The following is a 57,671-nucleotide window of genomic DNA, read 5'->3' as shown; positions in this document are numbered from 1 at the left end:
GCTCAGGAAGGCATCACTCTGCCTAGGATTTTGAAGTAATTTGCAGAATTTAGTTAAATTTTTCTTATAAGACATAAAATTTGGTATACAATTTGCTTTTTTAAAAAATTATGAACAAAGAAGATATTTTTTTTAAAGCCACCGGACTAAAAGTAAAAAATATTAGCTTACTTGGAGGAATGACTAATATCAATTTTCTTGTTACGTCGACCGATGATGAGAAATTTGTATTAAGAATTTCAGGAATTAACTCCAATGAGCTTATTAGTCGTGAGAAAGAATTTTATATACAAAATAAAATGCACGAATTTGGTTTTGGTGTAGAAACTATATATTTTGATAGCATTTCTGGGACAAAAATAACTAAATTTTTATCAAACGCTATAAATTTAACTCCAAAAAATATATCAAATTTTTTACCTCAAATTGCACTACATTTAAAATCTTTACATAATTTAAAAATTAAATTAAAATATGAATTTAACCCTTTTATAGAAATGCAAAAATATATACAAATATCCAAAACATCTATTAATTTAATACCTAATTTTCAAGACGGATTAAAACTTTTCTGGTTTTTAAGAGACGAAATTTACAATATAAACCGAAAATATCACGATAAAGATATGATATTGGTACCCACACACGGAGACTTAGTGCCTGAAAATATATTGATAACAGATAATAATGAAGTTGTTTTTATAGATTGGGAATACGCGGGAGCAAACGATCCGTGTTGGGATTTGGCATCTGTTTTTGTTGAAGGAAATTTATCAAAAAAAGAAGAAGATAAATTTTTAAAATATTACGATCCAACTCAAGACGAACTAGAAAAAATAGAAATTTATAAAGGATTAATGGATCTTTTATGGAGTGCTTGGTCTATAGCAAAAACAAGTAACGAGCAAAACTATTTAGAATACGGACAAAAGCGTTTAAATGATGCTTTAAGAAGGAAATATTTTTGATATTTGGAATACTAAGCGGTATCTTTTGGGCAATAGATACTTTGTTGCTATCAAAAGTGCAAATTTTTGCTCTACTTCTAGTCGCCATACATGACTTTACAAGTTTTTTATTTATAGGCATTTTTTTAAAAATTTCAAAAATAAATCTTTTACTAAACAAAAAACAACTCCTGGTTATAGCAATAGCTTCAATGGCAGGCGGTTTAGGCATGATATCTTTTTTGCTAAGTATCCATTACGCTAAAGCCCCTCTTGCAAGTATTTTAAGCAGTCTTTATCCGGCTTTTAGCGTCATAATAGCTGGAATTTTGCTTGGGCAAAGGCTTAGTAAAGTAGGATTTTTAGGGTTATTTATAGCTGTTAGTTTTACTATATCACTCTTTATATTTGATATAGAATTTAGAGATGTTAATCTGCTGGGAGTTATTTTCGGACTTCTTTGTGCCATGTGCTGGGGAAGTGAGTGCGTCATCATCAATTTGGCACTAAAAGATAACGTAAACGAAAAAGTAGCTTTATTTATCAGGCAAGGCGTTAGTTCATCTATTGCTCTTGGATCTTTTTTAATCTTTTCTATAGTACAAAATACGCAAAATACTTATATAATAAACTACGAATTAATTGTTATTGCGGCCTTTTTTGCAACCGTTTCATACACATTTTATTATAAAGCAATAGCAAAAATAGGTGCTTTGAGGGCAATGGGGCTCAATATATCATATTCGGCTTGGATTATAATATTTGGCTTTATTGTCGGTGAAACATTTTCCATTTTTTTGCTAATATGTGCTATTTTAATAATGCTAGGTTCTGTAACGAGTAATGTAAAATGACAAAGATGAATGCTATAATTTTGGCAGCAGGCCTAGGATCTAGACTAAAAGAAATAACCGTAAATAAACATAAATCACTTTTAAAAATAGCAGACAGAGTCAATCTGGAAAGAACTATAGAATTTTTAAATGATATTGGCGTAAACGATATAAACATAATAACCGGATACAAAGCTAGTGATTTTGAATATTTAAAAGAAAAATTTAATGTAAATTTGATACATAACGACAAATTTGATACTTTAAACAATCTTTATTCCTTCTGCCTTGCTTTGGATTTTTTCGGCAATAGTTTCGTTATAGATGCGGATGTTGTGATGTTAAAAAACATATTGCAAATTACAGATACATCGGTATACTATACTACACTAAGAAAGATAAATAATAAAAATGATTGGATAGTGACTTGTGATGATAATAATCGTATAACAAAAATAGAGCCATCAAATAAAAATTTACCTACCCTTTTTGGAATAAGCTATTTTACAAAAAATGATGCCATTTTAATAAAAGAACGCATTAAATCACTCCCCAAAGAAGCTTTTAGCGATAAAAAACTTTATTATGATAATGTTTTTGTAAGTATGCTAAGTGAAATAATTATAAAAGAAGTTAGAGTAGACAATAGATTTGTTTGCGAAATAGACGATAAAGAGGATTTAAAAGAGATAAACGAAAAGGCACGTGCGATATGAGAGAAATTTGCTTTTGCGACTACATAAATTTAGACTACGATACAAGTAAGCAAATTTTAGCTATAAGAAATTTAAAGCATGTAAGAGAAGCTAGTAAAAATACGGATAAAATCAGTTTAAACTCGCATATAAACTGGATTAAAAACTTAAAAAATAATCAATATTTTGCGATTACGATCGGTAACTCGGTAGTGGGCGGCGTCAGTCTAATCAACGGATTATGGGGGATATTTTATAAAAATGATATAGATGCTATATTGAAATTACTTTGTGCGTTTATATTTTTTGAAAATGCTTTTAAAAAAATAGACACAATAGAATCAAATGTGAAAATAAATAATCAAAATGCTTTAAATTTTAACTTATTTTTTGGATTTAGGCAAATAAAAAAAGACAGTGAATTTTATTATCTAGCACTAAAAAAAGAAGATTTTTTAAATTTAGAAAATTCAACCATAGATCTGCTAAAAAAAATTAAAAAGACATATAGTATAAAATGGGCTTAGCGATTAAGTCGCCTATCTTTCTTAAATCTGGCTGTCATATCGATTTTATTAACAACGTTTATTCTAGCAGGAATTTTATAACTAGGAATTTTATCTCTTAAAAAAGATCTGATTAAATTTTTTACTTCGTCTTTTTGCAAATTACAAACTACATCGCAAGCCACGTTTTGACCCAATATAGCATTATTTTCAGCATAAACCAATACATCTTTTATATCTGGAATTTGTAAAATAAGACTTTCAACCTCACCAGCTAAAAGTTTGTTGCCTCCAACATTGATCATCTCCTTGCTACGTCCTATTATTTTTAAAAAACCATTTTCTCCGACTTCTACCAAATCACCGGTTTTAAACCATCCATTATCATCATGATTATCTGCATTTAAATATCCTAAAAATGCGGTTTTACTTTTTATATAAAGCTCACCGTCTACAATCTTATACTCGTCTGGGTTTAAATTAAAAAAAGTAGACGTTGATGATTTGGAGTTGGTATTCATAATTCCAGTTTCACTTGTTCCAAAAGTCTGAATAAATTTAACTTTACTAAATACTTCTTTTAATCGCTTAAGTATGTTATCATCCATTCTTTCAGTGCCGTATGTAATCAATTTTAGTGAATTTAAATCAAATTTTTCATAATCTTTATTGATTAAAAGCAAATTTAAAAAACTAGGCGTAGTAGGCAATACATTTATATCAAATTTCTCTATCAATTCACAAATTTTAGCAGTACTAAAATCATTTGCTATAATAAGCGTAGCGCCCATGGCAAGACCATTTAAAAGAGTATTTAAGCCTCCTATATGATCAAACAGCAAAAATAACAACATTTTTAAATTTTTTGGCTTTTTATCCTTAAAATTTAAAACTAAGTTATCAAGATTATGTACTATAGCTTTTGGCTTTGCTAAACTGCCACTAGAAAATAATATAAGTCCGCTATTATCGTTATCTTGTAGCTTTTTGATTAAGATATTAGATTCTTTTTCACATAAATCTTTTATAAATATCAAGCCGTTTTTATAAGTTATCGTTTTGTTTGCAAATGCTTCTTTTAGCCGCTGCTCTACTTCCGAATCGATATTTGAGTTTATGGGAACTATAATATTTTTATTTAAAAAAAGCGCTAAAAACAAAGCTATATTTTCAAAACTGTATCCGCCTATAAGACCTACAACTTCTCCGCTTTTTATATCACTAAGTTTGCTTTTAAATTCATTTATTTTAGCTAAAAGATCTTCATAAGTATAAATTTTATTATTGTGAATAACAGCATTTTTTTTTGAAAAATCGCTAAAGTTTTTTAATAAAAAGCTCACCATACACCGCCTAAATATATAATTTGTCCTGTTACCATTTTACTTTTATCGTCTATCAAAAAGTCAATCGTATTTTTTATATCGTCAAATTCACAAAAATTTTTTATAGTTTGTTTTTCCAGCAACTCATCTATTTTATTTTTTGGTACAGCCTTAATAAGATTTGTCATAGTAGGAGATATACCAATAGCATTAACATTGATATTAAATTTCCCCAGCTCTTTAGCGCTAGTTCTGGTAAAATTTTCTATAGCTGCTTTTGCAGCTGCATAAATAGCTTCTCCTTCTAAATTTAAAGCTGCTGCTACACTTGAAAAGTTAACTATTTTGCCATATTTTTGGCGACTCATTATTTTGCCTACTTCTCTTGTAAATAAAAATGCCGACATAAAATTTACGTTAAACAGTTCATTCACACTATTTAAATTTGTAGTCAGTAAATGATTCATAGACGCAGCTCCTGCATTATTTATAAGCACATCAATCTTTCCTGACTCACGTTTTATTCCCCTTACCATATCTATAACTTTATTTTCATCACAAACATCAATGCAAAAATGTTTATAGTTTTTATGTTCTATGTCGCTATCACTTCTACTGCAACCAAACACTTTATTAGTTTCTAAAAAGCCGATACTTAGAGCCTTTCCTATTCCTCTACTTGTGCCGGTTATTAAGATATTTTTATTCATTTAAACACTTTTGTATGTACTTAGTTAATGTTTTTATATTAATAAACGGCGATGTTTTTTGACTCATTGCCTTTTCATCAGCCAAAGTAATATTCTTACCAAATTCATCATAAATCTTCTCTTCCAATTCTATCAAAAAACCTACTAATCCTACACTATCAAATAATGCATCGTTTCTACCGAAAAGAAAAATTTGATCATTCAAATCTACAGCTTCGTCTTTTAAACTAATTATAGTCTTTTTAATCGTTTGCTCTATTTTCTCTTGCATATTTATCTCCTTTTATAAAATTTTCTTGTAAAATTATATTAAAAAATTAATTAAAATTACAAAAAAATTAAAGGCATAAAAATGATGGAAACTTTAATATTTAGCATAGGTGCAGCAGGTAGAGCTATATATAGAACTTTAAGCAAAGATCCAAACTATAAAATTACAGGTTTTATAGAAAACAATTTAAAAATTGTTGGAAATAAATTTGAAGATATTGAAATTTTTGCAGCAAATAATATTTGTAATTTAAAATTCGACAAAGTATTTTTAGGTGGTGTATGGGCAAAGGATATGCAAGAACAACTCTTAAGCCTAGGTGTAAATCGAGAAAAAATAGAAATTTTATCGGAAAAAGACATCTCTTTTTCTACACCAACTAGAGATATAGTTACTGATAATGCAGTAAAAAAACTTGATGAATTTTTTATTAAAAACAATATTGATTATTTTATAGACGGATCATCTTTGCTTTGCATGCTAAGAAAAAGAAGTTTGAGCGTAGTATCTGATGTTGATATTATGGTTTTAAAATATGAAAATTTAGAGTTTTTGGCAGAAGAATTACCTAAATTTTTTAAAGAATTTAAAGTTGAAGTAGTGAAATTTGAAAAAGAAGATATAGTAAGAAAGGTTGGGGAAATTTTTAAGATAGTAGTTAGCGACAATGAAATTGAAAAAATGGTTTTAGATATAAATGTTTATAATGATTATGGAAAATGTGGTGTTTTAGGATATAATGGAAAGTACTTCTATATACCAAAAGAAATGATTTCAGAGTTTATTAGATATCCTTATAAAAATTTTGAACTTTCGATACCAAAAGAATTTGATAAGTATTTAAAAATGGTTTATGGAGATAACTACATCAAAATCCCTAAGCATTTTTCAACTAAAGATTATGGTAATTTAGTTGACAAAAAAACTCTAGACAAAATTTGCAAAGTTTAAATTGGTATCGTTCTTGCTTGTGGTGTTTAAACTTAAGGATGCTGTATGTTTGATGAAAAATCTATTCTTATAACCGGCGGAACGGGAAGCTTCGGCAAGAAATACACCGAAATTTTGCTTAAAAATTTTAAGCCAAAAAGGCTAATTATATACTCAAGAGACGAGCTTAAGCAATACGAAATGGCTCAAGTTTTTAAAAATCCCGCGATGAGATATTTTATCGGCGACGTGCGAGACGAAAAGAGGCTTAAAACCGCGATGGATGGAGTTGATTTTGTCATTCACGCAGCCGCGATGAAACACGTTCCCATAGCCGAATATAACCCGATGGAGTGCATAAAAACAAACATCAACGGCGCTCAAAACGTCATTGACGCAGCCTTTGCTTGCGGAGTAAATAAAGTGATCGCACTATCAACGGATAAGGCTTGTAACCCGGTAAATTTATACGGCGCTACAAAGCTTGCAAGCGATAAGCTGTTTGTCGCAGCAAACAACATCGCAGGCAGCAAAAAAACTCGCTTTAGTGTCGTAAGATACGGCAACGTCGTAGGCTCACGCGGTTCGGTTGTGCCACTGTTTAAAAAGCTCATAGAAGAAGGCGCGACAGAGCTTCCAGTGACGCATGAGCAGATGACAAGATTTTGGATAACCCTTGAACAAGGAGTGAATTTCGTCCTTAAAAATTTTGAACGCATGAAAGGTGGAGAAATTTTTATCCCTAAAATTCCTTCCATGACTATGCTTGATCTTGCCAAAGCTCTTGCACCGGAGCTTAAAGTCAAAATCATCGGCATAAGACCTGGCGAAAAGATGCACGAAGTGATGGTCGGCAAGGATGATGCGCATCTAACTTATGAATTCAACGACCACTACATGATAAGCCCATCCATTCAGTTTGCAACTATACAAGATTTTTCGACAAATGCGCTTGGCGAAAGAGGTAAGCTTGTCGAAGACGGGTTTGAATACAGCTCAAATACAAATAAAATTTGGCTTGACAAAAAGGGTCTTTTGGAGATGATAGGATGATACCTTACAGCAAGCACCAGATCAAAGACGGCGATATAGCAGCAGTTTGCGAGGCTATGAGGGGCGAGTTTTTAACAGGCGGAGATAAGGTGGCTCAATTTGAAGCGGCCATTTGCGAATATGTCGGAGTAAAACACGCGGTAGTAATGAATTCGGCAACTTCTGCGCTTCACGTCGGATATCTTTCTCTTGGCGTAAAAGAAAACGACGAGGTTATAACTACGCCTTTAACCTTTGCGGCAACGGCAAATGCGGCTCTTATGGTCGGCGCAAAAGTGAAATTTTGCGATATAAAATTTGACGGAAATATAAACGAAAACAAGCTTTCTGAGCTCATCACCTCAAAAACAAAGGTCATAACTCCTGTTGATTTTGGCGGAAACGGCGTAAATATCATAGAAATTATGAAAATAGCGCGCGCAAAAGGTATAAAAGTGCTTGATGATGCCTCGCACGCCTTTGGAAGCGAGATAGACGGCGCAAAAGTAGGCATTCACGCCGATGCTAGCGTATTTAGCTTCCATGCGATTAAACCGATCACCACTTTTGAAGGTGGCGCAATTGTTACAAATGACGATGAGATAGCGCGTCTTGCGAGGCTTTACCGCTCACACGGCATAAATAAAACTCACCTTTGGAACAGCGATATGAGCGTGCTTGGATACAACTATCGCTTAAGCGACGTAGCTTGCGCGCTTGGGCTAAATCAGCTTAAAAGGCTTGATGAGATGATAGCTGTGCGAGAGAGTATAGCGCAGTTTTACGACGAAAGATTTGAGAAAAATCCATACTTTAGCACTATAAAAATTCCTCAAAACAAAAAAAGCTCGCGCCATCTTTATCCGATCTTGCTTTTTAGCACTCTTTGGTGCGCTAAAGAAGATATTTTTGCGGAGCTTCACGATCGTGGAGTGGGGGTTCAGGTACATTATAAGCCTACCTATCAATTTAGCTTTTACAAGCAACTTTATGGCGAAACTGAGCTAAAGGTTACAGAGGATTTTTACAAATCAGAGCTTAGCCTGCCGTGTCATCAAGGCATGAGTATGGATGATGCGAAATTTGTAGCAGACACTCTGCTTGACGTGCTTGCTAAATTTGCAAATCCAAAGTGCAGCATATGAACCTATGCGTCATACCAGCAAGAGGCGGAAGCAAGCGAATCCCGCATAAAAATATCAAAGATTTTTTAGGTAACCCTATAATATCTTACAGTATCAAAGCGGCTCTAAGTTCAAAAGTGTTTGATGAAGTAATAGTAAGCACTGACAGTGAGGAGATAGCTGAAGTTGCGCGAAAATTTGGTGCCAAAACACCATTTTTAAGAGATGCCAACCTTAGCGACGACTTTACTTCAACAGGCGATGTTATAAAAGATGCCTGCATCAAAATGGGAGATAAATTTAAAACGGTATGTTGCTTATATCCTACCGCTCCACTTTTAAAAGGAGAGGTATTAAATGAAGCGTATAATAAATTTAAAGCAAGTGAATGCGAATATCTATTTTCTGTTTGCGAATTTTCTTTTCCGATTCAACGCGCTATAAAAATAGATTTAAATGGAAAAGCAAGTATGTTTTATCCTGAATATAACAGCACTCGCTCGCAAGATCTAGAACCCGCATATCATGATGCAGGACAATTTTACTTTGGCAAACGTGATGCATGGTTACAAGGCAAATGGGTGTTTAAACCGCATTCAAAAGTCTTTATTTTAAAGCGAAATTTAGTATGTGATATCGATACTATTGAAGATTTCGAATTTGCTAAAAAACTTTATAAAATCAATCATGGGCTTTGAGAAGCTTGCAAATTTAAAAACCTTAATTAGAGCCGATAGCTCCGTAACTATCGGACACGGACACATCAGGCGAGATCTTGTTCTTGCAAAGAAATTCAAAGACATCAGCTTTGCTTGCATAAATTTTGAAGGCTCGCTCATAAACGAGATAAAATTTCGCGTTTTTACTCTTAAAACAAATGATTTAGATGAGCTAATAAGTCTTATAAACACTAATAAATTTGAACTTCTTATCATCGATCACTACGGCATTAATTACGAAGATGAAAAGACGATAAAGAAGGCTACAGGAGTTAAAATTTTAAGCTTTGACGATGAGTATAAGAGCCATTTTTGCGATATTTTATTAAACGTCAATATATTTGCCAATGCTAAAAAATATGAAAATTTACTGCCTCCCGCTTGTGAAATTTGGTGCGGGCAAGAATTTATGCTGGTAAGAGATGAATTTTATCAAGAAAAAAAGATAAAAAGAGAGAAAATTTATGACGTTTTTATCGCACTTGGCGGAACAGATATACAAAATTTGAGTGCAAATTTAGCGCTTAAACTACTTGAAAAAAATTTAAAAATCATCCTTGTTACAACAAGTGCAAATGCAAATTTAAACGCGCTTAAAAAGCTTGAGAAAAGCTATAAAAACCTAACTCTTTTTACCGACTCGAATCAAATCGCAAGGCTAATGAACGAGAGTAAAGAGCTTATCATCTCGGCAAGCTCTCTTGTAAACGAAGCGCTTGTTTTAGGCGCAAATTTCAGCGCAGTTATGGTTGCAAATAATCAAAAACAGATGTATAAATGGCTTATTGAAAACGGATATAAAGCCTATACAAGCGAGGAGATATGATCCGTCTTATAAATTTTACCGAGCTTACAAAAGAGCAAAAAATGATGGTTTTTGATTGGCGAAACGATGAGCGAGTAGCGAAATTTATGCGCTCAAAAAATATAACCTTAAAAGAGCATCTTAAATTTATCGACAGCTTAAAAAGCGCTTCTGATAGACTTTACTTTTTGGTCGAAGAAAATGGCGAGTTTATCGGTGTGATCGACTTTATAAACATAAGCGATGAGGAGTGCGAATTCGGACTTTATGCAAATCCGAATTTAAAAAATCAAGGCGCAAAATTAATGCAAATTATAATTAACTATGCGTTTAGCGAGCTAAAGGTTTTTAGGCTCAATTCATGCGCTTATAATTTCAACGAAAAAGCCATTGCGCTTTATGAAAAATTGACTTTAAAATTTATGACAAAGATGAGCTATTTAAGGCTTTAAAGAGCAAATTTAGAGGTAAAAAGAGTATGAAAATAGAAAATTTTGATACAAATAAAAACGTATTTATCATCGCCGAACTCTCAGCCAACCACTCAGGAAGCTTAGAGACAGCGATTCAAACCATAAAAGCAGCCAAGCGCGCCGGAGCCGACGCGATAAAATTACAAACATATACTGCCGATAGCCTTACGCTAAATTCTCAGAAAGAGGATTTTATGATACGCGGCGGGCTTTGGGACGGGCGAAATTTATACGAGCTTTACGAGCAGGCAATGACTCCTAGAGAGTGGCATAAGGAGCTTTTTGATGTGGCTAGCAACGAGGGATTAATCTGCTTTTCAAGCCCATTTTGTAAAGATGACGTGGAGTTTTTAGAGCAGTTTAATCCGCCAGCTTACAAGATCGCAAGTTTTGAAGCGATTGATTATGATTTTGTAGAGTATGTCGCGAAGAAAAATAGACCGATCATCATATCAACAGGCATCGTAACTCACGAAGAGATTTCGGATATCGTTAAAATTTGCAAAAATGCAGGCAATAACGAAATCGCTCTTTTAAAATGCACTTCAAGCTATCCCGCGCCATTAAATGAGATGAATTTACTAAATATACCTACCATAAAAGATGAATTTAGCGTGGAAATCGGCTTTAGCGATCATACTTTAGGCATCGTTGCTCCTATCGTCGCAGTGAGTTTAGGTGCACGCATAATCGAAAAGCATTTCATACTAAATAAAGATATAAAAAGCGTAGATGATGCTTTTTCGCTTGATGAGACCGAATTTGCGCAGATGGTAAAAGCAGTGCGAGATGCTGAAGCCTTGCTTGGCAAAAAGCAGTTTATCTCAGGTGGTGAAAGCCGTAATTTTGCTCGCTCGCTTTATGCAAGCAAAGATATAAAAGTTGGAGAAAAATTTACTGAAGAAAATATAAGAAGCGTTCGTCCAGGATACGGGCTTCATCCCAAATTTAAAAAAGAAATTTTAGGCAAAATAGCTAAAAGAGGTATAGAATTTGCTAACAAGATTACTAAAGACGACTATTAAAAGGAGACAAAAATGGCTAAAAAATTAGAGCAAGAACTAAATCTAAAAGACTTAAACGTAAAAAACAAATCCAAAAAAACAGACAAACAGAATATCTATCAAGAAAGTAGTAAAAATATACAAAATATTATATTTAAGAAAAACCTTCAAGCCTTATTTCAGCAAGATGAAATTTTAGCCGCTAAGCTTTTTGGAATGGACGACCAGGGAGATTATGAGGTATTTATAGGCAAAGACCCGATAGATATAAATATCATAAATAATAAAACTTTACGATATGTATACGAAAATCCAGTAAAAGACATAGAAAAAACATTAGATGAGATAGAAGATAAATACAAAAGATACCCAATTATGTATTTTTATGGACTCGGCAACAGCATATTATATAAAGCCCTTTTAACAAACGAAACTCATCAAAAAATAATAGTGGTAGAGCCAAGCATAGAAATAATATATATAGTTTTAAACTTAGTTGATCTGTCGAAAGAACTTGCTAGTGAAAGACTGGTTTTATTTTACTCAGAATTTACAACATACGCACAATTTTATTTCTTAGTATCAAAAAATGAATTTAAATCTTATGCCAAGATTTATAACTTACATATTCACACACCTTTTTACGATCAGTTTAGTGAAGATTATCAAAAGATAAACCAAGATTTTACTAGAGCTATATCTCAAATGGTAGTATCACACGGCAATAGTATTGATGATATGCTTCAAGGAATAGATCAGCATATAAAAAATTTACCGGCCATGATAACCAACTACGCTTATGCGGATTTAGTTAGAAAAAGACATAAGATTATGGACACTGCAATAATTGTAGCTACCGGCCCAAGTCTAGACAAGCAACTTTCTACACTGAAAAAATTTGCTCCTTACGTTAGTGTAATCAGCGTTGACGCTTCTTATCCTATACTTGCCAAGCATGGTATAAAACCAGATTATGTAACATCTATTGAAAGAGTTAAGGCCACATCAAGTTTCTTTAAAAAAAGATATGGTAAGTTTGATGAAAATATTCACTTTATCGTGGCATCACTTACACACGAACAAACAATTAAAAACATCTTGCCTTCTAGGAAACTAGTCCTTACTATGCGTCCACAGCAAAGCGAGCTAGTATTTGATATGAAAGATTATGGATATTTAGGTATCGGGCACAGTACGGCAAACCAAGCATATCAACTAGCTTATGCTTTGGGACATAAAAATATAGTATTAATAGGGCAAGATTTGGCGTTTTCTCCTGACGGTAAATCTCACGCTACAGGTCATGCTTTCACTCAACAAGACGAATCCTTATACACTACAGCTTACGGTGGAGAAGGCGAGGTAAAAACAACTTATGTATGGAAACTCTTTAAAAATCAATACGAAAAAGATATAGAGGATGCAGGCAAAGAAGAAATCACTACATATAACTGCACTGAAGGTGGAGCTAGAATAAACGGAAGTATAGAAAAGCCATTTTTAGAGACTATGCAAGAGCTTTGCAAAGATAAAAACCTCAAGAATTTACCAAATATAAATAAAGTAAGCCAAAAAAGAGCTGACAAAGATCTGCTAAAAGCTTATAAATTTATACAAAAAAAGATAGAAATACAGCAACTAGTCAAAGAAAAAGTTGAAAAAGTATTTTTAGAAGTAGTTCCAAAAATAGATGAGATAATAAACCTCAAGAATGAGAATAAAATCACAGAAAAACTCTTCACAAAAATTCTGAAAATTTCAAATAAAATAGATAAGGTTAAAGACTTTATGTCGTCGGCTAAATATAAAAAATATATAGAGACAATCGTCCAAATTTCCATCTACTATCAAGAGCTTGAATTTGCAAAGATTTCAGTTGCTAAAAGTGATACCGCATTAGAGAAGACAAAAAAACTGGCAAACTGGGTAGAGCATCATAAGTATTGGTTATTTTCAGTTGCAGGTGGACTAAATGCCGAAATTGAAACAACAAAAAATGCTTCAAAAAATCTAATAAAAGAATTAAAAGAACGTGGTCTTATAGATAAATCGGATTTAGGTCATAGTAAAGAAAAATTTAAATTTAGAAGATAATATAAATTTTAAGCCTAATTAATTAGGCTTAAAATTTTGAGTTTTAACAACTAAGCAACTTAACACATTTTGAGGAAGCCTTAAGCCTAAAAGCTTAAGGATGGATATTTTAGATTACTGAATAAATCCAGAACATTTTTCCAGCTTCGCAGGATTTTAATAAAATCCTGCTTCGCGTAGAAATTTTTTAATACTACTGAAGTAGTCTTAAAACATTTTCAAGGAAACTTATCTTAGATTACTGAAGCAATCTAAGAACGTTTTGTTGAACAGCGTTAGCTTGACTCATTGCATAACTTCCTGATTGGGCTAAAATGTTAAATTTAGAGAAGTTAGCTGATTCAGCTGCAAAATCAACATCTCTTATTTGAGACTCTGCTGATTTTACGTTTACCTGAGTAACTGTTATGTTATTTACTGTTGCTATTAGCTGATTTTGAACAGAACCAAGGTCACTTCTAATAAAGTCAAGTGTGCGCTGAGCCGACTCCGCTATATCCATTACAGCCATAGCTCCTCTTAGCGTCATAACACCTGCTGCTTGATTAGATGTCATAACTCCGTTACTCATTCTTTGGAATCCCATAGCGGCAGCTATATTTTTATCTAGTTGCCCTCTTATATCTCTTAAAGATACTGATTGCTGATTTCCACCATGGCTAGCGCCTGTTTTACTAAATGCTGCAGATAGCGCAAGACCTGCTTTACCAGCACTTACTTTAATGTCGCGTCCGTCAAGGCGAACTAAATTTAAACGCCCTACAAACAAGCCGCTTGTTAAACCTCTCTTTCCTCCCAATCCTGCACTTATATTGCTACCAGAAATACGTATAGCACGTCCATCACGGCTAGTTAATACCATTCTTCCTTGAGTATCCACTGACGCTTCTACTCCTGTTTGATCTTTTAGGGCATTTATTGCATTTACAAGAGCTCCATTACTATCGCCTGCTTTAACTTCAAGATCGCCTATCTTTACACCGTTAATTGCAAAACTTTTAATTAGACCACCGCTTATAGCACCACTTGCTATCCAAGTAGTATCAAATGTAGCCCTAATACCTGTTTTATCTGAAACTTTATTGATATTTTCAGCCAGTGCACCTACTCCTGTTCCCATACTTGTAGATATTTTAGTGGTAGCTATCTTTACGTTATTGACACCATCCACATTAAGGAATGTAAGACTTACGATAGCACCCGCAAAAGCAGCGGTTAAAAGTTTAGAACTCTCAAATCTTGTTAGTCCTATCTTGTCTGATGTTGTAGCACCAATACTAGCCTTAACAACTTGGTTTGAGTAAGCACCGATTTGAAACTCTTTATTAGAGAATGTTCCGTTAAGTAGTTGCTGACCGTTAAATGAAGTCGTATTACCGATATTATCAAGTTCCTCCATAAGACGAACAATATCGGCTTGCAAAGCTTGGCGAGACTGGCGTGTTTGACCATCTTGAGCAGCTTGAGTAGCTTTAACCTTAATAGTTTCAAGAATTTTTAGCTGCTCATCCATAGCCTTATCTGCAACTTGGATAATACCGATAGCATCATTTCCGTTTGCTATAGCTTGACCTAGAGAACTTGCTTGCGCTCTAAGGCTATCTGCGATAGCAAGACCCGAAGCATCGTCTGCTGCTGTTTGGATTCTTAAGCCTGAGCTTAATCTACCAAGAGAGTTAGATAACATTCTATTGTTACCGACTGCGTTTGCATGTGTGTTAAGAGCGTTTACGTTAGTGTTAATACGAAAACTCATTTTAAATCCTTTTAATTTTTAGTTACGACATCTTGTCGCACAAAAACTATATCGTGCGTTTTTAAAAAAAGTTTATAGTGTTTGAGAGAAAAATTTAAATTTTATTTTTGTATATTTTTTTTGATACAATTACTTCAAAATTTTCAAAAGGTATATATTGATGAAAAACTTAATCATCGTAGAGTCGCCCGCCAAGGCAAAGACGATAAAAAATTTTTTAGGCAAAGACTACGATGTCATCGCTAGCAAAGGGCATATTAGAGATCTGCCAAAGACTACTTTTGGCATAAAAATAGATGATGAAAAATTTACACCAGAATATAAGGTAAGCGCAGATCATTCAAAAATAGTAAAAGAGATAAAAGAGCTTGCCAAGAGCGCCGATCAGGTCTATCTGGCTACCGATGAGGACAGAGAGGGAGAGGCGATAGCATATCATATCGCAATGGCAATAGGCAAAAAGCCAGAAAGCTTGCCTAGAATAGTCTTTCACGAGATAACAAAGAGCGCTATCGATGCTGCGCTTAAAAATCCTCGCACAATAAATATGGATAGCGTAAATGCCCAGCAAGCTCGTCGTCTACTTGATCGCATAGTAGGCTATAAACTATCTCCGCTTTTAAATCTAAAGATACAAAAGGGCCTAAGTGCAGGCAGAGTTCAAAGCGCGGCTTTAAAAATCATAGTTGATCGCGAGCGTGAAATTCAGGCGTTTAAACCTATAGAATACTATACGATTGATACGAAATTTAAAAAAGATTTAGAAGCCGAGCTAATAAAATTTGAAACTCAAAAGATAGAAAAACTAACAATAACCAATCCAGATAGAGCAAAATACATAGTAGAAATTTTAAAAAACGACAAATTTAAAATTCGCGAAATCGAAAGCAAAGAGCGCAAAACCGAGCCAAGCCCGCCATTTATGACCTCAACACTTCAGCAAAGCGCAAGTAATCGCCTTGGCTTTAGCCCTAAAAAAACCATGATGATAGCTCAAAATTTATACGAGGGCGTAGAGACTCACGAAGGCTTTATGGGTGCGATTACTTACATGAGAACAGACAGCTTAAATCTCGCAAAAGAAGCCGTTGAAGCCGCACGCGAGATCATCAAAAGCGAATACGGAGAGAAATACCTGCCAAGCAAGGCTAAAATTTATACAACCAAAAGCAAAGGAGCTCAAGAGGCTCACGAGGCGATACGCCCTACAAATTTAAGCTTTACGCCTGAGATAGCAGCTAAATTTTTAGAAAAAGATGCGCTTAAGCTTTATACTCTAATATATAACCGCTTTTTGGCATGTCAAATGAGCGCAAGTGTTAGCCAAACACAAAATGTCTTTGTAGAAGGAAGCAAAGGCGAATTTAAAATAAGCGGACGAAAGGTGCTATTTGACGGATTTTATAAAGCTTATGGCGACATGGACAAGGATAAAATTTTGCCAAATTTAAATATCGGCGATGAAATGAGCTTGCAAAGTATATCAAGCAGCCAGCACTTTACCGAGCCGCCAAGCCGCTACTCTGAAGCCGGACTTGTCAAAAAGCTTGAAAGCCTTGGAATCGGACGCCCAAGCACCTATGCGCCGACAATTTCGTTGCTAACATCAAGAGATTATGTAAAAATCGAGAAAAAACAACTAATACCAAATGAAATCGCATTTACTATGATGGGCGTGCTTGAAGAGCACTTTAGCGATATAGTAGATAGCGAATTTACCTCGGTTATGGAAGAAAAACTTGATAAGGTAGCAGAGAGTCAATTTGATTGGCAAAAGCTTTTAAGCGAATTTTACTATCCGTTTATGGAAAAAATTTCAGCAGGAAAAACCAGAATAAAGAGCCAAAAAGTAGCAACCCCAATCGGAGAAAAATGCCCTGAATGCGGTGGCGAGCTACTTATGAGAAAGGGAAGGTTTGGCGAGTTCATAGCATGTGGAAATTTCCCAAAATGCAAATATTCGCGCAACATTATAAACGAAAAAGAGGACTTGGGCGCACAGAGCCAAGATACGCCAAAGCCAAAAAAAGAGCTAAAAAAGATAGATGTGCCATGTCCAAAATGCGGAGGCGATATCGTAGAGAGAATAAGCAGGCGAGGGAAATTTTATGGATGCTCTAACTATCCTAAATGCAATTTCGTCTCAAACTACGAACCGGTAGCCGATAAATGCGTTGAGTGTGGCGGAGATATGATCAAAAAAGAGCTAAAAAAAGGAACATTTCACGAGTGCACTAAGTGTAAGCAAAAGGTGCAGATAGAGGGCTAACTCCATTCTATCCACCTTTAAAACGTTTTAGCTAAAGCTATTAACAAGGGGATAAAATGGTAAAAATAGGTCTAATAAGCGATACTCATTTTAGATCGGAAATCGCACGTGAAGCGATTGAGATATTAAAAGAAAGCGAAGCAAATTTGATCCTTCATGCCGGAGATATCGTTGAGCTTGAGACGCTAAAGGATCTAAAAAACTCAAATTTGCCTTATGCAGCGGTTTTGGGTAACAACGACTACCATTTGGCTAAATTTAAAGAGGAATTCGAACTATTTAACGAACCTCATATATTTAAATTTGAAAATCTAACAATCAAGCTCATGCACCATCCTAAATTTCTATCTGCAAATGCCGATATAATCGTCTTTGGGCACACTCATAGTTTTACGGCGGTATTAAACAATGATTCTCTTTTCATAAATCCGGGCGAGATTTGCGGACGTAAATATGGGAATTTCACTTTTGCCCTACTTTGCTGTCAAGATAAAAATTTCCAAGTTTTTAAATTTATAAAAACTCCTCAAGATGAAAAATTTAATGAGGTTGAAGTAAATTTGGGCTAAAGTTATATCTTCAATTCAAAGCCGGTTTAAATTTGATTTTGTATAATTGCTGGCTATTTTAAACTAAAATCCCTTATTTACGAGGAATAAAATATGAAAACAATAATGTTATGCGCTATTTGCTCCGTTAGCTCTGGAAACTGTTCAGAGGATTGCGGCTACTGCACGCAAAGTGCTAAAATAAAAACCGACATAGAAATTTACTCATTAAAATCTACGGAGCAGGTAGTCGCCGAGGCAAAAATGGCCGCCAAAAATCATGCGTTAGGATTTTGTCTGGTCACATCAGGCAGAGGACTTGGCAAGCTTGAAGGAAAAAAGGTCGAATTTATAGCTCGCACGGCAAGACAAATTAAAAAAGAGATTCCAGGACTAATGATTATAGCTTGCAACGGAGAAGCTAGCTACGAGGCGTTAAAAGAGATAAAAGATGCAGGAGTTTTTAGCTACAACCACAACTTAGAAACATCTCGCGAATTTTTTCCTAAAATTTGCACGACTCACAGCTGGGATGATAGATTTCAAACAAATTTAAATGCAAAAAGAGCCGGTCTTATGCTTTGCACGGGCGGAATTTACGGACTTGGAGAGAGTAACGAGGATAGAATTAGCTTTAGAAACAGCCTAAAAGAGCTTGAGCCATTTTCAAGCCCTATAAATTTCTTTATCCCACACCCCGCCCTACCAATAAAGCAACCTATGCTAAGCGTGCAAGAAGCCTTAAAAATAGTACGAGATACCAAAGAAGCTCTGCCTAATACTCGCATAATGATAGCTGGCGGAAGGGAGAAAATTTTAGGTGATAGACAATACGAGGTCTTTGATCATGGTGCTGAGGCTTTAGTCATAGGAGACTATCTAACAACTAAGGGTGAAATAGCAAGTCGCGACATAGAAGAGCTTAAAAAAAGAGGGTTTGAATTCGCCTCAATCTGCCACTGAAATTTCTTTCAATAAGTCAAAAGCCGAACTTAAAACCATCAAATTTAAGTTCGGCCTATTAATAAAAACATAACCGACCTTAAGATATAATTTTTGTTTTTTAAGCTTAATATTTAAATACAAGGTGATTTGGTTTTGCAAACAGACGGAGCAAGCGGACTTAGCATACTTATTGTTTTAGCATTTATCATATTTACATCACCATATTTTTCAAAAATTCTAAGAATTCCAATCGCTCCTATTGAGATTATTTTAGGCTCTATAGCAGGTTATCTAGGACTAATAGGATATAACGACATCTTTCATATAGTTAGTGAGGTAGGATTTTTTTATCTTATGTTTCTTGCGGGCACAGAAGTCGATCTTAGGCTCTTTTTTACTATCGACAAAAAAATTTTAAAAGCCGGAATTGTCTATATTTTGATATTATATCTGCTCTCGGCACTTCTTACCTTTGGATTTGATTTAAACAGATTGTTTATTTTAATTATCCCTATTATGGCAGTCGGCATGATATTTACACTCTTTAAAGAGTACGGCAGAGAAGAAGAGTGGCTAAATATAGGCATGCTAATAGCCTCCATAGGAGAGGTTATTAGCATCATCTTGCTTACATTTGTGGGTGCTTATATGAAATTTGGAGCAGGTAGTGAGCTACTATTTTCTATCATATATTTAGTAGGATTTTTAATATTTAGTATGATAGGATTTAAAATTTTAAATGTTCTATTCTGGTGGTATCCTCAACTTAAAGTGATCTTAATGCCGTATTACGATAACTCAGAAAGAGATATTAGGCTCTGTATGGCACTATTTTTCAGCATAATCGCTTTGATGCTCTATCTAAATTTAGAGATAGCGTTTGGCGCATTTGTCGCAGGAACCTTTATCGCATCGTTTTTTGATCACAAAAAAGACCTGCCTCACAAGCTTGCGAGCTTTGGTTTTGGCTTTTTAGTACCTACATTCTTCGTATACATCGGATCTACGTTTAAATTAAATGCCTTTATGATAGATGGAGTGGTAAAAGATGCGGCTTTGATAGTGGGAGTAATGATAGGATTTAGGATCATTTCTAGCTTTGTATTTTTAAATATCTTAGGCTTTAAACAAATGATACTTTATGCACTATCTCACTCTATGCCGCTAACTCTTCTTATAGCCGTTGCTACTATAGCGCACAAGTCAAACAATATCAGCGAAAATTTTTATTTCTCTTTCATACTAGCAAGCCTAACTCAGGCTATAATAGTCACCATAGGTATAAAAATTATTATGGGTTATAAAAATAAAAGTTTAAAAACGTAAACCAAAGGAGCCAAGATGTCAAATACAGTCACACTTACCGACAACAGAAACGGCAAGAGTTACGAATTTCCGATTTTACAAGGCACAATGGGGCCAGATGTCATTGATATATCGACATTTTTTACAGATACGGGCATGTTTACTTTTGACCGCGGATACACCTCAACCGCGATGTGTCGCTCATCTATCACCTACATAGATGGACTTAAAGGCGAGCTTATGCACCGCGGATACGATATAGCATATCTTGCCGAGAACAAGACATTTTTAGATGTTGCTTACTTGCTTTTAAATAAAGAGCTTCCAAACGAAAAAGAGTATGACGACTTTAGGCTTGAGCTTAAAAAGCGCTCGTTTATACACGAAGGCATGCTTAAAATTTTTGACGCTTTTCCTAGCAAGGCTCACCCTATGGCGATCTTGCAAGCTAGCGTTTCTGCGCTTAGTGCGTTTTATTTTGACCATCTTAACATGGATAAACCAGAAGAATACCACGAAATGGCTATGCGCATAATCGCCAAAATCCCTACCATAGCGGCATTTAGCTACCGCTACTCTCGCGGACTTCCGATCATTTATCCAAATTTAGACCGCGGCTTTACGGAAAATTTCCTCTACATGATGAGAAGCTATCCATATGAGCATGTGGATCTAAAACCTATCGAAGTAAAGGCGCTTGATACTGTATTTATGCTGCATGCCGATCACGAGCAAAACGCTTCAACCACGACCGTTCGCACGGTTGGCTCAACTCACGCCCACCCTTACGCTTGCATATCAGCAGGTATCGGAGCGCTTTGGGGCTGGGCGCACGGCGGAGCAAACGAAGGCGTCATACGCCAGCTTGAGGAGATAGGCTCGGTCGCAAACGTAGAAAAATACATCGCTCGCGCAAAAGACAAAAACGATCCGTTTAGACTCATGGGCTTTGGTCACCGCGTCTATAAAAATTTCGACCCGCGCGCAAGAGTGCTTAAAAAGATGTGCGATCAGCTGTTTGATGAGATCGGTATCAATACCGAGCTTTTAAAAATCGCCAAAAAGATCGAAGAGATCGCGCTTCAAGATGATTATTTCATCTCGCGCAATCTTTATCCGAACGTGGATTTTTACTCAGGTCTTATCCTAAAAGCGCTATCGATTCCAAATGACATGTTTGCCGTTATCTTTGTGATCGGGCGCACACCGGGCTGGATAAGCCAGTGGATAGAGCTAAAAGAGCAAGATACGATTAAGATCGTTCGTCCTAGACAGCTTTATGTAGGTCAAAAAGATAGAACACCTAGATAAAATGCATAAATTTGGTGGCTATGCCATATTTAGCCACCAAAAAATAAAAAATTAAGAGCAAAATGAAAGATTTAAATTTTTTACTTGAGTTAGCCAAAAGTGCCGCCTTTGAGGGTGGAAAAGAGATTTTGAAATTTTATCAAAGTAGCGAAATTTTAATGCCTATTAGCAAAAAAGATGAGGCGCGCGCTTACGAAATTTACATAAAGCCGGACAAATCGCCTGTAACCCAAGCGGACTTAGCCTCAAACGATAAAATTTTTGAAATTTTAAGCAAAAGCGGCTTACCGATCTGCTCGGAAGAGAAAATTTTAGATGAAAATGCAAGCGAATTTTGGCTTATTGATCCGCTTGACGGCACAAATGATTTTATAAGCGGAATTGGCGAATTTTGCGTATGTATCGCACTTATTCAAAACTATCGCCCTATTCTTGGAGTGATTTACGTGCCTATCTCAAATGAAATTTATTTTGCAGCAAAAGATCTTGGCACTCACTATGAAAAACTTGAAAATTTTAGCCCTATTCAAGATAACATCGTTTCATTTTCAAAGCAAAATTTGGCAAACAAAACCCAAAAACGAATAGCCATAAGCAGATACGGCAAAAATCAAATCCCGCTTCTACTTAGCCAAAAGCTAAATTTAGAACCTCTTCGCTTAAGCTCGGCTATCAAATTTTGCAAAATCGCTGAGGGCACGGCTGAAATTTACGCTAGATTTAGCCCAAGTTCTATCTGGGATAATGCAGCAGGCGAAGTTATAGCTAGCGAAGCGGGCGCAGTGATTATAGATCTAAAAACGCAAAATCCACCGCTTTATCAAACCTCAAATTTAAAAAGCAATGAATTTGTAGTCATTTCAAAAGAGTTTTTAGACAAAAAAGATGAGATTTTAGCTTTTATAAAAAAGCAAATTTAACCAAACCAAAAGCCGTGCGAGTTTATTAAGCCTCATCAAATTTAACACGCGGATTTATCTTTAGATCGTTAAATTTCACAAACTCTTTTTTCAGGTATTTTTCACGCCCTGCTCTAGCTATCATGGCAGCATTATCCGAGCAAAATTTAAGAGGAGTTAGTAAAAGCTCACACTCAAATTTAGCACATAGTTTTTCAATTCGCGAGCGTAAATTTAAATTTGCGCTCGCTCCGCCAACCACTCCAAAACGCTTAAATTTGCGCTCATTAAAGACCTTTTCAAGCTTGTTCATAATGTGCTTACAAGCCGCATTTTCAAATGCAAAGCAGATATCACTAATGTCTTGTTCGCTTAAATTTCCGCCCTCTTTTAGTCTCTCTATCTCGACTCTAACCTGATTTTTAAGTCCAGAAAAACTATAAGCCAGTCTGCTATCATTCATGAGTGGCACCGTAAATTTAAACCTATCATGCCCCTTTTTAGCCGCCTTTTCGACCTCTACACCGCCCGGATAGCCAAGATCAAGCATCTTGGCAACCTTATCAAAGCTCTCACCAAAGCTATCATCCATAGTAGAAGCTATAAGCCTTATCTCGCCCCTTTCATCAACGTTAAGTATCATCGTATGCCCGCCGCTAACAAGCATAACTCCGAGCGGAAATCTCGCCTCGCTTTCTAAAAATAGCGAATAGATATGGCCGATCAAGTGGTTTACACCGATAAGCGGCACATTTAGCCCCACGCTTAGCGCCTTTGCCATGCTAACCCCGCCTACTAAGCTTACGGTAAGACCAGGCTCGTTTGTCACGGCAACGGCTTTAATATCATTAAAATTTGGCTTTATTTCCTCAATGAGTCTTGGCAAAGCCGCAGTATGAAGCCTTGCTGCAAGCTCAGGCACCACACCGCCAAATTTAGAGTGCTCCTCGTCTTGAGAAATTTTTTTATGGTATATGAGTTTTAAATTTTTAATATCAAGTAGAGCCACCGAACTATCGTCGCAACTACTCTCAATGCCCAAAATCACCGCTAAAATCCTTCATAATGTTTGGTTTTAGGCAGCACCAAATTTAGCACTATGCCAACTACAGCACCAAGGCCAACACCAGAAAAGCTAACCAGCCCGAAGTCAAGCAGCATTCCGCCGATAGCGCAAACAAAAATAAGCGCTACGATAATCATATTTCTTAGCTCCGCCAAATCGACATTATGCTTGATAAGCGTCTCAATACCCACAGAAGCGATGATACCAAAAAGTAGTAGCATAATACCACCTACAACAGGAGTCGGGATAGTGGCAAGCACTGCGCCAAGTTTGCCTACAAAGGCAAGCAGTATTGCAGTAATCGCAGCAAATGTCATAATAGCCGGGTTGTAAGCTTTAGTGATGCTAACAGCTCCAGTAACTTCAGAGTAGGTAGTGTTCGGAGGTCCGCCAAAACAAGCTGCAAGACTAGTGGCAAGCCCATCTCCAAGAAGAGTGTTTTTAAGACCAGGGTTTTCTAAGAAATTTTCTTTAGTAACATTACTGATAGCAAGCATATCTCCTATGTGCTCGATAGCAGGCGCAATAGCGATAGGAATCATATAAATAATAGGCTCAAATTCAAACGTAGGTGCGGTGAAATTTGGCATTCTAAACCAAGCGGATTCAAAAATCGGAGTAAAATTTACCATGCCCATAAAAAAAGATACGATATATCCCACGACAATTCCAAATAAAATCGGAATCAATCTAAACATCCCTTTGGCAAACATCATCACGCAAATAGTCGCAATCAATGATATAAACGCTACTGTCATAGCCTCATTTTGAGTATACATAGCCTCATTTCCCTTGCCCATAGCCATATTAACAGCCGCAGGCGATAGAATAAGTCCTATAGTCACAATCACTGGCCCAACGACTACAGGAGGAAGCAGTTTATGCAAAAAAGACTCCCCTCTAAATCTAACCAAAAGACTTAAAATCACATAGAAAAATCCTGCGAACACTATGCCGCCCATGGTGGCAGGAATCCCCCATTTTTCGATACTAAAAGTAATGGGAGCAATAAAAGCGAAACTAGAAGCCAAAAAGATCGGCGGCACATTTTTGCGTGTAACAAACTGAAAAAGCAAGGTTCCAATACCGGCAGTAAAAAGCGCTACAGAAGTATCAAGTCCCGTTAAAATCGGCACCAAAACGAGCGCGCCAAAAGCGACAAACAAAAACTGAACGCCTATTAGGCTGTCTTTTAGTCTAAATTTATATCCCTCATACCTATTTTCCATTTAATTCCTTTTGCTAAGCTCTTTTTGTGTCCAAATTTCAACCTCTCTATCAACTTCAAAAACATCATCTAAATTTGAAATTTTAATATCTTGAAATTTCTTAACGCTAGATAAAGTTATCCTTGAAATATCTAAAAATCCGCACTCGCCTTTTAAAAATTTATAGACACAACTCTCGTTGGCTCTATTTACAACTACACCTAAATCAGGGTTACTAAGAAGCTGCTCTTTAAGCGAGAAAATCGGATATTTTTTCAAATTTATCTTGTGAAATTTTATATTTTTGAGCTTTAATAAGTCTAAATTATCAGTAATTTTTGCATTAAATTTACTATTTTTTAAAGCATTGCCATCAACATCATTCAAAATAGCATGCGCTATGGCTAAGCTCATGTCCGTTTTTGAAAGGTGCGCGCTAGTTGAGCCGTCTTTAAACGCCACAAGTGCGTGTATCATCGACGTTGGTTCGATCAGCGCGTCTATCTTATCCGTGCCAAAGAGCCAAAAGGCTTCCAAAACCTCAAAGAGCTTATTTGCCATTGTGGCGCTATCTATCGTGATTTTAGCTCCCATGTCCCAGTTTGGGTGCTTCAGCGCGTCTTTTGCCTTTACATTTTTTAGCGCTTTTATAGGCGTTTTATAAAACGCTCCTCCGCTTGCGGTTATGATGAGCCTATCAATCGGAGTTTTGTTTTCAAGCAGAAATTTAAGCCCGAAGTGCTCGCTATCTATCGGATTTATCGCTTTTGTGTCTAAAAATTTACCGCCTACGACAAGACTTTCTTTATTTGCAAGGGCTAGTTTTTTGCCTAAATTTTGAATTTTAACACTCGGAGCAAGCCCTGCAAAGCCCACAAGAGAGTTTATCACAAGATCGGATTTGCAGGCTTCAAGCATATCTAAGATGCCTTTTTCTCCTACAAAAACTTGCTTATGTTTAACAAATTTAGCCAAATTTTCATCATTTATGCAGACAAATTTGGGATTAAATTTTAAAATTTGCTCGTTTAAAAGCTCGTAGTTTGAGTTGCAACTAAGCGCTTCAACTTCTATATTAAATTTAGCAGCCAAATTTAGGCTAGTCTTGCCTATGGAGCCGGTTGAGCCTAAGACTACCACGAAAGCATCCAAAGCATCGCAACTACGCCAAATAGATACCCGTCTATCCTATCAAGCATGCCTCCGTGACCAGGGAAGAGATCGCCGCTATCTTTAACGTCCGCTTTGCGTTTTAGATAGCTCTCAAAAAGATCGCCCCACACACCAAATGCTGCCACAAAAAGGCTTGTAAGCAGACTATGTAAAATATCTTCGGTAACAAAATATCCAAAACAAGTACCAAAAAAAGAACCCACAAATATTCCACCTGCCACACCTTCCCAAGTCTTATTTGGAGAGGTCGGGCTAAAGGCTCTTTTGCCATAAAATTTACCTACAAAGTATGCTCCGCTATCGCAGGCAACGACTGTTAAAATCATCCAGGCAAGATATGCGATGCCATATTCTGAATAGAGCATCCAGATAAGAAATATCGGTGTCATTGGGTATAAAAAAGGCAAGACTGATTTTAAACTCTCGCTTTTAAAATGAGCCAATACGCTAAGCACTAATAAAACACTCAAAATAGCTATAAATACCGGGTTTGAAAATGGGGTCAGAAGATAAAAAATCATAGCTATTATGACCAAAGTCTTTTCGCTTAGTCCATAAAGTTTTTCACTTTCTATAAATGAAAAGAATAAAACAATACCTAAAATTATGAAATTTAAAAGATAGCTATCTATGATAAAAATAGCCAAAACCGCCAGAAATAATGCAACTCCTGTGATTATACGTGTTTTCATGAATTTCCTTTAAATGGGAATTCTATAAAAAATTTGCTTATATTTTAATATCCAAGATAGGCTTTTTAATTTCATCTGCGATTATATCATCATCCTGAGCCTCTTTATCGCTTAATTTTTTTTGCTCCTCATCGTCAAAAACACTCTCTTCTTGATCGCTTTTAGATTTTTCATGCTGATGTTGCGGATCTATCTTGTATGTCTCCTCGGTCGGACGCACTTGCACAACTTCTTCGTTTTTTTCATCATTTAAAGTCATTGCAGCTAAATTTTGTAAATCGAAGCGATTTTGCACCTCAGCCTGTTTATTTGAGACGATATTCATATTTTGGTTTATAAAAATAGTATTTCCGATAGGCGTTACAGGCATTTTATCTCCTTTTACTCTTTTACTACTACTATCGTCTTAAAATCTGTATAGTTTACATTAGCGCCCTCATTCATCTTGACATTTGCCCTTTTTGTGTAATCCACTTCGTAATTTCCAGCTCCATTTACGCTAAATTCCACGCAAAGCTTAGCGGCAAATTTTAAAACTTCCTCACTGGGCGACATTTTTGCCGTTTTGATTATAACGTGAGCCGAGGCGATATCTTTTAAATGAAGCCAGATATCATCTTTTTTAGCATTTTTTAAAAGAGATATATTACCTTTCTCGTTTCTGCCCACCAGGATTTTATAATCACTTATAAAAAAGCTCTCGACTCCGTCGCTATTGTCATCTTTTTGCTTTGATTGAGTCTTTTTAGGATATAAAATTTCAAGTTCGCTTGATGTCTTTGCATTTTGTATCAAATTTAGTAAATTTTGATAAAAGCTCAACTTTTCCTCTAAATTTGCCCTCTCATTTATTATGCCGATTGATTTTTGTTTTAGTCTTTTTGATTTTGTAAAAAATAAATTTGCACTATTTTTTGGCGTATCGGGGATAGAAATTTTTAGACTTTGTCCGTCAAAATCAACTAAATTTAACTCTCTATCAAAGTCTTTTAAATTATGTAAATTTGCTAATATCAAGGTTGCGTTTTTACTCAAAATTTCACTTTGATTTGCTAGTTCATCAGGGCTTTCAAGAGCATCTATGCTCTCTTTTAAAGATTCTATTTTCTTTATAATTTGAGCCGATTTTATATCTTTTAAATTTGCTAAATTTTTACTGCTAAGCTTATCAAATTCATCCTTGAAAAACTGCTTAAAGTCACCTATTTTCTCGACATCTTTTTCCTTTATCTCTATTGGTTCAAGCTGGACTAAAACTTTGCCTGGCTTTACTTGCCTTAAACTATTTTCAATATGTCTTAAAGCCTCGATTATAACGCTATTTTCATCGGTTATTATCGCGTTTGTAAAACGTCCGGTAAATTCCAAAAAAAGACGATTTGTAACACTCTTATATGAGCCCTCCTGAACACAGACAAATTCTAAAATTCTATTGTTTTCAAGAGTTTTTACACTTAAAATTTTAGAGTTTGAAAATCTTTTTTTTAGAGCGATATCAAATGGGGCTTTGTATTCTTTTATAGCGATAAAATCCTCATTTGAGTAGATAGAAGAAGATGATTTGCTAAGGTCAAAAAATAGAGCAAATTTAGAATCAAACTGTATCAAAATAGCCATATCCAAAGCTCTTTTTATGCCTGTAATTTTTTTAAATTTAGCCAAATATGTTTCAATCTGTTTTAAATATGCGTATTTCATAGCCATCATTATACGAAAAATTAGCAAAATTTTGATAAAATCGGGCAAATTTTAAGTTGCGTAATAAACAATATATGCAATATCTTTAGCCAAATTTAAAGAGATTGCTTAAAAGGAATTTCATGAAACAAACCATCACTGAAAAAATTTTCTCAGATCACGTAGGACGTGAGGTATCAGCTGGAGAGATCATAGAGTCAAAGATCGATATGGTCATAGGTAACGACATAACAACACCGATTTCTATCAAACAATTCGAGAGAAGCGGTGCAAAAAAGCTGGCAAATCCAGATGGATTTTGTATCGTAATGGATCACTACATCCCTGCTAAAGATATTTTAAGCGCAAATCAGGCCAAAATTTCACGAGAATTTGCTTATAAACACGATCTAAAAAATTATTTTGACGAAAAAGATATGGGCATAGAGCACGCCCTGCTTCCAGAAAAAGGTCTTGTAGTGCCAGGAGATGTGATCATCGGAGCGGATTCTCACACCTGTACTCACGGTGCGCTTGGAGCATTTTCTACGGGCATGGGCTCTACCGATCTAGCCTACGCAATGATAACAGGCAAAAACTGGTTTAAAGTGCCGCCAACTATAAAAGTGATTTTTAAAGGCAAACTTGGCACACACGTTTACGGTAAAGACCTAATCCTTGAAATAATCCGCCGTATAGGCGTAGACGGAGCATTATACAAAGCTCTTGAATTTAGCGGAGAAGTTATAGATAACCTTGATATGGATGGGCGCTTTTCTATGTGCAATATGGCGATAGAGGCCGGTGGAAAGAGCGGAATAATAGCCGTAGATGAGACTACAAAGGAGTTTTTAAAAGACAAAACTCTACGTGCCGAGCCAAAATTTTTCCATTCCGATGACAGCGCAAAATATGAGCAAACAATAGAAATAGATGCCACAAATCTAGATCCCGTTATCGCATATCCATTTTTGCCAAGCAACGGCAAGAGCGTAAGAGAAGCTGTAAAAGACGATCTAGCAATAGATCAGGCATTTATCGGCTCTTGCACCAATGGTCGCTTAAGCGATCTTAGAATAGCTGCTGAAATTTTAAAAGGCAGAAAAGTAGCCAAAAGAACGAGGCTTATAATCACACCGGCAACACAAAAAATCGCTCTGCAAGCACAAAAAGAAGGCCTTATGGATATCTTCGTAGAAGCCGGAGCTGTCGTAAGTAATCCTACATGCGGAGCGTGTCTGGGCGGATATATGGGTATCTTGGGCGTTGGCGAAAGATGCGTAAGTACCACAAATAGAAATTTTGTCGGTAGAATGGGTGATAGAACCAGCGAAGTATATTTAGCCAATTCGGCTGTAGCAGCAGCTTCAGCAGTGGCAGGAAAGATAGCTGATCCAAGGGATTTATAACACACTATTTCGTGAGTAGATTTAAACTTTTAATAAATTTAAGCCTACTCACAAAAAACTTCCATACAAATTTTATTGATTTTTGAAATTTTGCTAGAATACCGATTAAAAATAGTCTGAAATTTAAGGAAAAAGATGAAAAATTGCGTTATTTTAGCAGGTGGCAAAAGCTCCAGAATGGGCAGAGATAAAACACTTTTGCCGTTTAAATGCTTTAACACACTTACGCACTTTCAAGTGGATAAATTTAGCCAAATTTTTAAAAACGTCTTTGTAAGCTCAAAATTTGATAAATTTGATCCGCCGTTAAGGCTTATCAAAGATAAGATAAGCGATGACTTTTCACCGATGCTGGCACTCTTTAGCATACTTTCTAATTTTAAAAACGAATATGTATTTATAATCCCTGCAGACATGCCATTTGTCAATGAAAACACCATAAAAGAGCTTTATAAATTTACAAATGAATTTGATATAGTAGTGCCTATGGATGACTATCATATACACTCTCTTTGCGGGTTTTTCAACTCAAATTTAGCCGATATCGCAAAAGAACTATACGAGCAAAAAGAGCATAAAATAGGGATTTTACAAAGCAAATGCAGATGCAAGAAATTAAAATTTCAAGACGAAAAAGAGTTTTTTAATATCAACTATCCAAACGAATATGAAGCGGCTACAGGAGAAAAAATATGAAATTTATCTATATATTGCTATTTTTGTGTATAAATTTAGTAGCAAACGGCGTTCAAGAGCTCTATGACAAGGCAGCTAATCTTGAAAAGCAAGGAGATATAAAAGGAGCTCTTGAGTACTATAAATTAGCTGCCAAATCAGCACTTGACAACAACAATACGGTTAAGTCAGAGCTTGGAGCAATAGCTCCCAACAATACAGTAGTCCAAATTCTGGAAAACAGCAAAGAGACAAATGATAAACACTTATGGGAGTCTTACGAGAGTGCAAAGCCTTACAACTTAGATGAAATTTTAGGTATAAAAATGCACCACTTAAACTATATTTTGCCTGCCTCAGTCGCTTTTAAAGACGTGGAGGGAAGGCGAAAATTTGAGACAAATTTCCAAATTAGTCTTCAAAAGCCAATACTTTATAACGTTTTTGATCTAAACGAAACCATCTCGTTTGGTTACTCTCAAGAATCGTGGTGGCAAACCGCAAAGAGCTCTACTCCGTTTCGCGAGACAAACTATAGACCGGAACTGTTTATAACTTTTCCTACAAAAATACCGTTTTTGCAAAGCCTAGACTATTTAAGATTTGGACTTTTGCACGAAAGCAACGGGCAAGGAGGTGAAAAATCAAGATCATGGAATAGGATTTATGCAGAGGCTAAATTCTATATCAATAACTTATTGATAATTCCTCGTGCATGGATTAGACTACCTGACCCTGACGGCGCGGACGATAATCCAGATATTGAAAAATACATAGGAAAAGCCGATGTGACACTTGCTTATCCATACAAAAGACATATGCTAACCGCAACGATAAGAAACAACTTACAATTTGATAGCACTAACAAGGGCTCTTTTGAGCTTGGATGGCTATTTCCGTTTGGGCAATCAGGAGTTTACGGATACGTAAAATACTTTAGCGGATATGGTGAGAGCCTTATAGACTACGATAGGCGTAGAGATAAGATAGGTATTGGTTTTGCTCTAGTGAAATAAAAAAGTAACTTATTTATCATCTGTTTTTAAATTTAAATTATACTTTTGAAAAATTATTCAAAAGGAACAACAATGAAAAAATTTATCAAATTTTCTGTTTTAGCAGCGCTTTGCGCAAGCTTTTTAAATGCAGCAAGCTATGAAATAGATAAATCTCATAGCGACTTGGGATTTATGGTTAGACACCTAAAAATTTCAAAAGTTCGAGGAAATTTTCAACAATATGATGCCGTAATCGACTATAATAAAGCATCAAACGAGCTAAAGGCGCTTGAGGTTAGTATAGACGTAAATTCTATCAATACACAAAATCAAAAGAGGGATGAGCATCTTAAAAATGATGATTTTTTCGATACACCCAAATTTGACAAAATCACATTCAAGATGACCAAATTTGAAAAAGAGGGCTCAAACGAAGGTAAAATTTACGGAGATCTGACTATAAAAGGTGTAAAAAAACCTGTCAAACTTGACTTTGAATATCATGGAGATAGTAAAAACATGAGCGGCGCAGAGGTAATAGGTTTTAGTGTAAATGGAGATTTAAAAAGAGAGGATTTTGGCATAGGTGAAAAATTCCCTGATGCAATAGTTTCAAACAAAGTTGAGCTTAAAATAGAAGTAGAAGCTAAAGCGAAATAATATAATAAATTTGCCTGCCTCATTGGCAGGTAAATCAAAAAGTTATAATTTATAGAGCCTAATTAGTTGCTCGCAAACTAGCCTTATATTTTCTCTTGTAATATTTTCATCTATTGCTTCATTGAGAGTCATAGGCTCATTTAAGATACTGAAAAACGCGTCTATTCCCTTTTGATTACAGTTTCTTGCCTCTTCTTTTACACATCCAGCTATAGCAATGACTGGCTTATTATGCTTTTTGGCTATTTTTGCAACACCTATAGGTGTCTTGCCCATAGCACTCTGATAGTCCATTCTGCCTTCTCCGGTTATTACAAGATCCGCCTTTTTAATCTCATCCTCAAGCCTAATCTCTTCTGTTATAATATCAATTCCCGACTTTAGCTTGGCATTTAAATAGCTGACAAATCCAAATCCTAATCCTCCAGCAGCGCCAGCACCTTTAAAATTCCAAAATTCACTAGAAAAGTGTTCGCTTGTGGCGCTTGCGAAACTTATAAGGCCTGCATCAAGCTCTTTTACCATATTTTCGTCAGCTCCTTTTTGAGGTCCATAAATATAAGCTGCTCCATTTTTACCAAAAAGAGGATTATCCACATCGCAAGCAATCAAAAATTCGCATTCTTTAAGCTCTGGCAATACATTAGCCTCTGAAATTCTAGTGATTTTTATCAAATTTTTACCGATTCCTTCTAGCAAATTACCATTTTCATCATAAAATTCATATCCAAGCGCACTTAGCATACCAGTACCTGCGTCATTAGTGGCACTTCCGCCTATGCCTATAATAAACTTCTTGGCACCTTTGTGAATCGCATGAAGTATCATCTGCCCAAAACCATAAGTGCTAGTTTTCATAGGATTTCTACGGCTCGGCTCTATGAGAGTAAGTCCGCTTGCGCTTGCCATTTCTAATATTCCAAGATCACCAGCTAAAGCGTATCTGGCAGGAATTTTCTCACCTAATGGATTTTGTACTATTGCATCCACATAGGTTCCGCCAAGCGCATCCGCAAGAGCTTCCACGCTTCCTTCTCCGCCATCTGCAACAGGTTTTACGATGACTTCATCGCATAAATCTTTTATACCTTCTTTTACTGCTTTGCCGGCTTCAAGAGAGCTAAGTGATCCCTTAAAAGAATCCACTGCGACCAAAACTCTCATGTTTTCTCCCTAAATAGATAAAATTAAACGGCTAAATTTAAGAAGTCAATACTCAAATTTAGCCAAATGCAATATGTACAAATTATAGCAATATAAGTGATGCTATCCATACGGTTATAATACCTACAACTCCCATTATCAGTGTGAGCGTAGTTTGAGTTTTATAACCTTGTTCAGGCGTCATCTGACTGAAATTGGTTACAACCCAGAAATAGCTATCATTAGCATGAGAAACTGTCATTGCACCAGCAGCTATAGCCATTACAGTTAGCACTGCGCCCATCTCTGTAGTAAGGCCTAGAGTAGCCATCATGGATGTACCATCGGTAAAAAGTCCCATAATAGCAGCTGTTGTAGTAAGGGCTACGGTGGAACTTCCTTGTGCGGTTTTTATAATAGCGGAGATAATAAAAGGGAAAAATATACCTATAGAGCCTATTATATGAGCATTTTGTTTCATAAATTCAACAAATCCGGCTTCTGCGATAACTTTTCCAAGAACACCGCCTGCCGCAGTTATAAATAAAATTGGACCTACTATTTTTAGAGTGTCGTTTGTCATTAGATTAAATTCGCCAATTTTACCTGTTTTTGCCAGTAATACAACAGCAAAAATTACACCTATACCAAGAGCTATTACAGGGTTTCCCAAAAACAGCATAAAATTTGCAAAACCGCCTTGAAGTTTAGCCATCTTCACAATTGAACCAAGTGCCATTAAGACAATAGGAGCAAAGATCGGAGCAAGGCTTAAAAATGCGCTAGGTAGCGTGCCATGACTTTTAATAATCTCATCATAACTCTTGCCTATATCTTGCATATCCTCTTTTAAAGTTACCTTTGTTCCTATATATCTTGCATAAGCATATGCCGCAATAAGAACAGGGATAGATACTATCATACCCACCATAATTACCAGTAGTAAATTTCCACCAACACCTACAAGCCCTGCGGCTGCGATTGGTCCAGGAGTAGGAGGTATAAATACGTGAGAGGTATAAAGTCCTCCTGATAGTGCCACAGCCATACCAACAGGATTTGCTTTAATCTTTTCTTTAATAGCGCGACGAATCGGGTCAAGAACAACAAATCCGCTATCGCAAAATACTGGGATTCCTACAATCCAACCCATGATAAGCATCGCCATTTCAGGTCTTTTCTCGCCAACACATTTTATAACAATATCTGCTAATTTCAGCGCTGCGCCTGTTTTTTCAAGTGCCATACCTATAAGTGCACCAAAAATAATAACTATGCCTATACTTTTAAATATTCCACTAAATCCATTTCCTATAATACCAGGAATTTTAGCAAGATCAATGCCAGCTACTATAGCAAGAGCTAAAGATACAACCATAATAGCAAGAAATGGATGAACTCCGACTTTGGATATAAGCCATATCATCAAAACGATAGCTACAATAAAACAAATGATTAAACCAACACCACCCATAAAAGCTCCCTATGATATAAATTACTTGTTAGATATTACCAAAAAAATATTGAAAAGACTTTAAAATTATATTTTTAATTGAATTTTATTTTGAAAAGCAAAATAGAAAAATAATAAAATTCCCCCGCTTATCAGCAGGGGAATTGTAGCAGGGATTAAAAATTAAAATTTAAGCTATAAAAGCGTAAATCATCATAAACAAGAACACCATACCAGTAATTAGCATAGCGTAACCTGCAAGTTTAGCAAGTAAAGAGTATGAAGCAAACTTATCTTCTTTTTCGATAAGTTTTTCTAGCATTCCATTCTTACTAAGTCTTTCGTACCACTTGCTTCTTTCTTGTCTCATCTCTTCAGCAGTTAGACTTCCTGAGAAGATTACTGTATCCATTGGGAATCTATCCGCTCTAAAGTGAGTATTAAAGAAGTGGATAGCAAAGATAAATCCTGTCGCTAGTAACGCCTCATCAGAGTGAACAAGCGTACTTAAGTTTATCATCCAGCCTGGTAAGAAATTAGCAAACCAGTTAGGGAACCAAAGGATAAGACCTGAAAGTCCTATGATAAACATACCCCAGAAGACCGCAAGGTAGTCGAATTTCTCCCAGTATGTCCATCTATCAAATTGAGGTCTTGGGCCTTTACCCATAAACCACATGAAGTGATCTTTCATATCTCTAAAGTCTTGAAGATTTGGCATCAAGCTATCTTCACCAAATATTTTAAATTTGCCTAGGTTCATCATGATCTCAGCTATGTGGCTGAAGAACACTGCAAACATTATCACCGCTGATATATGGTGAATTTGAGTAGCCATAATAGGTCCGCCCATTAAATTCATCATATCTTGAGCCCAAGGGGCTGTATAGAATTTTTGTGGTAAGCCTGAGAACGCAAGTCCAAGGAATGATGCGGCCATAAAGAAGTGTTGCCACATATGGAATGCGCTAAAGCGTTTTACCTTAACTCTATCGTGGTGAGCTGCCTCTCTTACTTTTTTCCAAGCGACTGGATTTTCAAGTCTCATTCTAATTAGTCTAATTGACCACAAGAATGTATGGAAACCAAAGAACGCAAATACCGCTATCACAAGACCTGTCATAAAGATATACGCAGAGTGAAGTAGCGGGAATTTCTCGCCATCAGTATGGTCAGCATGCGCTATAAAGCTAACAAAGCTTTCGTTCGCATTAGGGTGACATTCAGAGCATGTCTTGATACGATTTTCTGTCATAGCTAGAGTTGATCTAGGATCTTCTATCTTAAATACATTGTGTGTTCCGTGACAATCAAAGCACGCAGCAACCCTTGGCGCTTCACCAGGTTTATTTAATAGCAGTGCTTTACCATGGAATGTATCATGATAGTGTTTTTGTTGCTCTTCGTGACAAGAACCGCACTTTTGCTCGCTAAGCTGTTTAATGTCAAGGTGCATTTTAGCACCGGCTGTGTGCACAGAGTGGCAGTCACTACAATTTGGCAACTCTTTATCAGCAGCTAAATTTTTATGAGATGCTTCATCGTGAACACTGCCCATAAAGTCTTTTTTGACATCTTTATGACAGCTTGTACAATTATCATTTACAAAAGCTTTATCTTTAAATAGCTCTTCTCGTTGCTCTTTTGAAGCGAACGGAATTTTATCTGAGCTATGGCAATCTCTACAAGATGGAATTTTGCCAAAAAGCATATTGCCATGGATTCCATCATCATAGTCTTCTATCTTCTCTTTTGTAAGTTGTTTTCTGGCTTTACCAGATTTTTCAAATTTATTTCCGGCTATAATCCATCCCTCTATACCATCACTTAGAATATAGAGATTTTCATAGCCTTGACTTTTAGCAACTTTTGCTGCAACGCTACTATCAAAGCTCATTCTGTTATCACAGTAAAATATCAAATGAGCTTTTTTATCTTTTGGCAATAGCGATATGTTTAAATCATCTGCATTATTTAAGATCGCACCAGGAATGTGCCCGGATATACGACCAGCCGGTGAACTCATATCAACAAAGTATGTATCTTTTTGACCAAGCATCTTCTCGGCTTGATTTATACTAAGAGATTTTGCGCCCTCAATACCAAAATTTAAAGGCGAATCCATATTAGCAAAAAGATTATGAGATATCACTAAAGCAAAAAGTATCATAAATCTCATACACAATCCATACATATTCTTTCCTTTTTATAATCTCGATGAAATCATCAAGTTATAGCGGGTGAGGCTTAAAAAATAAGCCTCACGAGCCGTTTGATTTATTTTGTTCTACCTTCTAAGATATCAGTTGCTTGCTCAACGTAAATCAAAGCTTCTTCAACTAGTTTTAAAGAATATTTAGGACCGTGAACGCCCCAAGAGCCGTCTTTTTGTACTTTGTCTAGTATGTCTTGTGCTTGTTTAGCAAAAGATACTATTCTAGCTTTTTGATCAGTAGATAGTTTTTTGTTGTTGCTCATTGATCTATCTATTTTTCTAAGTCCGATCTCAGCTTTTGAATATCCATCTTTTACAGGCATTTGCCATTCCATAACTAGGTCATAGATCATAGCTTGATCTGTAAATTTAAGTTTATCTGGAAGTGTTGATTGAACAGGGCTGTGGCAACCGCTAGCTCCTGGAGCCATTAGGTTAGGGTCGCTAAAGCTTGTTCTACCGCATGACCACATCAAGTCAACGAAGAATCTTCCGTTTTCATCTCTATCAAGTGTCCAGCCTTTTACGGTCATAGGATCTCTTGGTTTGCCTTCAGGTGGGTTGATTGATTTTCTATCTTTATCAACCATGATGTTCCAGATGTGTGCTGCACGAACGTTGTCAAATCCAGCTTTATCAGGGTTTTGAACAGCTGCGAAGTTCTCACAACTCATCATATTAGGCATATGACATCCTGTACAATTGTCTTTCGCGTGAATTCCGCCTTGTTTAAAGAAGCTCTTTTGAACTTCGTGGCAGTCTTCGCAAGTCTTTTTTAGACCTGTTAGAGTATAGCCATCTTTCCAATCGTTAGCTGTAACTTCGTGTGGATCGTGGCAAGTACTACATCTCATACCCTCGTCATAGTGAGCGGAGCTAAACATTTGAGCACCCTCTGTTCCGCATGATGGACAAGATGATTTAAAGTATGCGTTAAATTGTTTTCTTGGGTTCTTCTCAGCATCAGCCTTATGCCATGCAAATCTTTGGTGGCATCTTTCGCAGTTACTTGGCATACCAGCACCTCTAGCACCGTACAAGTGAGCACCAGCACCGTGACACTCCTCGCAGCTAATACCTTTTGTTATAGTATGCTCTCTTAATTTCTTAGAATCACCAAGAGCTGCATAGAATTCGTCTTTAGATTTGAAGTCAAATTTAAATGTATGACAAATTTCGCAATATGCACTTGCTGGTTGGAATTTGAAATTCTTTCTATTTGAAGCACCGTATGAGTTCATACCCCACATATGAGAACCGCTCTTACCGAAATCTTCCATTTTGGTAGGGAACCCTGGAGAGAATTCTGCTATCTTTTTAGCCATTTCAGGAGTTAGGAATTTAGCCCATAAAACTGAGTATTGGTTACCACCAGCTACTAGTTTACCGGTAAGATCGCTTAATTTTCCATCCTCAACGTGATATGTACCACGAACTAACCATTTATCAAGGAAGCCATATTTTGTTCTTGGTGTTCCGATGATAGCAAATACGTCATCAGGCTCGATACCTGTTGTTAGAATAGGAGTTGTAGGAAGTGCTCCAGGAAGTCCTTTTTTAACGTCTCCTCCAACCTCATCAAGCTCTTCTGGCCATCTTATAGTTTTAGCGTGACGTGAACGCTCCCATTGCATATATTGAGCGGGGTGGCACTCGCCGCATTTTTTATGTCCAACAAATTTGTTAGGGAAGTCAAGGAATGACTCCATACCAAGACGATATGTAACAGCAGTGTGTTCCATATTGTTCTCTTTAGCATAAGCAGGACCTTGGTTGATCTCTATAAATTCTTCAACACGGTCACTTAAGCCGTATTTACCAACCAATCTTCCATCTTTTTCATATTTAAATACTGGGTGATTTTTTTTTAGATACTCCCAATACTCTTTCTCATGCCCAACGTAATCTTCCAATGTTCTTGGTGAAACGCCATCATTTTGAAATGTTTCTCCTTGAACAAAAGGTTCTTCATGCTTGTCTGATGCAGCTAGATTAGGTACAGCACACATAGCAAGAAAAAAACTACAGGTTATAAATTTTAACCAACCTTGTTTCATCTTATTCTCCTTAATATTTTTTAAAACACAATATATTTTTAAACAACATAAAATAATCAGTATAGAATCAAAACATCTTAAAAAGATATCTCAATCTTCAAAGAGAGCAAATCGATACGATCTGTCTCAACCTCGAATACCGCTCTTCTATACCGTTAAAGAGCAACCCCCGCTCTTGCCAACAACCCTCCTTTCACGAGCAAGAGAATTTGTATATAAAACATTTATTTAACAAAATCCTAATACTTTTTCTTTTAAATAAATATTAAAAATTTTATGTAACCAAAATTTTTTTTATTGAGTCTTTAAAATAATCATTAGGCTTATTGTTATTTTGCATAACTTTTATGTAACTTTTTATACATAAGGATTTTTCTTGTTGATATATGGTATCAATAATACTAAGTATTACGAAAGTCATTAAATTTATTTAAACATATTGAAATATCGTCATTATCTAATATAAAATCATCTCAAATAAATGAATTATATTGATACTAAGATGATAAATAGTATAAATTACTTATTATAAAAATATATTAAATAGTGTAATTAATAGTAGTAGAATAAAAAACTTTTATTATGTTACAATTAGAAACATTTTTCTATCAAATCGTAATATAAATTTACTTATTTATTTAAAATATAAATTACCAAATTATTAATAAAATTAAATTTACTGCTATTTAAAATAATCTAAGATATAGATAAATAAGAAGATTTTATACTATTTGTTTACTTTTAAAATGTATCCGTTTGCGATATTTTCTATAGTATATTTGTAGTTTTTATCAAGGTTAATAGTAGCTCTATAAAATTTATCATGAGCGCCCAAGGTTATACTTTTAAAAGATCCGCAATCAATCTTAAAAGTCTTTGTATAAAAATTTAAAGAATTATCAAAATCTATTACTATTTTATTGTCTCTATATATCTTAAAATCTCTAATTTTTTTATCAGAAGTTAAAAATTTAATTTGCATTAAATCAACTTCAAGAGTCATTTTTCTAAAATTTATAGTCTTAATCGGATCTTTCTCAATATTTTCAACCGGTATTATTACAACATCTTTTAAAGGCTCTTGCTTGGTAAAATTTTCATCTATTTTAACCTCTTGTTTAATCTCTTCTTTTACCTCTTTTATAGTTGTATTTTCATCTTTTTTTATTGTTTTGATAGTGATTTTTGGCTCATCTTTTGTAACTGAGACATCAGTTTTTGTAACCACCGACGGAACGGCGACCTTCATCAAAACAAACTCGTCTTGCCAATCTATACTTCTATTTACATATATAATTTTTTCTTTTATACTGCCATCTAAATTTTTATATTTTAAAGTAAGCGATATAAACTCTTTGGTATCGCTTGGGAATTTGATATGTTGCTTATCAAAAGGAGCTAAAGTTTCTACTACATTAGTAGTAACGACATTTGTATTTAGTTTTCCTGCCGAAATAAAAGGATTTTCTCTGCCAAAACAAAAACCTAAAAATAGTATCAAAAACCAAATTTGTCTCATTTTAACACCCTTAAGGTTCTAGATCTTTTAGTTCAAAATATGTCTTTTGAAGCTCTGCATTATATTTTTTTAAAATTTCAACATCTTTTTTAAGCTGTTCTCGTTGGTCTTGCAAATTCAGCATCACATCCAAAGAGCGTTTACCGAACATCATATTACCAATATATACACCAAATAACACAACTAAAATGGTTATTGTAAATAGCCTTAAAAAAGATTTAAAAGAGTATGTTCTCTTGATATTTTTATCATCATACTCTTTTAAAATTTCACTCAAATTTCATTTCCCAAAAATTCATCACTCTCAAGCTCAATCTCAAGCAAGCGATTGTATTTCGCATTTCTTTCGCTTCTTGAAGTTGCACCTGTTTTAATTTGACCCGTATTTAAACCCACTGCAAAATCAGCTATGAAGCTATCTTCGCTCTCGCCACTTCTATGACTCATCACGCAACGATACCCTCTTCGCTGTGCTAAGCGAATAGTCTGCATAGTTTGACTAACTGTACCAATTTGATTTGGCTTAATTAAAATTGCGTTTGCAACGCCTTTTTTAATACCTTCTCTTAAAATTTTCTCATTTGTTACAAATAAATCATCGCCAACAAGTTGAACTTTACCGCCCAATCTTGCTGTTAGTTTAGCCCAACCATCCCAATCATCTTCACTTAAGCCATCCTCAATTGAGCAGATAGGGTATTTTTCACAAAGCTTAGCATAGTATTCAATGAGCTCTTCAGAGCTTAGTTTTTTACCTTCAAGTTCATATTTGCCATCTTTATAAAGCTCGCTTGAAGCGACATCAAGAGCGATTTTTATCTGTTCGCCAGCATTGTATCCAGCCTTTTTTATAGCTTCCATTATAATTTTAATTGGCTCTTCATTGTCCTTTAAATTTGGAGCAAACCCGCCTTCATCACCAACTGCGGTACTATGTCCTAAGTCGTTTAAAATTCCTTTTAATACTTGATAAATTTCAGCTGCGGCTCTAAGTGCATCGCTGAAAGTCTCAAAGCCAAAAGGCATTATCATAAATTCTTGAAAATCCACACTGTTGTTTGCGTGAGCTCCGCCGTTTATAATATTAAACATCGGCACAGGCAATACACTTGCGTTTGCTCCGCCAAGATATCTGTAAAGAGGCACATTTAGACTTTTTGCCGCGGCACGTGCCACAGCCATAGAGACTCCAAGCACCGCATTAGCGCCTAAATTTGAATAATTATCGCTACCATCAAGTCTAAGAAGCTCATCATCTACCATCTTTTGATCATATGCATTCAGTCCTATAATAGCATCGGCTATAACTTCATTTACATTTGCAACCGCCTTTAGAACACCTTTGCCACAATATCTACTATCTTTATCTCTAAGTTCAAGAGCTTCACGCTTACCCGTACTAGCTCCGCTTGGAACTATCGCACTAGCCACGGTGCCGTCGCTTAGAGTCACGGTAGCGCGTACGGTAGGATTTCCTCTGCTATCAAGAACCTCAATAGCCGTAACATCATCTATAAATATCATTATTCTTCTCCTGCTTCAGTTGTATCATCATCTCTTCCATTTGAGCTTATCAAGTGATCAATTCCCATGGAGCCCTTTATGGCAGCCACTATCTCTTCGGCAACCTCTGGATGCTCTTTTAAATAAGCCTTTGCGTTCTCTCTTCCTTGTCCAAGCTTATTGGCATTATAACTAAACCAAGCACCGCTCTTATCGACTATATCAAGCTTTACTCCATAGTCTATTATCTCGCCCTCTTTACTGATTCCTTCACCAAACATTATGTCAAATTCAGCTACTTTAAAAGGAGGCGCTACTTTATTTTTTGCTACTTTTACTTTTGTGCGATTTCCTATAGGTTCTTCGTTTTGTTTTAAAGTAGCGATTTTACGGACATCTATTCTCACGGAGGCATAAAATTTCAATGCGTTTCCACCTGTCGTAGTCTCTGGCGTGCCATATCCCATAGCGCCTATTTTCATACGAATTTGATTGATGAATATTACAGTTGTATTCATCTTGTGTAAAATTCCGGTGAGCTTTCTAAGAGCTTGAGACATCAAGCGAGCCTGAAGACCTACGTGCTGATCACCCATATCGCCTTCTATCTCGTTTTTAGGAGTGAGTGCGGCAACACTGTCAACGATTATTAGATCAATAGCCCCACTTCTAGCCAAAGTCTCTACTATATCAAGCGCTTGTTCGCCATAATCTGGCTGAGAGATATAAAGATTATCCGTATCTACGCCTAAATTTGCGGCATATTTTACATCAAGAGCATGTTCAGCATCGACGAAAGCACATACTCCACCGGCCTTTTGAGCTTCAGCTATTATATGAAGGGTCAATGTAGTCTTTCCTGAACTCTCCGGTCCGTAAATTTCTACGATTCTTCCTTTTGGCACTCCACCTATTCCAAGTGCCAGATCAAGTCCTAGTGAACCTGTAGATATACTATCTATCGGCTCTATCTCTCTATCTCCAAGTCTGACAACCGTGCCTTTACCAAATGACTTATCAATCTGTTTTAAGGCTAGCTCTAGCGCTTTTTTCTTATCAGCATCAAGTTCAGCCGATCCTACTTTTTTCTTATCCTCTTTTTCTGCCGCCATTTGTTGCCTTTAAATTTTATAATTAAATTGCCTGATTTTATCAAATTTAAGATGAATTTCGGTTTATTTAATTCTTTTAAAAAATATAAAGATAACTTCTAATAATAGGCTATTTAATCAACTATTCATAAAATTTAACCTATAATCTTAAAAAGGATTAAATTTGAGACATTTTAAAGATATAAGCGTCGCGCACTCGCCTGATGCCGATGATATTTTTATGTATATGGCGATAAAATTTGGCTGGGTTGATTCTACAAATTTGCGTTTTAGCAACCTCGCTTTAGATATCCAGACACTAAACGAAGAGGCGCTAAAAGGCACTTACGACGCTACGGCGATCAGCTTTGGACTCTATCCGCTTATAAGAGATAGCTACGCTCTGATTCGCTGCGCAGTTAGCTTTGGTGATGGATATGGTCCAAAGCTCATTAAGAAAAAAGATAAAATTTTAAAGCGAAATTTCAAGGTAGCACTTTCTGGCAAACACACTACAAACGCGCTTTTGTTTCGCGTGGCGTATCCTGAAGCAAGGATAGTTTATAAAAATTTCTTAGAGATAGAAAATGCCGTGTTAAGTGGTGAGGTTGATGCTGGAGTGCTAATTCACGAAAGCATCTTAACCTTTAGCGACGAGCTTTGCGTAGAGCGTGAAATTTGGGATATCTGGCGTGAGTTTGCGGGTGATAATTTACCGCTTCCGCTTGGCGGCATGGCAGTTCGCAGAAGCTTGCCGATAACTGACGCGATAGAATGCGAGCGAGTGCTTACGAAAGCTGTTAAAATTGCAACCGATCATAAGCCGTTTTTATCCCACATGCTTATGGAGCGAAATTTGATCCGAGTCGATAAAGAAAAGCTTAAAATTTATCTAAATTTATACGCCAACGATAGTTCCGTATCGATGAACAAAACGCAGCTAAACGCCGTAAATAAGCTGTTTGAGATAGGCTATAAGCACGGCTTTTACGATGAGCTCGTAGACGCGCGCGACTATCTGGTGCCAACCGAATACAACGACATAAGGTTTAGCTAAATGCAATCAACCCTCATCGAACTAGGCATAGAGACCTTTAAAACCGCGCTTTATCTTAGCTTCCCTATGCTTTTAGCAGGTCTTAGTGCCGGTCTTATCATCAGTATCTTTCAAGCGACCACGCAGATAAACGAGATGACGCTAAGTTTCGTGCCAAAGATCATCCTCGTAGTCGTCGTTATCATATTTCTCATGCCTTGGATGGTAAGCATGATGGTTGATTTTACTATCCGAATGATCGAATTTATCCCGCATTTCGTGCAATGACTAGGCTTATTGACTTTTCTAAATTTACTTCCGTTAAAATCGGCGGCATGCACGAGGTTTTGCTCATAGATAATCCGCAAGACGATACGCAAGGTCGCGTGATAATAGGTGGCGGAAATAACCTTTTAGTTTCGCCAAACCCTGTACCGATGGCGATTTTAAGCGATAAATTTGACTATATAAAGCTTGAAGGCGAAATTTTAGAGATAGGTGCTGCTACAAAGAGCGGTAAAATTTATAATTTTGCTAAAAAACACGATCTGGCGGGCTTTGAGTTTTTACAAAATATCCCCGGCACACTTGGAGGCATGATCAAGATGAACGCGGGGCTTTGTGGAATTTCCATGAGTGGCAATCTGCTTGAGGTGCGTTTAAAACGAGGCTGGATAAAAAAAGAAGAGATAAAATTTGCTTATAGATATTGCGAGCTAAACGAAATTGTTTTTGCAGCCAAATTTAAAGCAACAAAAGGCTTTAACGCTGCACTTGCAAGCGAATTTGCGCTTAAACGCTCAAACCAGCCAAAGGGAGCCAGCTTTGGAAGCTGCTTTGTAAATCCAGCGGGAGATTACGCAGGTAGACTTATCGAAGCAGTAGGGCTAAAAGGACACGTTATCGGCGGAGCGAAATTTAGCGAAAAGCACGCAAATTTCTTGATAAATTTTGATAATGCAAGCTTTGAAGACGCGATCAATCTCATAAATTTAGCCAAGAAGCTGGTGCTAGAAAAATTCGGCGTAGAGCTAAAAACGGAAGTTGTTATAATTTAGATTAAAAATATATTAAAAAGGTTATAATTCTTACAGATTTACTCGCAAGGAGGAGTCTATGAAAAAGTTAGCTTTAACCCTGTTTTTAGTATTTAGTTGCTTGTCGGTAGCACAAGCCGGACCAAATCACAACAACGGGCTAGCGGCAAAATCCAAAGGTCAGTGGAAAGACGCGGAGCACTACTTCAAGCTAGGTTGCTATAAAGAAAAGGTTGATTCTTCCTGTAAAGAGCTTGGGCAGCTTTATGAGTTCGGAAAGGGCTCTGATGTCAAAAAAGACTCGGGGCTTGCAAAACAGGCTTATGAAAAATGCTGCGAGATATCATTTGGTAAAAGATCCGATTGCTGCAATAAAGTAAAAGACAAAACAGCCGTAAGCCCTGAAAAAGGTTGTGAAAACGGCGATGCATCCGCTTGTATAGACTACGCCTATGAAAAACAAGACGTCAAATACTACCAAAAAGCTTGCGATTTAGGCTCAAATTTAGGATGTTTATGGACTGGATATTCATACACTGAAGGCAAAAACGGCGCGCAGCACGATCCTAAAAAGGGCTTTGAGATATTTTCAAAGCTTTGCAACGGCGGCTACGATGACGGTTGCAAATTTGTAGCGATGGGTTATAGAGACGGCAAAGGTGTCGAGAAAAACATAGACAAAGCGATTGAAATTCTAAGCCAAATTTGCGGGGGCGATAGATTTGACGGATGCGCAAAGCTGGGCGAAATTTACCAAGACGACAAATACGGCAAAAAAGACGAGATAAAGGCGTTTGAGTATTATTTGCTAGCCTTTACAAAAAAAGATCATGAAGCTTCAGGAAAATACGTAAAAGATAAAGATAACGCAGCAAAAGCTTGCGAAGCCAAGATCGCCATTGGATGTGAATACGCGGGCTCTGCATATTATCAAGAAAAGCAATTTGCCAAAGCGGTGGAGTATTTTGACAAGGGCTGCGAACACGGCTTAGTCGAATCATGCCTATTTGCAGGCTACACATACCAGATGCCGCCTGCTGAAAGCGGGGTCGCAAAGGATCTCGAAAAGGCTAAAATTTACTTCAAAAAAGGCTGCGATATAGGCTCGGCTCAGTGTTGCAGCGCGCTAGAATCTATAAAATAAACTTATAGGCGCAAATTTAGCTCGTTTGCGCCTAAATTTATCTTTCAAATTCTACTTTTTGCAAGCGCTCGGAGATGAAATTTCGGCGCCCAACTTTTGCTTCTGCTTTGCCGTTTAGCTCGACAAGATCGCCCGTAAATCCGCAAGTATCATTTCTAACGGTAAAGCTTCCCACGCCATAGATATCAACAGGCGTATCATGCGCTTCAAATTCGGCAATTTTTTCAGGAGTAAAGCCCGAGCTAACGACTATCTTAACATGATTAAAGCCATTTTCATCAAGCGCTTTGCGAAGTGCAAAGATAAGCTCTTTGCAAACCCCATGCGGATCAAATCCACTTGTGTCTTTGTCCTCAAAATACCTATCTATGAGGCTTTGAGATGTATCGACCCTAACGGCACCAAGCCTTGATTTTAGCGCATTTGCGGCTAAAAGTGCGTCGGTGATCACGTCGTTATTGTAATCAACAAGTGCGGTTACAAGCTCGCAGGGAAAGGTTTTAGCGTAAATTTCACACGCCTTTACTATATCTCCCTTGCACATCTGAACAAGCGCGTGCGGCATAGTCCCCATACCCTTGCCACCCCACCAAAAGCCCTGAGCATCGGTTGAGACACGATCTATGCCCGCAACATAAGTGGCGTATCCGTCGCCTATCTGCGTTGAGATGTCATCTTGTCTATCCGCCATAGAAAAGACTATCTTGCCGTTTGCCGCCTTTAAGGCTCTTGCGACATTCGTAGCCACCGAGCTTCTGCGAGCTAATGTGGCGTCGATGATGTTTTCTAAAAAGCCAAAATTCTCATACATCCCGCTTATCTTTAAAACAGGCTCGTTTGCGTTTATGATATCGCCGTCGTTTAACGCCTGAATTTCAAGCTTCTCAGGCTCTTTGGCAAAGGTATGCACTATCGCTATGGCCTCATCGATCCCGCACAGAGTGATGTTATCAGCCCTTTGAAAAAACTGCATAGTCACGTGTTGATTAGCCAAATTCTCCCTTATAACCAGATTTATCTTCAAAAAATATCTTGCGGTATAAAAGCCCTCGGCTATCCTTGGGTCAAATTTGAAAGTTTTGTTTGTAAGGCGCTTGATGACGCCTTGTTTTTTTAGTTCTATCTCGTTACTCATCATACCCTTTCATCCAAATTAATCCATTAGTCTATCCAAATTCATTTTAACAATAAGAATTTTATAAATCAATCATCGAACTTTCTACTTTTATAATATACGCATAGCCATGCTCTTAATTGTAAGCGGACGGCAAGGAAATAAAAGATTAATTGAAAGACTTCGAAGCTTAGGATATTTTATAGTGATTAATTCCATAAACCTTAAAAGAGTTTAAAATATTTCTCATTTCCATGTTTCTTATTGCAGAATAGATATTCTTTCTATACTCCACTATCTCTTTACTGCTTTTATTACTGCCAATTGATACATAATCAGTTATCTCTTTAACGTTGCTAGGTTTTTCTTTTATACACTCTATTATCTTTTTACTAAGCTCTCCACGAGAGAAACGTCTATTATTAGTAATGTTTTTAGTTTTTATCTCATTTATATTATAGTTTGGATCAAATATTATAATGGCTTTATTAATAGTCTCAAGCTCAGATTGTAAATTTGAGATGATTGATTTATAATATTCGATATTTCCTTTTATTTCAGAATGTTTAGATACAAGAGCTGATATTACGTGAGTTCTACTCGCTTCGCTCCTAGCTTTTCAAGAACTGCCATATTTTATCCTCCTGCATTTATCTAAAATAATAATTCATAAACATACATTCTAATAATTCGTTACATTGAGTTATTAAACTCTAATGCAATAATCCACCAACCAATTAACCTTTACAATAAAAATGCTTCTTAAATAGACTTTGTATATTATTTTTTATAAAAGATGCAAGAAGATAGTTTTCTACTAATAAGAGTTTATTTTGAATGATTAAAAATAAACAAACTAGGCAATATAAGAGCAGAGATAGAATCAATAATATAAAACCAAAGAATAAATAAATATCTAAAATTCTAACCCAAACATATAATTATATTCTTTAGTGTAAATATCTTAGTGTTAATATTATTTATATAAATATTTTAATGGCTATTTAGATTAGATACTTAATGGATGTTTCAGTAAATTGTAGTGATTTAAATAAGTAGTAGCTTTGTATAAATAACAAAGCCCGCAACGACCTACTTTTCCAACATCCCAGTAAGGGAGAGTATCATCAGCCAGGACGAGCTTAGCTTCTTGGTTCGAGATGGAGCAAGGCGTTTCCTCGTCTGTATAGTCACGGGCAGTGTTAAATAAAGCTTATTGTTATAAACCTTATTTAACACTGTTAAAGTCAGCAAGAGTTTAAATAAACACTGCTTTACTCTTGTAAGGTTTTACCCTTAACAAGGAAGTGATGCTTATTAAAAGATAAGCAGACGACCTATTAGTACTGGTCAGCTAAAGGACTTTCATCCATTACACACCCAGCCTATCAAACATATAGTCTTTATGAGGTCTTAAAAGAAGATTCATCTTGGAGTTGGCTTCGAGCTTAGATGCTTTCAGCTCTTATCACATCCCAACTTAGCTACCGAGCGGTGCCCTTGGCAGGACAACTCGTACACCAGTGGTTGGTTCAACCCGGTCCTCTCGTACTAGGGTCAACTCTCCTCAATCTTCTTACGCCCACGGCAGATAGGGACCGAACTGTCTCACGACGTTCTGAACCCAGCTCGCGTACCGCTTTAAATGGCGAACAGCCATACCCTTGGGACCTGCTCCAGCCCCAGGATGCGATGAGCCGACATCGAGGTGCCAAACCTCCCCGTCGATGTGAGCTCTTGGGGGAGATCAGCCTGTTATCCCCGGGGTACCTTTTATCCTTTGAGCGATGGCCCTTCCACACAGAACCACCGGATCACTAAGACCGACTTTCGTCTCTGCTTGACATGTACGTCTCGCAGTTAAGCTGGCTTATACCTTTATACTCTACGAACGATTTCCAACCGTTCTGAGCCAACCTTTGTAAGCCTCCGTTACATTTTGGGAGGCGACCGCCCCAGTCAAACTACCCACCAGACATTGTCCTGCATGAGGATAACTCATGCCAGTTAGCTATCAGAATAAAAAAGAGTGGTATCTCAACAATGGCTCACTATAAACTGGCGTCTATAGATCAAAGCCTCCCACCTATCCTGCACATCTTTATCCCGATAGCAGTGTCAAGCTGTAGTAAAGGTCCACGGGGTCTTTCCGTCTTGCCGCGGGTAGGAGGAATTTTCACCTCCACTACAATTTCACTGGATCCCTCTTCGAGACAGCTCCCATCTCGTTACGCCATTCATGCAGGTCGGTATTTAACCGACAAGGAATTTCGCTACCTTAGGACCGTTATAGTTACGGCCGCCGTTTACTCGGGCTTCGATCAAACGCTTCGCAGAGCTAACGTCATCAATTAACCTTCGAGCACCGGGCAGGCGTCACACCCTATACATCCTCTTACGAGTTAGCAGAGTGCTGTGTTTTTGGTAAACAGTCGGGAGGGACTCTTTGTTGTAACCTTCTTTGCTTACAGAGTAAATCCTTAACAAAGTTAGGCACACCTTATACCGAAGATACGGTGCTATTTTGCAGAGTTCCTTGAAGAGAGTTCTTCCACGCGCCTTAGAATACTCATCCCACCCACCTGTGTCGGTTTACGGTACGGGCAACTATTACTAAACTTAGAAACTTTTCTTGGCTCGACAGTATCAAGGATTCACACGCTGTTCCGAAGAACTTTGTGTGCCTGTGGGGTCTCGGCTTAAAAAGATCCGGATTTGCCTGGATCTTAACCTACACCTTTCGACCAGCACTACCATCCGCTGGCTCCTCTAACTCTAAGCGTCCTTCCATCGCACATAATAGTTGGCATTGGAATATTAACCAATTTTCCATCGCATACCCCTTTCGGACTTTGCTTAGGACCCGGCTAACCCTACGATGACGAGCATCGCGTAGGAAACCTTGGGTTTACGGCGTTGGGGATTCTCACCCCAATTATCGCTACTCATGCCTGCATGCTCACTTCTATCCGCTCCAGCGCTCCTTACCGGTACACCTTCAACGCTGAATAGAACGCTCTCCTACCACTTGCACTTAATTATTTATACTATCAAATTTATACTGTAAATTTTAGTGCTTAATCTGAAATTTAAAAGAACGGATTAAGCGAAGTATTTTGAGATGGATTTAAATGTTGTGAAGTATTTTTTGATTGAGACTAGCCATATAGGCTGTTGATTGAGAAAAATACAAACTCATTTAAATACGCTCAAAAGACGAGCTAGTATAAATGATTAAGTGCAAGTCTAAAGCTTCGGTACTCATTTTAGCCCCGTTATATTTTCCGCGCAGAATCACTAGACCAGTGAGCTATTACGCTTTCTTTAAAGGATGGCTGCTTCTAAGCCAACCTCCTGGTTGTTTCAGTAACTCCACATCGTTTTCCACTTAAATGAGATTTAGGGACCTTAGCTGTTAGTCTGGGTTGTTCCCCTCTCGACGACGGATTTTATCACTCGCCGCCTGACTGCCATGATTACACACTAGGTATTCGGAGTTTGATAGGGTTTGGTACATTGGTGTATGCCCTAGCCCATTCAGTGCTCTACCCCCTAGTGTTACTACATGACGCTATACCTAAATATATTTCGGAGAGAACCAGCTATCACGATGTTTGATTGGCCTTTCACCCCTATCCACAAGTCATCCCATAGCTTTTCAACGCTAGCGGGTTCGGTCCTCCACTGGCTCTTACACCAGTTTCAACCTGCTCATGGATAGATCACATCGTTTCGGGTCTGCAACATCTGACTAAACGCCCTATTAAGACTCGCTTTCGCTACGGCTCCGGGTTTCCTTAACCTCGCCAGACATCACAACTCGCAGGCTCATTATGCAAAAGGCAGTCCATCACCCTGATAAATCATAGGGCTCTGAATGATTGTAAGCAAATGGTTTCAGGTTCTATTTCACTCTGATCACCTCAGTTCTTTTCACCTTTCCCTCACGGTACTTGTGCACTATCGGTCTAGTAGTAGTATTTAGGGTTGGATAGTGGTCTACCCGGCTTCAGACAGAATATCACGTGTTCCGCCCTACTCAGGATACTGCTAAGTAAAACATCGCTTTCATATACGGGAGTATCACCCTCTATGCTCAACCTTTCCAGATTGTTCTATTAGCTTTGCTTAGTCTATGTTGCAGTCCTACAACCCCGTTAGTAAACTAACGGTTTGCCCTCTTACGCGTTCGCTCGCCGCTACTAGCGTAATCTCGTTTGATTTCTTTTCCTGTTGGTACTAAGATGTTTCAATTCCCAACGTTCGCTCCATATAGGTAGTTAAGTTTGCACTTAACTGGGTTGCCCCATTCGGAAATACCCGGATCAAAGCCCCTTGACGGCTCCCCGAGTCTTATCGCAGCCTGGCACGTCCTTCATCGCCTCTACTAGCCAAGGCATCCACCACTTGCTCTTAGTAGCTTACCTTTTATTATATTAGATTAATATATTCTAATTCGCATCACTTCCTTGTTAAAGGTAATTTATAATTACCAAATTTAAACTCTCATCCCCAAGACGGAAAGCATTAACTGATATATAGATAAGTTTTAAACTCCATATATCTTGTGACGTTAAACTTCTGAATACTGATTATATTCAAGAGATAAGATATTTAAATCTTTAACAAGTCCTGTAAAATTGTTTTATTTAAAAACTTGCTTGTGACTCTTAACAATGATAAATAAAAGAACATTTAGACTTCTCAGTCTGACAAAGTCAGACTTGCGACAAGGAGCTTTGCTCCCTTGACCCACCTAAAGCACACCAACGCTTTAGGCGTTGCCGTATTTAGAAGATAATTCTATTTTTCAAAGTCTAAAGCAAACATTCTTTTTAGAACACTTGATTTAAACCTTGATATCTGTTTAGTTAAACTAACTTTTATTTATTTGCTAATTAATGGTGGGCCTAACAAGACTTGAACTTGTGACCTCACCCTTATCAGGGGTGCACTCTAACCAGCTGAGCTATAGGCCCTCTTGCTTGCTCTTTTGCATTCTATACTGCGTCAAAGCTTGGTCATAACTTCGTCACGTAGTGTATCTACGCTCCTTGTTACTCGGTCACTTTTCCTTGTCTAGAATAAAAATAGCTTCGCACTTAAATTTGGTGGAGAATAGCGGGATCGAACCGCTGACCTCCTGCGTGCAAAGCAGGCGCTCTCCCAGCTGAGCTAATTCCCCTTAACATCCTTACTTCGCATACTAGCAAAGCTAGTATTTACGAGCAGGAGTTTCACTCCCTGCACCCACCTAAAGCTATTAAGGATTTATTCTAAACTTCATTTATCACAAATCGCAAATTTAGGTTTTTGTCTAGGCAATTAAGGAATTAGACAAATTTATTAGCTGTCAATCTTTCAAAACTAAACAAGGATGATTGAGTAGATTAGTTTAATAAGGCTAATCTAAATTTTCCTTTGATGAATATCTTGTGAGAGAATATTCATTGTACTCTAGAAAGGAGGTGATCCAACCGCAGGTTCTCCTACGGTTACCTTGTTACGACTTCACCCCAGTCGCTGATTCCACTGTGGGCGGTAGCTAGTTTAGCATTCCGACTTCGAGTGAAATCAACTCCCATGGTGTGACGGGCGGTGAGTACAAGACCCGGGAACGTATTCACCGTAGCATGGCTGATCTACGATTACTAGCGATTCCGGCTTCATGGAGTCGAGTTGCAGACTCCAATCCGAACTGGGACATATTTTATAGATTTGCTCCATCTCGCGATATTGCGTCTCATTGTATATGCCATTGTAGCACGTGTGTCGCCCCGGACATAAGGGCCATGATGACTTGACGTCGTCCACACCTTCCTCCTCCTTACGAAGGCAGTCTATTTAGAGTGCTCGGCCTAACCGTTAGCAACTAAATACGTGGGTTGCGCTCGTTGCGGGACTTAACCCAACATCTCACGACACGAGCTGACGACAGCCGTGCAGCACCTGTCTTAACATTTCTGCAAGCAGACACTCTTCTATCTCTAGATGATTTGTTAGATATCAAGTCCGGGTAAGGTTCTTCGCGTATCTTCGAATTAAACCACATGCTCCACCGCTTGTGCGGGTCCCCGTCTATTCCTTTGAGTTTTAATCTTGCGACCGTACTCCCCAGGCGGTATACTTAATCCGTTAGGTGCATTACTGCCAAGACTAGCTTGGCAACAACTAGTATACATCGTTTAGGGCGTGGACTACCAGGGTATCTAATCCTGTTTGCTCCCCACGCTTTCACACATTAGCGTCAGTTAAGTTCCAGCAGATCGCCTTCGCAATGGGTATTCTTCTTGATCTCTACGGATTTTACCCCTACACCAAGAATTCCATCTGCCTCTCCCTTACTCTAGATTATCAGTTTCTCAAGCAGTTTAACGGTTAAGCCGTTAGATTTCACTCAAGACTTGATAATCCGCCTACGCGTCCTTTACGCCCAGTGATTCCGAGTAACGCTTGCACCCTCCGTATTACCGCGGCTGCTGGCACGGAGTTAGCCGGTGCTTATTCCTTGGGTACCGTCATAATTCTTTCCCAAGAAAAGGAGTTTACGCTCCGAAAAGTGTCATCCTCCACGCGGCGTTGCTGCTTCAGGGTTTCCCCCATTGAGCAATATTCCCTACTGCTGCCTCCCGTAGGAGTCTGGACCGTGTCTCAGTTCCAGTGTGACTGATCATCCTCTCAGACCAGTTACGCGTCATAGCCTTGGTGAGCCATTACCTCACCAACTAGCTGATACGATATAGCCTCATCCTACACCGAAAAACTTTCCCGACTTAACTTATGTAAAGAAGGAGTATAGAGTATTAGCAGTCGTTTCCAACTGTTGTCCTCTAGTGTAGGGCAGATTAGCTATACATTACTCACCCGTGCGCCACTAAGATATAAGAGCAAGCCCTCATATCTCCGTTCGACTTGCATGTATTAGGCACGCCGCCAGCGTTCACTCTGAGCCAGGATCAAACTCTCCATATAATTTATATGAAGTTTTTAATCAAAAAACTTTTAATTTTATAATCTATTATCTTTTAAATTAGCAAGCTAATTTAAAAGATGATTGTTTTTTAGTTTTTCTACATTAATTACTTTCCAAAGAAAGCCTATTAAAGTAGATGGCTCAATCGATCACTTGTTTAGATTTCAAAGATTGACTAATTAGTTTAACATTGATAAAGTTATAGAACGTAACGATAAAAAAGAAAAAGCTTTATTAACTTGAAAGAAGAAGTTAAAGGTGGTTTCTTAATTCGTGAGCTGGAATTATATAAGAGGGAAGCTTAAAGTTTTATTACAAAATCAAAAATTACAAAAGAAATTTGCAAAAACATAAAAATGCAAATTTCTTTCTAACTCTAATATAGTATTATTGAGCAGCTATAACTTCAATTTCTACCAAGCCATCTTTCGGCAAAGTCTTTACAGCTATAGTACTACGCGCTGGGAATTCGCCTTTAAAACAACTGGCATAAATTTCATTTACCTTTGCAAAATCATTTATATCTGATAAAAATATAGTTGTTTTTACGATATTTTCAAATGTTAAGCCAGTTACAGCCAAAATATTTTTGATATTTTCCATAGATTGTCTTGTTTGATCTTCAACACTGCCTCCTGCAAATTCTCCATTAGGTTTTACACCAAGCTGCCCAGATACAAATAAAAATCCATTTGACATAACCGCTTGAGAGTATGGCCCTATCGCTTGGGGAGCATTTTTAGTAGATATAATTTTTTTCATGATTTTCCTAAAACTTAAAATCTTACAAAATCCTACAACAAATTCAAATTTCTGTCAATAAAAACAATCTCATATTTTTGATATAATCCAGAAAAAATAGGATTTTAATGATACCGATTAAATTTTACAAGTTCGTTTTAGCATTTATTATGTCATTTTTGATGTCATTTTTGATGTCTGGAGTCTTACTATATATAAATTTAGGTCTTGTAGATAGATTCTTAATATTGTGGGTAGAGGGCTGGCTTAAAGCATTTGTAGTCGCCTATCCTAGCGTTATATTCATAATGCCTTTTGCAACAAAGCTAACAAAGAAAATTTGTAAAAACGAGTAGTCTATATAATGAACATAGTATTGGCGCCTAACGAATTTTTAGATGGTTATGTGCTTGGGTGCGAATTTGCAAAGCTTGCAAATATCTCTTCAAACGCATATCTCTTCTGGAAGGGCGTAGTTTCGGCTAAATTTGAACACTCACGTACAGTTTTTTTAAATTACAAAACAATTCCACATAAATTTGAGCATATTATCAAAGATTGCAGTGAGCTTGACGGATTAGTTTTAACAAGCTCTTTTTGTTCATTCACTGGACTTTCGCCATCTCATCTTGTGAAAAAAAATGGCTCAAATTTATATAAACTTTTTGATATAAGAGAAATTTGCGGAATCAAATTTATAAATTTAAAGAAATTTTATGATGACTTAGGACTTGATTACAGCTATAGAATTTATATAGAAAAGTGTAAATTTTTCTCTCCAGAGCCATTAGAAAAGCGCATCAAACTAACCGATACGCTTTGCCTTGGATATTATTAAACCTTTTTATATGGCGCTTGACCTACTTCATAAAAATTGTTTCCATCGCTATCTATCGCTACTATAGCAGGAAAATCCTCAATGGTTATTCTTGCTATAGCTTCTGGACCAAGATCTTCATAAGCCAAAACTTCATATTTTTTGATACTCTGACTTATTAATGCCCCGGCCCCTCCGATAGCCACCATATATACGCATCCTGATTTTTTCATCGCATCTACTACTTCCTGAGAGCGGTAGCCCTTGCCTATCATACCGTTTATACCAACTTCATTAATCATAGTTGGAGTATATTTATCCATACGTCCACTTGTTGTAGGACCTGCCGCACCTATAACTTGACCAGGTTTTGCAGGACTTGGCCCAAGATAATAGATTGTTTCACCGGCCAAATTTACAGGTAGCTTTTCGCCTCTGGCTAAAGTCTCTGTTAAAGCTTTATGCGCAGCATCTCTGGCTGCTATTATTGTTCCTGATATTAATACGCTATCGCCAGCTTTTAGACTTTTTACTACGCTTTTATCAAACGGTGCTGTTATTTTTTTGATTTCTGACATCTTTTCTCCTTAAATTTCAGCTTCAGCATGGCGTGCTGCATGACAGTTTATATTTATAGCAACCGGAAGTCCAGCTATATGAGTAGGATACCACTCTACATTTACTTTGACAGCAGTATAATCTCCGCCGAGTCCTTGCGGACCAACACCTGTTTTACAGGCTAGCTCAAGCAACTCTTCTTCAAGCTTAGCATATCTTTCATCGGGATTTTTGCTATCTGCAGAGCGTGCAGCAGCATATTTTGCCATAAGCGCAGCCTTATCCATAGTGCCACCTATACCTACACCTATTACCATAGGGGGACAGGCATTTGGACCAGCCAGCCTTACTGTGTCTAAAAATACTTTTTTAATGCCTTCTAATCCATCGGCAGGAACTAGCATTTTAAGAGCCGATTTATTCTCACTACCAAACCCTTTTGGAGCTACTTTAATATGAATTTTATCACCTTTAACTATTCTTACATTTATAACTGCTGGCGTATTATTCTTAGTATTTTTTCGGTCAAAAACAGGATCACATACTACAGATTTTCTTAAATAGCCTTCCACGTAGCCATTGGCGACACCTTCATTTATAGCATCTTCAAGAAAACCTCCCTCTATATGTACATCTTGTCCTATATCCACAAACACGACTGCCATTCCGGTATCTTGACAAATAGGTGCCATTCCTTTTTCAGCCAAGTCGGCATTTTGCAAAATTTTGCCTAAAATATCTCTGCCCGTTGGTGAACTCTCATTTTCTTTAGCTTTTACAAAAGCCTCTCTCATATCAGGGGTTACGATGTAACAGGCCTCTTTGCAAAGTCTGCTGACAACTTTAGTAATTTCACTAGCTTGAATCACTCTCATCTATACTCCTTAAGAATTATCATTACATTATATAACTTTATTATAAAATTTAAGTTGAAAATTTTATTTTTATATAATAATTACAAAAAGTGAATTATATTCAATTTATTTACAAATTTACTCAATTTTTTAAAATTTAAATATGACAAAATTGATATTAAGCCAAAAATATAAGATAAAATCCATATAATTTAGTAAATTTTAAAACCAAAGGAGAAAATATGAAACTACTGACTACACTTACAATAAGTGTAATTTTAGCTCTAAGCTCGTCGGCAGCTGAAAAATATAAACTAAAACTTGCCGCAACTTACGAAAGTAACGTTCCAGTACTTG

The 57,671-nt window shown here is 36.9% G+C and carries 52 protein-coding genes, 2 tRNA genes and 3 rRNA genes (2 of these 57 only partly in view); 30 read left to right on the top strand and 27 right to left on the bottom strand.

Annotation, left to right across the window (positions count from 1 at the left end; all coding sequences use genetic code 11):
• The 5 genes from dcd to CDOMC_RS00860 all read left to right on the top strand — a co-directional run.
• Window positions 1-39: the final stretch of a dCTP deaminase gene (dcd, locus tag CDOMC_RS00880; protein ID WP_172127120.1), read on the top strand. It extends 522 nt beyond the left edge of the window; 39 of the gene's 561 nt are visible here — the last part of the coding sequence; its start codon lies beyond the left edge, outside the window; its stop codon occupies window positions 37-39.
• 71 nt (window positions 40-110) lie between these two features.
• On the top strand, window positions 111-968 hold the full coding sequence (locus tag CDOMC_RS00875) for a choline kinase family protein (RefSeq protein WP_185768467.1): 858 nt from the start codon (window positions 111-113) through the stop codon (window positions 966-968).
• A complete protein-coding gene (locus CDOMC_RS00870) occupies window positions 965-1,801 on the top strand; it encodes a DMT family transporter (protein WP_172127116.1) in 837 nt (278 codons plus the stop codon). Before CDOMC_RS00875 ends, CDOMC_RS00870 begins: the two co-directional genes overlap by 4 nt.
• Entirely contained in the window at window positions 1,798-2,496 is a 699-nt protein-coding gene (locus tag CDOMC_RS00865; RefSeq protein WP_218975679.1) for an NTP transferase domain-containing protein, read from the top strand. The genes CDOMC_RS00870 and CDOMC_RS00865 overlap by 4 nt, the downstream gene beginning before the upstream one ends.
• The gene (locus CDOMC_RS00860) at window positions 2,493-3,002 is read left to right on the top strand and encodes a hypothetical protein (protein ID WP_172127112.1); all 510 of its coding nucleotides are present in this window, start codon (window positions 2,493-2,495) and stop codon (window positions 3,000-3,002) included. The genes CDOMC_RS00865 and CDOMC_RS00860 overlap by 4 nt, the downstream gene beginning before the upstream one ends.
• On the opposite strand, the gene CDOMC_RS00855 is transcribed toward CDOMC_RS00860, so the two are convergent.
• Genes CDOMC_RS00855 through CDOMC_RS00845 form a run of 3 tightly spaced genes read right to left on the bottom strand, consistent with a single transcriptional unit; the run spans window position 2,999 to window position 5,287 of the window.
• Complete coding sequence (locus CDOMC_RS00855) at window positions 2,999-4,327, bottom strand: ANL family adenylate-forming protein (protein ID WP_218975678.1); 1,329 nt, start codon at window positions 4,325-4,327, stop codon at window positions 2,999-3,001. The genes CDOMC_RS00860 and CDOMC_RS00855 overlap by 4 nt on opposite strands.
• Entirely contained in the window at window positions 4,321-5,016 is a 696-nt protein-coding gene (locus tag CDOMC_RS00850; protein ID WP_172127110.1) for an SDR family NAD(P)-dependent oxidoreductase, read from the bottom strand. The genes CDOMC_RS00855 and CDOMC_RS00850 overlap by 7 nt, the downstream gene beginning before the upstream one ends.
• A complete protein-coding gene (locus tag CDOMC_RS00845; protein ID WP_172127108.1) occupies window positions 5,009-5,287 on the bottom strand; it encodes a hypothetical protein in 279 nt (92 codons plus the stop codon). The genes CDOMC_RS00850 and CDOMC_RS00845 overlap by 8 nt, the downstream gene beginning before the upstream one ends.
• A gap of 81 nt (window positions 5,288-5,368) precedes the next feature.
• Here CDOMC_RS00845 and CDOMC_RS00840 point away from each other — a divergent pair, with 81 nt between their 5' ends.
• The 8 genes from CDOMC_RS00840 to CDOMC_RS00805 are packed head-to-tail and all read left to right on the top strand — an operon-like array spanning window position 5,369 to window position 13,468.
• Window positions 5,369-6,238, top strand: a complete 870-nt coding sequence (locus CDOMC_RS00840; RefSeq protein WP_185768466.1) for a hypothetical protein — start codon at window positions 5,369-5,371, stop codon at window positions 6,236-6,238.
• 45 nt (window positions 6,239-6,283) lie between these two features.
• On the top strand, window positions 6,284-7,270 hold the full coding sequence (gene pseB, locus CDOMC_RS00835) for a UDP-N-acetylglucosamine 4,6-dehydratase (inverting) (RefSeq protein WP_172127104.1): 987 nt from the start codon (window positions 6,284-6,286) through the stop codon (window positions 7,268-7,270).
• Window positions 7,267-8,394, top strand: coding sequence for a UDP-4-amino-4,6-dideoxy-N-acetyl-beta-L-altrosamine transaminase (gene pseC, locus CDOMC_RS00830; protein ID WP_172127102.1), 1,128 nt, complete (start codon window positions 7,267-7,269; stop codon window positions 8,392-8,394). Before pseB ends, pseC begins: the two co-directional genes overlap by 4 nt.
• Window positions 8,391-9,071, top strand: a complete 681-nt coding sequence (gene pseF / locus CDOMC_RS00825) for a pseudaminic acid cytidylyltransferase (protein ID WP_172127093.1) — start codon at window positions 8,391-8,393, stop codon at window positions 9,069-9,071. Before pseC ends, pseF begins: the two co-directional genes overlap by 4 nt.
• The gene (gene pseG / locus CDOMC_RS00820; protein WP_172129605.1) at window positions 9,061-9,918 is read left to right on the top strand and encodes a UDP-2,4-diacetamido-2,4,6-trideoxy-beta-L-altropyranose hydrolase; all 858 of its coding nucleotides are present in this window, start codon (window positions 9,061-9,063) and stop codon (window positions 9,916-9,918) included. Before pseF ends, pseG begins: the two co-directional genes overlap by 11 nt.
• Window positions 9,915-10,349, top strand: a complete 435-nt coding sequence (gene pseH / locus CDOMC_RS00815; protein ID WP_169975484.1) for a UDP-4-amino-4,6-dideoxy-N-acetyl-beta-L-altrosamine N-acetyltransferase — start codon at window positions 9,915-9,917, stop codon at window positions 10,347-10,349. The genes pseG and pseH overlap by 4 nt, the downstream gene beginning before the upstream one ends.
• Window positions 10,350-10,375: 26 nt before the next feature.
• Window positions 10,376-11,395, top strand: coding sequence for a pseudaminic acid synthase (pseI, locus tag CDOMC_RS00810; protein WP_169975482.1), 1,020 nt, complete (start codon window positions 10,376-10,378; stop codon window positions 11,393-11,395).
• Between the two features lie 12 nt (window positions 11,396-11,407).
• Window positions 11,408-13,468, top strand: coding sequence for a motility associated factor glycosyltransferase family protein (locus CDOMC_RS00805; protein ID WP_169975480.1), 2,061 nt, complete (start codon window positions 11,408-11,410; stop codon window positions 13,466-13,468).
• A 238-nt stretch (window positions 13,469-13,706) separates the two neighbouring features.
• Here CDOMC_RS00805 and CDOMC_RS00800 read toward each other — a convergent pair whose 3' ends face one another.
• On the bottom strand, window positions 13,707-15,224 hold the full coding sequence (locus CDOMC_RS00800; RefSeq protein WP_169975478.1) for a flagellin B: 1,518 nt from the start codon (window positions 15,222-15,224) through the stop codon (window positions 13,707-13,709).
• Between the two features lie 157 nt (window positions 15,225-15,381).
• Between CDOMC_RS00800 and topA the strand changes: the two genes are divergently transcribed.
• The 6 genes from topA (at window position 15,382) to CDOMC_RS00770 (ending at window position 22,522) form a co-directional block, all read left to right on the top strand.
• Window positions 15,382-17,493 (top strand): type I DNA topoisomerase, encoded by a 2,112-nt coding sequence (topA, locus tag CDOMC_RS00795; protein ID WP_172127091.1) that lies wholly within the window; start codon window positions 15,382-15,384, stop codon window positions 17,491-17,493.
• Window positions 17,494-17,549: 56 nt separating this feature from the next.
• A complete protein-coding gene (locus CDOMC_RS00790) occupies window positions 17,550-18,062 on the top strand; it encodes a YfcE family phosphodiesterase (protein ID WP_172127089.1) in 513 nt (170 codons plus the stop codon).
• Window positions 18,063-18,155: 93 nt separating this feature from the next.
• Complete coding sequence (locus CDOMC_RS00785; RefSeq protein ID WP_170000824.1) at window positions 18,156-19,004, top strand: biotin synthase; 849 nt, start codon at window positions 18,156-18,158, stop codon at window positions 19,002-19,004.
• 135 nt (window positions 19,005-19,139) lie between these two features.
• Window positions 19,140-20,312 carry a cation:proton antiporter gene (locus CDOMC_RS00780; protein ID WP_172127087.1) on the top strand — a complete coding sequence of 391 codons (1,173 nt, stop codon included), beginning with the start codon at window positions 19,140-19,142 and terminating at the stop codon, window positions 20,310-20,312.
• 15 nt (window positions 20,313-20,327) lie between these two features.
• Window positions 20,328-21,602, top strand: a complete 1,275-nt coding sequence (locus tag CDOMC_RS00775; protein WP_172127085.1) for a citrate synthase — start codon at window positions 20,328-20,330, stop codon at window positions 21,600-21,602.
• A 62-nt stretch (window positions 21,603-21,664) separates the two neighbouring features.
• Window positions 21,665-22,522, top strand: a complete 858-nt coding sequence (locus tag CDOMC_RS00770) for a 3'(2'),5'-bisphosphate nucleotidase CysQ family protein (RefSeq protein ID WP_172127073.1) — start codon at window positions 21,665-21,667, stop codon at window positions 22,520-22,522.
• Window positions 22,523-22,547: 25 nt separating this feature from the next.
• Here the strand turns inward: CDOMC_RS00770 and tsaD are convergent, their stop codons facing one another.
• From tsaD to CDOMC_RS00740, 6 genes are read right to left on the bottom strand one after another with little or no spacing between them, the layout of a single operon-like run.
• On the bottom strand, window positions 22,548-23,549 hold the full coding sequence (gene tsaD, locus CDOMC_RS00765; protein WP_172127071.1) for a tRNA (adenosine(37)-N6)-threonylcarbamoyltransferase complex transferase subunit TsaD: 1,002 nt from the start codon (window positions 23,547-23,549) through the stop codon (window positions 22,548-22,550).
• 2 nt (window positions 23,550-23,551) lie between these two features.
• The gene (locus tag CDOMC_RS00760) at window positions 23,552-24,796 is read right to left on the bottom strand and encodes a uracil-xanthine permease family protein (RefSeq protein WP_172127069.1); all 1,245 of its coding nucleotides are present in this window, start codon (window positions 24,794-24,796) and stop codon (window positions 23,552-23,554) included.
• Complete coding sequence (dxr, locus tag CDOMC_RS00755; protein ID WP_172127067.1) at window positions 24,797-25,915, bottom strand: 1-deoxy-D-xylulose-5-phosphate reductoisomerase; 1,119 nt, start codon at window positions 25,913-25,915, stop codon at window positions 24,797-24,799.
• Window positions 25,909-26,640: a phosphatidate cytidylyltransferase gene (locus CDOMC_RS00750; RefSeq protein WP_172127065.1), complete on the bottom strand. Its 732-nt coding sequence runs from the start codon at window positions 26,638-26,640 to the stop codon at window positions 25,909-25,911. The genes dxr and CDOMC_RS00750 overlap by 7 nt, the downstream gene beginning before the upstream one ends.
• 37 nt (window positions 26,641-26,677) lie before the next feature.
• Window positions 26,678-27,010: a hypothetical protein gene (locus CDOMC_RS00745; protein WP_172127063.1), complete on the bottom strand. Its 333-nt coding sequence runs from the start codon at window positions 27,008-27,010 to the stop codon at window positions 26,678-26,680.
• Between the two features lie 11 nt (window positions 27,011-27,021).
• Window positions 27,022-28,338, bottom strand: a complete 1,317-nt coding sequence (locus CDOMC_RS00740; protein ID WP_172127061.1) for an NFACT RNA binding domain-containing protein — start codon at window positions 28,336-28,338, stop codon at window positions 27,022-27,024.
• Between the two features lie 122 nt (window positions 28,339-28,460).
• Between CDOMC_RS00740 and leuC the strand changes: the two genes are divergently transcribed.
• From leuC to CDOMC_RS00720, 4 genes are all read left to right on the top strand, one after another.
• Window positions 28,461-29,726: a 3-isopropylmalate dehydratase large subunit gene (gene leuC / locus CDOMC_RS00735; RefSeq protein ID WP_172127059.1), complete on the top strand. Its 1,266-nt coding sequence runs from the start codon at window positions 28,461-28,463 to the stop codon at window positions 29,724-29,726.
• A gap of 135 nt (window positions 29,727-29,861) precedes the next feature.
• Complete coding sequence (locus CDOMC_RS00730; RefSeq protein WP_169975449.1) at window positions 29,862-30,422, top strand: molybdenum cofactor guanylyltransferase; 561 nt, start codon at window positions 29,862-29,864, stop codon at window positions 30,420-30,422.
• On the top strand, window positions 30,419-31,417 hold the full coding sequence (locus CDOMC_RS00725) for a phospholipase A (protein ID WP_169975447.1): 999 nt from the start codon (window positions 30,419-30,421) through the stop codon (window positions 31,415-31,417). Before CDOMC_RS00730 ends, CDOMC_RS00725 begins: the two co-directional genes overlap by 4 nt.
• A 72-nt stretch (window positions 31,418-31,489) precedes the next feature.
• Window positions 31,490-32,059 carry a YceI family protein gene (locus CDOMC_RS00720; protein WP_172127057.1) on the top strand — a complete coding sequence of 190 codons (570 nt, stop codon included), beginning with the start codon at window positions 31,490-31,492 and terminating at the stop codon, window positions 32,057-32,059.
• Window positions 32,060-32,101: 42 nt separating this feature from the next.
• On the opposite strand, the gene CDOMC_RS00715 is transcribed toward CDOMC_RS00720, so the two are convergent.
• The 8 genes from CDOMC_RS00715 to recA all read right to left on the bottom strand — a co-directional run bounded on the left by CDOMC_RS00715 (window position 32,102) and on the right by recA (window position 43,061).
• Window positions 32,102-33,223, bottom strand: a complete 1,122-nt coding sequence (locus tag CDOMC_RS00715) for a glycerate kinase family protein (protein WP_172127055.1) — start codon at window positions 33,221-33,223, stop codon at window positions 32,102-32,104.
• Between the two features lie 82 nt (window positions 33,224-33,305).
• A complete protein-coding gene (locus CDOMC_RS00710; RefSeq protein ID WP_172127053.1) occupies window positions 33,306-34,676 on the bottom strand; it encodes a GntP family permease in 1,371 nt (456 codons plus the stop codon).
• Between the two features lie 169 nt (window positions 34,677-34,845).
• Window positions 34,846-36,849: a rhodanese-like domain-containing protein gene (locus tag CDOMC_RS00705; RefSeq protein WP_172127050.1), complete on the bottom strand. Its 2,004-nt coding sequence runs from the start codon at window positions 36,847-36,849 to the stop codon at window positions 34,846-34,848.
• Between the two features lie 83 nt (window positions 36,850-36,932).
• A complete protein-coding gene (locus CDOMC_RS00700; protein ID WP_236861357.1) occupies window positions 36,933-38,879 on the bottom strand; it encodes a multiheme c-type cytochrome in 1,947 nt (648 codons plus the stop codon).
• Between the two features lie 775 nt (window positions 38,880-39,654).
• The gene (locus tag CDOMC_RS00695; protein WP_172127046.1) at window positions 39,655-40,446 is read right to left on the bottom strand and encodes an AMIN domain-containing protein; all 792 of its coding nucleotides are present in this window, start codon (window positions 40,444-40,446) and stop codon (window positions 39,655-39,657) included.
• A 10-nt stretch (window positions 40,447-40,456) separates the two neighbouring features.
• A complete protein-coding gene (locus CDOMC_RS00690) occupies window positions 40,457-40,723 on the bottom strand; it encodes a septum formation initiator (RefSeq protein ID WP_172127044.1) in 267 nt (88 codons plus the stop codon).
• Window positions 40,720-41,970, bottom strand: coding sequence for a phosphopyruvate hydratase (gene eno / locus CDOMC_RS00685; RefSeq protein WP_172127042.1), 1,251 nt, complete (start codon window positions 41,968-41,970; stop codon window positions 40,720-40,722). Before eno ends, CDOMC_RS00690 begins: the two co-directional genes overlap by 4 nt.
• Window positions 41,970-43,061, bottom strand: coding sequence for a recombinase RecA (gene recA / locus CDOMC_RS00680; protein ID WP_172127040.1), 1,092 nt, complete (start codon window positions 43,059-43,061; stop codon window positions 41,970-41,972). The genes eno and recA overlap by 1 nt, the downstream gene beginning before the upstream one ends.
• A 220-nt stretch (window positions 43,062-43,281) precedes the next feature.
• Between recA and CDOMC_RS00675 the strand changes: the two genes are divergently transcribed.
• Genes CDOMC_RS00675 through CDOMC_RS00660 form a run of 4 tightly spaced genes read left to right on the top strand, consistent with a single transcriptional unit; the run spans window position 43,282 to window position 46,257 of the window.
• Window positions 43,282-44,097: a menaquinone biosynthesis family protein gene (locus CDOMC_RS00675; RefSeq protein ID WP_442861614.1), complete on the top strand. Its 816-nt coding sequence runs from the start codon at window positions 43,282-43,284 to the stop codon at window positions 44,095-44,097.
• Window positions 44,098-44,364 carry a flagellar biosynthesis protein FliQ gene (fliQ, locus tag CDOMC_RS00670; protein WP_169941033.1) on the top strand — a complete coding sequence of 89 codons (267 nt, stop codon included), beginning with the start codon at window positions 44,098-44,100 and terminating at the stop codon, window positions 44,362-44,364. It begins immediately after the preceding gene.
• The gene (locus CDOMC_RS00665) at window positions 44,361-45,134 is read left to right on the top strand and encodes a UDP-N-acetylmuramate dehydrogenase (RefSeq protein WP_172127035.1); all 774 of its coding nucleotides are present in this window, start codon (window positions 44,361-44,363) and stop codon (window positions 45,132-45,134) included. Before fliQ ends, CDOMC_RS00665 begins: the two co-directional genes overlap by 4 nt.
• Window positions 45,135-45,192: 58 nt before the next feature.
• Window positions 45,193-46,257 (top strand): tetratricopeptide repeat protein, encoded by a 1,065-nt coding sequence (locus CDOMC_RS00660; RefSeq protein ID WP_185768465.1) that lies wholly within the window; start codon window positions 45,193-45,195, stop codon window positions 46,255-46,257.
• A 37-nt stretch (window positions 46,258-46,294) separates the two neighbouring features.
• Here the strand turns inward: CDOMC_RS00660 and CDOMC_RS00655 are convergent, their stop codons facing one another.
• From CDOMC_RS00655 to CDOMC_RS00625, 7 genes are all read right to left on the bottom strand, one after another.
• Window positions 46,295-47,392, bottom strand: coding sequence for a nicotinate phosphoribosyltransferase (locus CDOMC_RS00655; protein WP_172127033.1), 1,098 nt, complete (start codon window positions 47,390-47,392; stop codon window positions 46,295-46,297).
• A 1,058-nt stretch (window positions 47,393-48,450) separates the two neighbouring features.
• A 5S ribosomal RNA gene (gene rrf, locus CDOMC_RS00650) occupies window positions 48,451-48,569 on the bottom strand.
• A 122-nt stretch (window positions 48,570-48,691) separates the two neighbouring features.
• Window positions 48,692-51,798 (bottom strand): 23S ribosomal RNA (locus CDOMC_RS00645).
• A gap of 475 nt (window positions 51,799-52,273) precedes the next feature.
• A tRNA-Ile gene (locus CDOMC_RS00640) sits at window positions 52,274-52,350 on the bottom strand.
• 130 nt (window positions 52,351-52,480) lie between these two features.
• Window positions 52,481-52,556, bottom strand: a tRNA-Ala gene (locus CDOMC_RS00635).
• 276 nt (window positions 52,557-52,832) lie between these two features.
• Window positions 52,833-54,343 (bottom strand): 16S ribosomal RNA (locus CDOMC_RS00630).
• The 16S, 23S and 5S rRNA genes sit together here with 2 tRNA genes alongside, the layout of an rRNA operon.
• Before the next feature lie 388 nt (window positions 54,344-54,731).
• Entirely contained in the window at window positions 54,732-55,106 is a 375-nt protein-coding gene (locus CDOMC_RS00625) for a RidA family protein (RefSeq protein ID WP_172127031.1), read from the bottom strand.
• Between the two features lie 161 nt (window positions 55,107-55,267).
• Between CDOMC_RS00625 and CDOMC_RS00620 the strand changes: the two genes are divergently transcribed.
• Entirely contained in the window at window positions 55,268-55,441 is a 174-nt protein-coding gene (locus CDOMC_RS00620) for a DUF2798 domain-containing protein (protein ID WP_236861322.1), read from the top strand.
• A gap of 5 nt (window positions 55,442-55,446) precedes the next feature.
• Window positions 55,447-55,923, top strand: coding sequence for a cysteine permease (locus CDOMC_RS00615; RefSeq protein WP_218975691.1), 477 nt, complete (start codon window positions 55,447-55,449; stop codon window positions 55,921-55,923).
• On the opposite strand, the gene CDOMC_RS00610 is transcribed toward CDOMC_RS00615, so the two are convergent.
• Window positions 55,920-56,480, bottom strand: a complete 561-nt coding sequence (locus CDOMC_RS00610) for a Fe-S-containing hydro-lyase (protein WP_172127002.1) — start codon at window positions 56,478-56,480, stop codon at window positions 55,920-55,922. The genes CDOMC_RS00615 and CDOMC_RS00610 overlap by 4 nt on opposite strands.
• A 9-nt stretch (window positions 56,481-56,489) precedes the next feature.
• Window positions 56,490-57,335, bottom strand: coding sequence for a fumarate hydratase (locus CDOMC_RS00605; RefSeq protein WP_172127000.1), 846 nt, complete (start codon window positions 57,333-57,335; stop codon window positions 56,490-56,492).
• A gap of 221 nt (window positions 57,336-57,556) precedes the next feature.
• On the opposite strand from CDOMC_RS00605, the gene CDOMC_RS00600 reads away from it, so the two are divergent.
• Window positions 57,557-57,671 carry the start of a TRAP transporter substrate-binding protein gene (locus CDOMC_RS00600; protein ID WP_172126998.1) on the top strand. The gene runs 938 nt beyond the window's last position, so the window shows 115 of its 1,053 coding nt (coding positions 1-115); its start codon is at window positions 57,557-57,559; the stop codon falls past the right edge of the window.

Origin of the sequence: Campylobacter sp. RM16192 (assembly GCF_004803855.2) — a bacterium.
Classification (GTDB): Bacteria; Campylobacterota; Campylobacteria; order Campylobacterales; family Campylobacteraceae; genus Campylobacter_A.
This window is presented reverse-complemented; position numbering and strand designations above follow the sequence as displayed.

What these genes read in the sequence shown, in the direction of transcription:
- CDOMC_RS00875 (WP_185768467.1), top strand. Translation starts at nt 111, where the DNA reads ATGAACAAAGAAGATATTTTTTTTAAAGCCACCGGACTAAAAGTAAAA.
- CDOMC_RS00865 (WP_218975679.1), top strand. Translation starts at nt 1,798, where the DNA reads ATGACAAAGATGAATGCTATAATTTTGGCAGCAGGCCTAGGATCTAGA.
- CDOMC_RS00860 (WP_172127112.1), top strand. Translation starts at nt 2,493, where the DNA reads ATGAGAGAAATTTGCTTTTGCGACTACATAAATTTAGACTACGATACA.
- CDOMC_RS00855 (WP_218975678.1), bottom strand. Translation starts at nt 4,327, where the DNA reads ATGGTGAGCTTTTTATTAAAAAACTTTAGCGATTTTTCAAAAAAAAAT.
- CDOMC_RS00850 (WP_172127110.1), bottom strand. Translation starts at nt 5,016, where the DNA reads ATGAATAAAAATATCTTAATAACCGGCACAAGTAGAGGAATAGGAAAG.
- CDOMC_RS00845 (WP_172127108.1), bottom strand. Translation starts at nt 5,287, where the DNA reads ATGCAAGAGAAAATAGAGCAAACGATTAAAAAGACTATAATTAGTTTA.
- CDOMC_RS00840 (WP_185768466.1), top strand. Translation starts at nt 5,369, where the DNA reads ATGATGGAAACTTTAATATTTAGCATAGGTGCAGCAGGTAGAGCTATA.
- pseB (WP_172127104.1), top strand. Translation starts at nt 6,284, where the DNA reads ATGTTTGATGAAAAATCTATTCTTATAACCGGCGGAACGGGAAGCTTC.
- pseC (WP_172127102.1), top strand. Translation starts at nt 7,267, where the DNA reads ATGATACCTTACAGCAAGCACCAGATCAAAGACGGCGATATAGCAGCA.
- pseF (WP_172127093.1), top strand. Translation starts at nt 8,391, where the DNA reads ATGAACCTATGCGTCATACCAGCAAGAGGCGGAAGCAAGCGAATCCCG.
- pseG (WP_172129605.1), top strand. Translation starts at nt 9,061, where the DNA reads ATGGGCTTTGAGAAGCTTGCAAATTTAAAAACCTTAATTAGAGCCGAT.
- pseH (WP_169975484.1), top strand. Translation starts at nt 9,915, where the DNA reads ATGATCCGTCTTATAAATTTTACCGAGCTTACAAAAGAGCAAAAAATG.
- pseI (WP_169975482.1), top strand. Translation starts at nt 10,376, where the DNA reads ATGAAAATAGAAAATTTTGATACAAATAAAAACGTATTTATCATCGCC.
- CDOMC_RS00805 (WP_169975480.1), top strand. Translation starts at nt 11,408, where the DNA reads ATGGCTAAAAAATTAGAGCAAGAACTAAATCTAAAAGACTTAAACGTA.
- CDOMC_RS00800 (WP_169975478.1), bottom strand. Translation starts at nt 15,224, where the DNA reads ATGAGTTTTCGTATTAACACTAACGTAAACGCTCTTAACACACATGCA.
- CDOMC_RS00790 (WP_172127089.1), top strand. Translation starts at nt 17,550, where the DNA reads ATGGTAAAAATAGGTCTAATAAGCGATACTCATTTTAGATCGGAAATC.
- CDOMC_RS00785 (WP_170000824.1), top strand. Translation starts at nt 18,156, where the DNA reads ATGAAAACAATAATGTTATGCGCTATTTGCTCCGTTAGCTCTGGAAAC.
- CDOMC_RS00775 (WP_172127085.1), top strand. Translation starts at nt 20,328, where the DNA reads ATGTCAAATACAGTCACACTTACCGACAACAGAAACGGCAAGAGTTAC.
- CDOMC_RS00770 (WP_172127073.1), top strand. Translation starts at nt 21,665, where the DNA reads ATGAAAGATTTAAATTTTTTACTTGAGTTAGCCAAAAGTGCCGCCTTT.
- CDOMC_RS00760 (WP_172127069.1), bottom strand. Translation starts at nt 24,796, where the DNA reads ATGGAAAATAGGTATGAGGGATATAAATTTAGACTAAAAGACAGCCTA.
- CDOMC_RS00750 (WP_172127065.1), bottom strand. Translation starts at nt 26,640, where the DNA reads ATGAAAACACGTATAATCACAGGAGTTGCATTATTTCTGGCGGTTTTG.
- CDOMC_RS00745 (WP_172127063.1), bottom strand. Translation starts at nt 27,010, where the DNA reads ATGCCTGTAACGCCTATCGGAAATACTATTTTTATAAACCAAAATATG.
- CDOMC_RS00740 (WP_172127061.1), bottom strand. Translation starts at nt 28,338, where the DNA reads ATGAAATACGCATATTTAAAACAGATTGAAACATATTTGGCTAAATTT.
- leuC (WP_172127059.1), top strand. Translation starts at nt 28,461, where the DNA reads ATGAAACAAACCATCACTGAAAAAATTTTCTCAGATCACGTAGGACGT.
- CDOMC_RS00730 (WP_169975449.1), top strand. Translation starts at nt 29,862, where the DNA reads ATGAAAAATTGCGTTATTTTAGCAGGTGGCAAAAGCTCCAGAATGGGC.
- CDOMC_RS00725 (WP_169975447.1), top strand. Translation starts at nt 30,419, where the DNA reads ATGAAATTTATCTATATATTGCTATTTTTGTGTATAAATTTAGTAGCA.
- CDOMC_RS00720 (WP_172127057.1), top strand. Translation starts at nt 31,490, where the DNA reads ATGAAAAAATTTATCAAATTTTCTGTTTTAGCAGCGCTTTGCGCAAGC.
- CDOMC_RS00715 (WP_172127055.1), bottom strand. Translation starts at nt 33,223, where the DNA reads ATGAGAGTTTTGGTCGCAGTGGATTCTTTTAAGGGATCACTTAGCTCT.
- CDOMC_RS00710 (WP_172127053.1), bottom strand. Translation starts at nt 34,676, where the DNA reads ATGGGTGGTGTTGGTTTAATCATTTGTTTTATTGTAGCTATCGTTTTG.
- CDOMC_RS00705 (WP_172127050.1), bottom strand. Translation starts at nt 36,849, where the DNA reads ATGTATGGATTGTGTATGAGATTTATGATACTTTTTGCTTTAGTGATA.
- CDOMC_RS00700 (WP_236861357.1), bottom strand. Translation starts at nt 38,879, where the DNA reads ATGTGTGCTGTACCTAATCTAGCTGCATCAGACAAGCATGAAGAACCT.
- CDOMC_RS00695 (WP_172127046.1), bottom strand. Translation starts at nt 40,446, where the DNA reads ATGAGACAAATTTGGTTTTTGATACTATTTTTAGGTTTTTGTTTTGGC.
- eno (WP_172127042.1), bottom strand. Translation starts at nt 41,970, where the DNA reads ATGATATTTATAGATGATGTTACGGCTATTGAGGTTCTTGATAGCAGA.
- recA (WP_172127040.1), bottom strand. Translation starts at nt 43,061, where the DNA reads ATGGCGGCAGAAAAAGAGGATAAGAAAAAAGTAGGATCGGCTGAACTT.
- CDOMC_RS00675 (WP_442861614.1), top strand. Translation starts at nt 43,282, where the DNA reads ATGTATATGGCGATAAAATTTGGCTGGGTTGATTCTACAAATTTGCGT.
- fliQ (WP_169941033.1), top strand. Translation starts at nt 44,098, where the DNA reads ATGCAATCAACCCTCATCGAACTAGGCATAGAGACCTTTAAAACCGCG.
- CDOMC_RS00665 (WP_172127035.1), top strand. Translation starts at nt 44,361, where the DNA reads ATGACTAGGCTTATTGACTTTTCTAAATTTACTTCCGTTAAAATCGGC.
- CDOMC_RS00660 (WP_185768465.1), top strand. Translation starts at nt 45,193, where the DNA reads ATGAAAAAGTTAGCTTTAACCCTGTTTTTAGTATTTAGTTGCTTGTCG.
- CDOMC_RS00655 (WP_172127033.1), bottom strand. Translation starts at nt 47,392, where the DNA reads ATGAGTAACGAGATAGAACTAAAAAAACAAGGCGTCATCAAGCGCCTT.
- CDOMC_RS00625 (WP_172127031.1), bottom strand. Translation starts at nt 55,106, where the DNA reads ATGAAAAAAATTATATCTACTAAAAATGCTCCCCAAGCGATAGGGCCA.
- CDOMC_RS00620 (WP_236861322.1), top strand. Translation starts at nt 55,268, where the DNA reads ATGTCATTTTTGATGTCTGGAGTCTTACTATATATAAATTTAGGTCTT.
- CDOMC_RS00610 (WP_172127002.1), bottom strand. Translation starts at nt 56,480, where the DNA reads ATGTCAGAAATCAAAAAAATAACAGCACCGTTTGATAAAAGCGTAGTA.
- CDOMC_RS00605 (WP_172127000.1), bottom strand. Translation starts at nt 57,335, where the DNA reads ATGAGAGTGATTCAAGCTAGTGAAATTACTAAAGTTGTCAGCAGACTT.